39 protein-coding genes are annotated in these 42,684 nt (G+C 72.2%); 15 read left to right on the top strand and 24 right to left on the bottom strand.

Annotated features, from left to right (window positions below):
- Positions 1 to 667: 667 nt before the first annotated feature.
- Complete coding sequence (gene trpS / locus ABZ948_RS34090) at positions 668 to 1,702, top strand: tryptophan--tRNA ligase (RefSeq protein WP_359766186.1); 1,035 nt, start codon at positions 668 to 670, stop codon at positions 1,700 to 1,702.
- Positions 1,703 to 1,753: 51 nt separating this feature from the next.
- Here trpS and proC read toward each other — a convergent pair whose 3' ends face one another.
- The 6 genes from proC to ABZ948_RS34060 all read right to left on the bottom strand — a co-directional run bounded on the left by proC (position 1,754) and on the right by ABZ948_RS34060 (position 6,182).
- Complete coding sequence (gene proC / locus ABZ948_RS34085; RefSeq protein WP_359766184.1) at positions 1,754 to 2,566, bottom strand: pyrroline-5-carboxylate reductase; 813 nt, start codon at positions 2,564 to 2,566, stop codon at positions 1,754 to 1,756.
- A 107-nt stretch (positions 2,567 to 2,673) separates the two neighbouring features.
- On the bottom strand, positions 2,674 to 3,447 hold the full coding sequence (locus ABZ948_RS34080) for an ABC transporter permease (protein WP_359766182.1): 774 nt from the start codon (positions 3,445 to 3,447) through the stop codon (positions 2,674 to 2,676).
- The gene (locus ABZ948_RS34075) at positions 3,444 to 4,253 is read right to left on the bottom strand and encodes an ABC transporter ATP-binding protein (protein ID WP_359766180.1); all 810 of its coding nucleotides are present in this window, start codon (positions 4,251 to 4,253) and stop codon (positions 3,444 to 3,446) included. Before ABZ948_RS34075 ends, ABZ948_RS34080 begins: the two co-directional genes overlap by 4 nt.
- 32 nt (positions 4,254 to 4,285) lie before the next feature.
- Positions 4,286 to 5,143, bottom strand: a complete 858-nt coding sequence (locus ABZ948_RS34070) for a class I SAM-dependent methyltransferase (protein ID WP_359766178.1) — start codon at positions 5,141 to 5,143, stop codon at positions 4,286 to 4,288.
- Positions 5,144 to 5,220: 77 nt separating this feature from the next.
- The gene (locus ABZ948_RS34065; RefSeq protein WP_359766176.1) at positions 5,221 to 5,715 is read right to left on the bottom strand and encodes an EamA/RhaT family transporter; all 495 of its coding nucleotides are present in this window, start codon (positions 5,713 to 5,715) and stop codon (positions 5,221 to 5,223) included.
- Positions 5,716 to 5,852: 137 nt separating this feature from the next.
- Complete coding sequence (locus ABZ948_RS34060; RefSeq protein ID WP_359766174.1) at positions 5,853 to 6,182, bottom strand: SH3 domain-containing protein; 330 nt, start codon at positions 6,180 to 6,182, stop codon at positions 5,853 to 5,855.
- 182 nt (positions 6,183 to 6,364) lie between these two features.
- Here ABZ948_RS34060 and ABZ948_RS34055 point away from each other — a divergent pair, with 182 nt between their 5' ends.
- Positions 6,365 to 8,500 (top strand): serine/threonine-protein kinase, encoded by a 2,136-nt coding sequence (locus tag ABZ948_RS34055; RefSeq protein ID WP_359766172.1) that lies wholly within the window; start codon positions 6,365 to 6,367, stop codon positions 8,498 to 8,500.
- 108 nt (positions 8,501 to 8,608) lie between these two features.
- On the opposite strand, the gene ilvD is transcribed toward ABZ948_RS34055, so the two are convergent.
- The 4 genes from ilvD to ABZ948_RS34035 all read right to left on the bottom strand — a co-directional run bounded on the left by ilvD (position 8,609) and on the right by ABZ948_RS34035 (position 13,076).
- Complete coding sequence (gene ilvD, locus ABZ948_RS34050; RefSeq protein WP_359766170.1) at positions 8,609 to 10,462, bottom strand: dihydroxy-acid dehydratase; 1,854 nt, start codon at positions 10,460 to 10,462, stop codon at positions 8,609 to 8,611.
- A gap of 140 nt (positions 10,463 to 10,602) precedes the next feature.
- On the bottom strand, positions 10,603 to 11,229 hold the full coding sequence (locus ABZ948_RS34045; RefSeq protein ID WP_359766168.1) for a TetR/AcrR family transcriptional regulator: 627 nt from the start codon (positions 11,227 to 11,229) through the stop codon (positions 10,603 to 10,605).
- Positions 11,226 to 12,050 (bottom strand): sugar phosphate isomerase/epimerase family protein, encoded by an 825-nt coding sequence (locus ABZ948_RS34040; RefSeq protein ID WP_359766166.1) that lies wholly within the window; start codon positions 12,048 to 12,050, stop codon positions 11,226 to 11,228. Before ABZ948_RS34040 ends, ABZ948_RS34045 begins: the two co-directional genes overlap by 4 nt.
- Before the next feature lie 93 nt (positions 12,051 to 12,143).
- A complete protein-coding gene (locus ABZ948_RS34035) occupies positions 12,144 to 13,076 on the bottom strand; it encodes a Ppx/GppA family phosphatase (RefSeq protein ID WP_359766164.1) in 933 nt (310 codons plus the stop codon).
- 71 nt (positions 13,077 to 13,147) lie between these two features.
- Here ABZ948_RS34035 and ABZ948_RS34030 point away from each other — a divergent pair, with 71 nt between their 5' ends.
- Complete coding sequence (locus tag ABZ948_RS34030) at positions 13,148 to 13,948, top strand: DUF3109 family protein (protein WP_359766162.1); 801 nt, start codon at positions 13,148 to 13,150, stop codon at positions 13,946 to 13,948.
- Between the two features lie 23 nt (positions 13,949 to 13,971).
- Here the strand turns inward: ABZ948_RS34030 and ABZ948_RS34025 are convergent, their stop codons facing one another.
- On the bottom strand, positions 13,972 to 15,702 hold the full coding sequence (locus tag ABZ948_RS34025; RefSeq protein ID WP_359766160.1) for a BACON domain-containing protein: 1,731 nt from the start codon (positions 15,700 to 15,702) through the stop codon (positions 13,972 to 13,974).
- Between the two features lie 197 nt (positions 15,703 to 15,899).
- Here ABZ948_RS34025 and radA point away from each other — a divergent pair, with 197 nt between their 5' ends.
- Positions 15,900 to 17,309 carry a DNA repair protein RadA gene (gene radA / locus ABZ948_RS34020; RefSeq protein WP_359766158.1) on the top strand — a complete coding sequence of 470 codons (1,410 nt, stop codon included), beginning with the start codon at positions 15,900 to 15,902 and terminating at the stop codon, positions 17,307 to 17,309.
- 80 nt (positions 17,310 to 17,389) lie between these two features.
- A complete protein-coding gene (gene disA, locus ABZ948_RS34015; protein ID WP_114254596.1) occupies positions 17,390 to 18,514 on the top strand; it encodes a DNA integrity scanning diadenylate cyclase DisA in 1,125 nt (374 codons plus the stop codon).
- Positions 18,515 to 18,608: 94 nt separating this feature from the next.
- Here the strand turns inward: disA and ABZ948_RS34010 are convergent, their stop codons facing one another.
- A complete protein-coding gene (locus tag ABZ948_RS34010) occupies positions 18,609 to 19,472 on the bottom strand; it encodes a hypothetical protein (RefSeq protein ID WP_359766155.1) in 864 nt (287 codons plus the stop codon).
- Between the two features lie 175 nt (positions 19,473 to 19,647).
- Between ABZ948_RS34010 and ABZ948_RS34005 the strand changes: the two genes are divergently transcribed.
- On the top strand, positions 19,648 to 20,310 hold the full coding sequence (locus tag ABZ948_RS34005) for a phosphatase PAP2 family protein (RefSeq protein ID WP_359766153.1): 663 nt from the start codon (positions 19,648 to 19,650) through the stop codon (positions 20,308 to 20,310).
- Positions 20,311 to 20,320: 10 nt separating this feature from the next.
- Here ABZ948_RS34005 and ABZ948_RS34000 read toward each other — a convergent pair whose 3' ends face one another.
- Both ABZ948_RS34000 and ABZ948_RS33995 read right to left on the bottom strand, forming a co-directional pair.
- The gene (locus ABZ948_RS34000; RefSeq protein ID WP_359766152.1) at positions 20,321 to 20,977 is read right to left on the bottom strand and encodes a response regulator; all 657 of its coding nucleotides are present in this window, start codon (positions 20,975 to 20,977) and stop codon (positions 20,321 to 20,323) included.
- Complete coding sequence (locus ABZ948_RS33995) at positions 20,974 to 22,551, bottom strand: sensor histidine kinase (protein ID WP_359766150.1); 1,578 nt, start codon at positions 22,549 to 22,551, stop codon at positions 20,974 to 20,976. The genes ABZ948_RS34000 and ABZ948_RS33995 overlap by 4 nt, the downstream gene beginning before the upstream one ends.
- A gap of 119 nt (positions 22,552 to 22,670) precedes the next feature.
- Between ABZ948_RS33995 and ABZ948_RS33990 the strand changes: the two genes are divergently transcribed.
- The 5 genes from ABZ948_RS33990 (at position 22,671) to cseC (ending at position 27,268) form a co-directional block, all read left to right on the top strand.
- A complete protein-coding gene (locus ABZ948_RS33990; RefSeq protein WP_359766148.1) occupies positions 22,671 to 23,612 on the top strand; it encodes an HhH-GPD family protein in 942 nt (313 codons plus the stop codon).
- 289 nt (positions 23,613 to 23,901) lie between these two features.
- Positions 23,902 to 24,441 carry a SigE family RNA polymerase sigma factor gene (locus ABZ948_RS33985; RefSeq protein WP_010048809.1) on the top strand — a complete coding sequence of 180 codons (540 nt, stop codon included), beginning with the start codon at positions 23,902 to 23,904 and terminating at the stop codon, positions 24,439 to 24,441.
- Entirely contained in the window at positions 24,429 to 25,082 is a 654-nt protein-coding gene (locus tag ABZ948_RS33980; protein WP_359766146.1) for a hypothetical protein, read from the top strand. Before ABZ948_RS33985 ends, ABZ948_RS33980 begins: the two co-directional genes overlap by 13 nt.
- Positions 25,083 to 25,207: 125 nt before the next feature.
- Positions 25,208 to 25,909, top strand: coding sequence for a two-component system response regulator CseB (gene cseB, locus ABZ948_RS33975; RefSeq protein ID WP_359766144.1), 702 nt, complete (start codon positions 25,208 to 25,210; stop codon positions 25,907 to 25,909).
- Between the two features lie 9 nt (positions 25,910 to 25,918).
- The gene (gene cseC / locus ABZ948_RS33970) at positions 25,919 to 27,268 is read left to right on the top strand and encodes a two-component system sensor histidine kinase CseC (RefSeq protein ID WP_359766142.1); all 1,350 of its coding nucleotides are present in this window, start codon (positions 25,919 to 25,921) and stop codon (positions 27,266 to 27,268) included.
- Positions 27,269 to 27,356: 88 nt separating this feature from the next.
- Here cseC and ABZ948_RS33965 read toward each other — a convergent pair whose 3' ends face one another.
- The 3 genes from ABZ948_RS33965 to ABZ948_RS33955 form a co-directional block, all read right to left on the bottom strand.
- The gene (locus tag ABZ948_RS33965; protein WP_359766140.1) at positions 27,357 to 27,803 is read right to left on the bottom strand and encodes a VOC family protein; all 447 of its coding nucleotides are present in this window, start codon (positions 27,801 to 27,803) and stop codon (positions 27,357 to 27,359) included.
- Between the two features lie 62 nt (positions 27,804 to 27,865).
- Positions 27,866 to 28,309: a helix-turn-helix transcriptional regulator gene (locus ABZ948_RS33960; protein ID WP_435857713.1), complete on the bottom strand. Its 444-nt coding sequence runs from the start codon at positions 28,307 to 28,309 to the stop codon at positions 27,866 to 27,868.
- 161 nt (positions 28,310 to 28,470) lie between these two features.
- Positions 28,471 to 30,159 carry an MDR family MFS transporter gene (locus ABZ948_RS33955; protein WP_359766138.1) on the bottom strand — a complete coding sequence of 563 codons (1,689 nt, stop codon included), beginning with the start codon at positions 30,157 to 30,159 and terminating at the stop codon, positions 28,471 to 28,473.
- Positions 30,160 to 30,282: 123 nt separating this feature from the next.
- Between ABZ948_RS33955 and ABZ948_RS33950 the strand changes: the two genes are divergently transcribed.
- Positions 30,283 to 30,879: a TetR/AcrR family transcriptional regulator gene (locus ABZ948_RS33950; RefSeq protein WP_359766136.1), complete on the top strand. Its 597-nt coding sequence runs from the start codon at positions 30,283 to 30,285 to the stop codon at positions 30,877 to 30,879.
- Between the two features lie 43 nt (positions 30,880 to 30,922).
- Here ABZ948_RS33950 and ABZ948_RS33945 read toward each other — a convergent pair whose 3' ends face one another.
- Entirely contained in the window at positions 30,923 to 31,636 is a 714-nt protein-coding gene (locus ABZ948_RS33945) for a M23 family metallopeptidase (RefSeq protein ID WP_359766134.1), read from the bottom strand.
- A 440-nt stretch (positions 31,637 to 32,076) separates the two neighbouring features.
- Here ABZ948_RS33945 and ABZ948_RS33940 point away from each other — a divergent pair, with 440 nt between their 5' ends.
- A complete protein-coding gene (locus ABZ948_RS33940) occupies positions 32,077 to 32,715 on the top strand; it encodes an HAD family acid phosphatase (RefSeq protein ID WP_359766132.1) in 639 nt (212 codons plus the stop codon).
- A 58-nt stretch (positions 32,716 to 32,773) separates the two neighbouring features.
- A complete protein-coding gene (locus ABZ948_RS33935; RefSeq protein ID WP_359766130.1) occupies positions 32,774 to 35,824 on the top strand; it encodes an NACHT domain-containing protein in 3,051 nt (1,016 codons plus the stop codon).
- Positions 35,825 to 35,898: 74 nt separating this feature from the next.
- Here the strand turns inward: ABZ948_RS33935 and ABZ948_RS33930 are convergent, their stop codons facing one another.
- Positions 35,899 to 38,424: an ATP-dependent Clp protease ATP-binding subunit gene (locus tag ABZ948_RS33930; RefSeq protein WP_359766128.1), complete on the bottom strand. Its 2,526-nt coding sequence runs from the start codon at positions 38,422 to 38,424 to the stop codon at positions 35,899 to 35,901.
- A gap of 441 nt (positions 38,425 to 38,865) precedes the next feature.
- Here ABZ948_RS33930 and ABZ948_RS33925 point away from each other — a divergent pair, with 441 nt between their 5' ends.
- A complete protein-coding gene (locus ABZ948_RS33925) occupies positions 38,866 to 39,651 on the top strand; it encodes an SCO3374 family protein (protein WP_435857712.1) in 786 nt (261 codons plus the stop codon).
- 9 nt (positions 39,652 to 39,660) lie between these two features.
- Here ABZ948_RS33925 and ABZ948_RS33920 read toward each other — a convergent pair whose 3' ends face one another.
- The 5 genes from ABZ948_RS33920 to ABZ948_RS33900 form a co-directional block, all read right to left on the bottom strand.
- Positions 39,661 to 39,996 carry a histone-like nucleoid-structuring protein Lsr2 gene (locus ABZ948_RS33920; RefSeq protein WP_010048839.1) on the bottom strand — a complete coding sequence of 112 codons (336 nt, stop codon included), beginning with the start codon at positions 39,994 to 39,996 and terminating at the stop codon, positions 39,661 to 39,663.
- A gap of 304 nt (positions 39,997 to 40,300) precedes the next feature.
- Entirely contained in the window at positions 40,301 to 40,834 is a 534-nt protein-coding gene (locus ABZ948_RS33915) for an amino-acid N-acetyltransferase (RefSeq protein ID WP_359766125.1), read from the bottom strand.
- A gap of 9 nt (positions 40,835 to 40,843) precedes the next feature.
- Positions 40,844 to 41,371, bottom strand: coding sequence for a BlaI/MecI/CopY family transcriptional regulator (locus ABZ948_RS33910; RefSeq protein ID WP_435857711.1), 528 nt, complete (start codon positions 41,369 to 41,371; stop codon positions 40,844 to 40,846).
- Between the two features lie 182 nt (positions 41,372 to 41,553).
- On the bottom strand, positions 41,554 to 41,742 hold the full coding sequence (locus ABZ948_RS33905; protein ID WP_359766122.1) for a hypothetical protein: 189 nt from the start codon (positions 41,740 to 41,742) through the stop codon (positions 41,554 to 41,556).
- A gap of 18 nt (positions 41,743 to 41,760) precedes the next feature.
- Complete coding sequence (locus ABZ948_RS33900; RefSeq protein ID WP_435857715.1) at positions 41,761 to 42,405, bottom strand: hypothetical protein; 645 nt, start codon at positions 42,403 to 42,405, stop codon at positions 41,761 to 41,763.
- Positions 42,406 to 42,684 lie beyond the last annotated feature (279 nt).

Raw genomic sequence — 42,684 nt, 5'->3', positions numbered from 1 at the left:
CTCAAGGAACGGTCGCTTCCTTTGTACTCACCCTCTCGGGCTTTCCTCCGGGCGCTTCCCTTCGGTCTTGCGTTTCCGACTCTATCAGATCTTTTCTCGATCCGATTTCCTCGGTGCTTTCCAGGTTCCCGCTTCCGCGTTTCCCTTTCCGGCGGTTCCGACTCTATCAGATCCTTTCGGGCCTGATTCCCTGTCAGTTGGGGTTGTCTTCGCGGCTGTTGGGCCGTTCCGACGAGTGAGACTTTAGCGGATTCCCCGGCTCCCGAGCCAATCGGGGGCCGCGTCCTTTCGAACGGGGATTCCTCATTCCGTAAATACGCATGCCAATGAAACGACGACAGGGCTACTGCGCGTCGAGTAGTGGTTGGTACCTGCGGATTGGCTGCCCGGGGACCGACCGGGGTCGGCGCTCACGTCGGGCAACTCGGAGAACACTACGGATCGGGTCTGGGCGTGTCAACTCACGGGCGGACGGCACTCCCGGGGCGTAGTCTGGGGTGCATGACGACGCGTACGTGTAGCCAGTTCTGGTGGGCCGCCTGACGGCGGCCGTCCTCACGTATGCACTCAACGGCCGCCGCTTCGGCGGCCGTTCGCGTTTCTCCCTCCAGGATCTCCGAGGGACGGCCGCCCGGGGCGGTGGTCACGACCAGGAGGTGGAGGAGAGATGACACGGGTCTTCAGCGGGGTCAAGCCGACGGGACATCTGACGCTGGGGAACTATCTGGGGGCCATGCGGCGGTGGGCTGCCGTCGACCAGCACGAGGCCGACGCCCTGTTCTGTGTCGTGGACCTGCACGCGCTGACCGTGGAGCACGATCCCGCGCGGGTGCGCAGGCTGAGCCGGCAGGCGGCGACGCTGCTGCTGGCGTCGGGGCTGGATCCACAGCTGTGCACGGTGTTCGTGCAGAGCCATGTGGATGAGCACGCGCGGCTGTCGTACCTGCTGGAGTGCGTGGCCACCGACGGTGAGATGCGGCGGATGATCCAGTACAAGGAGAAGGCCGCGCGGGAGCAGCGGCGGGGTGGGAGTGTGCGGCTGTCGCTGCTGACGTATCCCGTGCTGATGGCGGCGGACATCCTGGCGTACCGGGCCGACGAGGTGCCGGTGGGGGACGACCAGCGGCAGCACGTGGAACTGGCGCGGGATCTGGCGGTGCGGTTCAACCAGCGGTACGGGCACACGTTCGTGGTGCCGCGCGCGACGAAGCCCGGGGTGGCGGCGCGGGTGATGAATCTGCAGGATCCGGCGTCGAAGATGGGCAAGAGCGATGACGTCGGGCCGGGGATCGTCTATCTGCTGGACGAGCCGGACGTGGTGCGGAAGAAGGTCATGCGGGCCGTGACCGACAGCGGGCGGGAGGTCGTGTACGACCGGGAGGCCCGGCCGGGGCTCGCCAATCTGCTGGAGATCCTCGCGGCCTGTACCGGTGGGGAGCCCGGGAAGCTGAGTGGTGCGTACACGTCGTACGGGGAGCTGAAGAAGGACACCGCCGAGGCTGTGGTCGAGGTGCTGCGGCCCGTGCAGGAGAGGCACAAGGAGTTGTGCGCGGACCCGGCGTATGTGGAGGGGGTGCTGCGGGACGGGGCGGAGCGGGCTCGGGGGATGGCCCGGCCGACGGTGGATGCCGCTTATCGGGCGATCGGGTTGCTGCCTGCTGTGGTGGAGGCGGCCGGGGTCCGGGCCGGGGTGACCGTGTGAGGTGAGCCGGTGGTGGGGGGGGCGGCCGGGCCGGCCGCCCCACTGCCGGGGTCAGCTGTTGTTGCCGGAGGCCAGGGCGCGGCTGCGGTCGCGGGCGGCTTCGAGGGCGGCGATGAGGGCGGCCCGTACGCCGTGGTTCTCCAGCTCGCGGATGGCGTTGATCGTCGTGCCGGCGGGGGACGTGACGTTCTCGCGGAGCTTGACCGGGTGCTCGCCGCTGTCGCGGAGCATCGTCGCGGCGCCGATGGCGGACTGGACGATGAGGTCGTGGGCCTTGTCGCGGGGCAGGCCGAGGAGGATGCCGGCGTCGGTCATGGCTTCGACCAGGTAGAAGAAGTAGGCCGGGCCGGAGCCGGAGAGGGCGGTGCAGGCGTCCTGCTGGGACTCGGGGACGCGGAGCGTCTTGCCTACGGCGCCGAAGATCTCCTCGGTGTGGGCGAGGTGGTCGGCGGTGGCGTGGGTGCCGGCGGAGATGACGGACATCGCCTCGTCGACCAGGGCGGGGGTGTTGGTCATGACGCGGACGACCGGGGTGTTCGGGGCGAGGCGTTCCTCGAAGTAGGCCGTGGGGATGCCGGCGGCGCCGCTGATGACCAGGCGGTCGGCGGGGACGTGGGGGGCGAGCTCGTCGAGGAGGGTGCCCATGTCCTGCGGTTTGACCGTGAGGATCAGGGTGTCGGCGGTCTTGGCGGCTTCGGGGTTGGTGACCGGGGTGACGCCGTAGCGGGTGCGGAGTTCTTCCGCCCGTTCCTGGCGGCGGGCGGTGACCAGGAGGTCGGCCGGGGTCCAGCCGGCGCGGATCATTCCGCTGAGCAGGGCTTCGCCGATCTTGCCGGTGCCGAGGACTGCGACTTTCTGGGTCATGGCTTTCGGTGCCCTCCGGGGGTTGCGCGTCGTCCGGGTTCATCCTCGCACCCGGGGGTGGTGGGGCGGGGCCGGTGTCCGGTGGGCGGGATGTCGCGGGGGGGTGTCTATGCCGTCCGGCGCCTCAGGGTCGCTGCTCCGAGGGTCAGGACCAGCAGGGCGCAGCCCGCCACGATCAGGACGTCGCGGACGAAGGTGGCCGTCATGTCCGTGTGGTGCAGGACCTCGTTCATGCCGTCGACCGCGTAGGACATGGGGAGGACGTCGGAGAGGGCCTCCAGGGCCGGGTGCATCTCGTCGCGCGGGGTGAACAGGCCGCAGAGGAGGAGCTGGGGGAAGATCACCGCCGGCATGAACTGGACCGCCTGGAATTCCGAGGCCGCGAAGGCCGAGACGAAGAGGCCGAGGGCCGTGCCGAGGAGGGCGTCGAGGAGGGCCACCAGGAGGAGGAGCCAGGGGCTGCCGGTGACGTCGAGGCCGAGGAGCCAGAGCGCCAGGCCGGTGGCCAGGGCGGACTGGATGATCGCGAGGGTGCCGAAGGCGAGGGCGTAGCCGGCGATGAGGTCGGCTTTGCCGAGGGGCATGGCGAGGAGGCGTTCGAGGGTGCCCGAGGTGCGTTCGCGCAGGGTGGCGATGGACGTCACCAGGAACATCGTGATCAGCGGGAAGATCCCGAGGAGGGACGCGCCGATGTTGTCGAAGGTGCGGGGGCTGCCGTCGAAGACGTAGCGCAGCAGGAGCAGCATCACGCAGGGGATGAGGATCAACAGCGCGATGGTGCGGGGGTCGTGGGTGAGCTGGCGGAGGACCCGGGTCGCGGTGGCGGTGGTGCGGGCGGGGTTCAGGGCGCGGGGCCGGGCGGGTTCGAGCGTGGTGGTCATCGGCTTGTCTCCTTGCTGCGGGCCTGTGCCTTCGCCTCGTCGACCAGGTGGAGGAAGGCCTCCTCGACCGTTTCCGCGCCGGTGCGGGCGCGGAGGGCGTCGGGGGTGTCCTCGGCGAGGAGTTCGCCCTCGCGCATGAGGAGGAGGCGGTGGCAGCGCTCGGCCTCGTCCATGACGTGGGAGGAGACCAGGAGGGTGGCGCCGCGGCTCGCCGCGATGTCGTGGAAGAGGGCCCAGAGGTCGCGGCGCAGGACCGGGTCGAGGCCGACGGTCGGTTCGTCGAGGACCAGGAGCTCGGGAGTGCCGAGGAGGGCGACGGCGAGGGAGACGCGGCTGCGCTGGCCGCCGGAGAGGTTGCCGGCCAGGGCGCCCGCGTGAGTGGTGAGGTCGACGTCGGCCATGGCCCGGGTGACCTGGTCGTGGCGGCGGTCCGCGGCGCTTCGGCCGGGGTCGAGTATCGCGGCGAAGTAGTCGAGGTTCTGCCGGACGGTCAGGTCGTCGTAGACGGACGGGGCCTGGGTGACGTAGCCGATGCGGGTGCGCAGGGCGGGGTGGCCGGCGGGGCGGCCGAGGACGTCGAGGGTGCCGGTGACCTTGGCCTGGGTGCCGGCGATGGCGCGCATGAGGGTGGACTTGCCGCAGCCGGAGGGGCCGAGGAGGCCGGTGATCCGGCCCCGGGGGACGGTGAAGCCGAGGTGGCGCAGGACGGTGCGGGGGCCGCGGACGACGGTGAGGTCCTGGGCGTGGACGGCGGCCGTGGGGGTCTCGGTGGCTGGGCGTGGCGGGTCGGGAGCATTATTCATCATGCGATGAATAATGCTCCCGTGGGTGGGACCCGTCAAGCGGGTGTGCGTCGGCCCGGGGCCCTGGCGACCAGCAGGATCACCTCGTAGACCTCCTCCACGCAGCCGTCCGGGAAGGTCCTGAGCAGGTGCTCGCGCTCCTCGGCGAGGAAGGCCGCGGTGTGCTCCTCGCCGTGCACCAGGAAGACCGAGTGGCTGCCGATGTTGGCGAGGTGGGTGTCGACGGGGACGCGGCGGCTCCAGCGGACCGTGCGGCGGGTGAAGTCGAGGCGGCCGGTCGGGTCGGCGGCGCGGGCGTTGACGTTCCGCTTCTCGGCGGAGACGTCGATGCCGAAGTGGCGTGCCGTGCGGGCGGCGGCCTCGGCGATCCACGGCACGTCGAGGGCGTCGGTGTTCCACCAGAGAGCCAGGGCGCCGCCGGGGCGCAGGACGCGCAGGGCCTCCGGGACGGAGCGGGCGGGGTCGGTCCAGTGCCAGGCCTGGGCATAGGTGACGAGGTCGACGGAGGCGTCGGCGAGGGGGAGGTCGTCGCCCGTGCCGCGGATGACGGGGAGGTCGGGGTGGGCGCTGCGGAACTGGGCCGCCATGCCGTCGCCGGGTTCCACGGCGACGACGTCCGCGCCCCGGGCGTGCAGGAGGGCGGTGGCTATGCCGGTGCCGGCACCGACGTCCGCGACGCGGGAGCCGGCGAGGGGGTGGCCGGCCAGGTCTTCCATCGCGTCGAAGAGGGCCGGCGGGTAGGAGGGACGGTTGGCCGCGTACTGGGCCGCTGCGGCGTTGAAGGAGTGGGCCCGGGCGGCGCGCGTGGGGCGGTGGTTCGTGGGGTGGGGGACGCGGGGTTCGGGGGTGGGGTCGGCTCCGGTGGGGTGGTCGGCGGTGGGTGGTGTGGTCATACGGCCATGGTGGCCGGGGGTGGGGTGGGGGGCGGTGAGATTTCGGTGAGAGGGCCGGGAGCCGAGGCCATGTCGGCCTATCCGCGGCGGCGCTTCTTCGACGGGTTGCCCGTGCGGCGGGTGGTGCGCTTCTCGTGTCGCCTGCGGGCCTCCTCGTACTCCTCGCGGTGGAGCTTCTCGCCGGGGGCCTCGGTGAGGGAGCGGAAGAAGTAGGCGAGGAGGGAGCCGACGAAACCGATGGTCAGCAGTCCGCGGAGGGACGCCTGGCGGTCCGGGTCGGGGCGGCGGGTGAAGCCGTCCCAGGTGTGGCGGAAGGCCATCGCGCTGCAGATCGCGAACATGGCGACCATGAGGAGCGTGACGAAGCCGCCGATCGCGGCGATCCGGAGGCCCTCGTAGGCGAGGCGCAGGACCAGGCAGGAGACGGCCGCGGCGGCCAGTGAGCCGACGGCCACGGCGATGCGGCGGGCGGTGTAGCCGTTGTCGTGGTCCACCCACGTCGTGCCGAAGAAACGGATCGGCTCGGGGAGCGGGGTGGTGGCCGGGGCCGGGGTGCCGTTGTCTGCGCTCACGGGTCGATTATGGCGCCGGCCCGGTGGCTCGGGCGGGGGCGGGTGGAAGGACACCCGTCACGCCTTCCCGGTCTGGGAGCGCGGCGGCGGATGGTGCGGCCCGCAGTGGGGGCGGGCCGCCTCATCCCCGGTGCGGGTCAGGAGCAGCGCGGGCGGATGTAGCCGTCGCTGCCGGTGTTCACATAGGAGTCCGACACGTACTGGCCGGTGGCGATGTTGTCCCAGATGTTCGTCGTGCCGTACGGGCCCGTGACCCAGGTGCCGGGTGTCTGGCAGTGGATCGCCACGCGTGAGCCCTCGGGCAGGACCTTGACGATCGGGTAGCCGGTGCCGGGACCGCTGCGGACGTTGAGCCGGACGCCCGGTGCGATCGAGTAGTAGGTGGCCGCCGCGGCCAGGGTGGTGACCAGCGGCATGCCGGCACCTTCCTTGTCGCGCTCGACCTCTTCGACAGGCTCGACTGACATGAAAAACCTCCCCCGTTGCACCCCATGGCTGCCATGGGGCCCCGTTGATTCCCCTGAATCACGCCATCAAACATCTGTGCGCGATTCGCTTGCGGAGGCTAGCAAGCCGCCTCTGTCTCGTACGAGTCATCGACTAGGCTCCGTGCGTCGCGCGCGCGGACGAACAGCACGGGGGTGGTCCCATGGCGCCACAGCGGAACGCCGGAGCGGGCCCGGAAGCGGAACTTCCCGAGTACGCCGGTCACTACCGGCTGGAGTCGTGCCTGGGCTCGGGCGGCATGGGCGTCGTCCATCTGGCCCGGAGCACCTCCGGGATGAAGCTCGCGGTGAAGGTCGTGCACGCGGAGTTCGCCAAGGACCCCGAGTTCAGGGGGCGTTTCCGGCAGGAGGTCGGGGCGGCCCGGCGGGTCAGCGGGGCGTTCACCGCACCTGTCGTGGATGCCGATCCCGAGGCCGGGCGGCCCTGGATGGCCACGCTGTTCATCCCGGGTCCGACGCTGGCCCAAGAGGTCAAGCGGAACGGGCCCTTGGCCCCCGCCCAACTGCGCCGGCTGATGGCGGGGCTCGCGGAGGCCCTGCGCGACATCCACCGGGTCGGGGTCGTGCACCGGGATCTGAAGCCGAGCAACGTGCTGCTCGCCGAGGACGGGCCGAAGGTCATCGACTTCGGCATCTCCCGGCCGACGGACAGCGAGTTGCGGACCGAGACCGGGAAACTGATCGGCACGCCGCCGTTCATGGCGCCCGAGCAGTTCCGGCGGCCGAGGGAGGTCGGACCCGCCGCGGACGTGTTCGCCCTCGGGTCCGTGATGGTCCATGCCGCCACCGGGCGGGGGCCGTTCGACTCCGACAGTCCCTACGTCGTCGCCTACCAGGTCGTGCACGACGAGCCCGACCTGACCGGCGTACCGGAAGCGCTGGTGCCGCTCGTGCTGCGGTGTCTCGCCAAGGAGCCCGAGGACCGGCCCTCCCCCGACGAGTTGATGCGCGAACTGCGGTCGGTGGCGGCCTCGTACGACACGCAGGCGTTCATACCGCAGCAGCGCGTCGAGGAGGCGCCGGAGCGGCCCGAGCCGGTGGTGCCCGCCGAGGAGTCCCGCCCCGCTCCCCCGGGGCCCGAGAAGAACCCGCGGCCGTCGAAGCGGCGGCTCGGCAGGCGGGCCGGTCTCGCCGCCGGCGCGCTCGGGCTGGTCGTCGTCGGGGCGCTGGCGGCGGTGCCCCTGCTCGGGAGCCCGGCGCCGGAGGTCCGCGCGCCACGGACCACCGCTGCCGCGTTCTCGGCGTGGGAGGCCCGGCCGCTGGACCGGGAGAGCACGCCGCGATGCTCCTACGCCGTGGGCCGGTTGCTGTGCGCGCAGAACGGGCTGGTGTTCGCCCTCGACCCCGTCGACGGGCGGCTGCTGTGGCGGCACCCGCTGGCGGGGGCCGCCGCGAGCGGGCCGCCGAGCGGGGCACCGGTCGTGTCGGGGGGCCTGGTGCTGGCCGGGCTCGGGCAGGAACGGCGGGTCGCCGCGCTCGATCCCGCGTCGGGCGAGGTGGTCCGGCGGGAGCAACTGCCCGCCTACGGAGGTCTGCGGGCCGTGGGCGGCGTGGTGCTGCTCACCGCTTCCGACGGCACGGTCAGCGGCGTGGAGAGTGCCTCGGGCGAGGTGAAGTGGAGTCACCGGATTCCGGGCCAGGACGTGCCGTACTTCGTCTCGTTCCCCGGTGATCCGCTGGCGTACGCGGCGACCGTGTCCGGCGACGGCTCCGCCACGCGGGTCACGGCGGTGGATCCGCGCACCGGAGACGTGCGGTGGGACGCGGAGCTGGAGGGGGCCCTGCAGCCGCTGGGTTCGGTGGACGGGTCGGTCGTCTTCGCCGCCGGCGACCCCGTGCGGCAGGACGCGCGGGCCCTGGTGCGCTACCGCCCCGACGACCGCACGACCCTGCGCGTGCCGCTGCGCATTCCCCTGCAGCAGGTCCAGGGCAGTGTGCACGGGGACGTCGTCCACCTCATGGCGGCGGGCGGGTCGCTGGTCGCCGTCGACCTGGCGGCGCGCAAGCAGCTCTGGAGCCTGGAGACGGGTCTGGCGCGGGGGTCCGCGCCGGTCGCCGGTGAGCGGTACGTGTACGTCACCGCTCCGGACGGCCGGCTGCTCGCCGTCGACGCCCGGCGCGGGAAGCTCGCCGGGCAGACGTCCCCCCGGCTGGGGGACCGGTCGGACCGCGTTCCGGCCGCGCTGCCCGAGCCGCTGCTCGTCGGTGACCGGGTCTACGCCGGTGCGCCGGACGGCACCGTCTTCGCCGTGCAGGGGCGCGATCCGGCGGACTGGTAGGTCGTCGACGCGCGGCGCGGGAAGCTCGCCGGGCAGACGTCCCCCGGCAGGCGGGCATGCGCGAGGGCCGCCCCCGGGTGGGGAGGCGGCCCTCGGGAGGGCGGGGGCTCAGCCCAGCTTCGTGACGTCCCGGACGGCGCCCTTGTCGGCGCTGGTCGCCATCGCCGCGTAGGCGCGCAGGGCGGCGGAGACCTTGCGGTCGCGGTTCTTCGGCGCGTACACGCCGTTCAGCGCCTGCTCGCGGCGGGCCAGCTCGGCGTCGTCGACCAGCAGCTCGATGGAGCGGTTCGGGATGTCGATGCGGATGCGGTCGCCGTCCTCGACCAGGGCGATCGTGCCGCCCGCGGCCGCCTCGGGCGAGGCGTGGCCGATGGACAGGCCGGACGTGCCGCCGGAGAAACGGCCGTCCGTGACCAGCGCGCAGGTCTTCCCCAGGCCGCGCCCCTTCAGGTACGAGGTCGGGTAGAGCATCTCCTGCATGCCGGGGCCGCCCTTGGGGCCCTCGTAGCGGATGACGACGACGTCGCCGTCCTTGACCTGCTGGGTGAGGATCTTCTGGACGGCCTCCTCCTGCGACTCGCAGACCACCGCCGGGCCCTCGAAGGTCCAGATGGACTCGTCGACGCCGGCCGTCTTCACGACACAGCCGTCCACGGCCAGGTTGCCCTTGAGGACCGCGAGGCCGCCGTCCTTGGAGTAGGCGTGCTCGACGGAGCGGATGCAGCCGCCCTCGGCGTCCTCGTCCAGGGCCTCCCAGCGCTCGGACTGGGAGAAGGCCTCGGCGGAGCGGACGCAGCCGGGGGCCGCGTGCCACAGCTCGACCGCCTCGGCGGACGGGGAACCGCCGCGCACGTCCCAGGTCTTCAGCCAGTCGGCGAGGGAGGGGCTGTGCACCGAGTGCACGTCCTCGTTGAGCAGGCCCGCGCGGTGCAGCTCGCCGAGCAGGGCGGGGATGCCGCCGGCGCGGTGCACGTCCTCCATGTAGTACGTGCGGTCCTTGGCGACGTTCGGAGCGACCTTGGCCAGGCACGGCACACGACGCGAGACCGCGTTGATCTCGTCGAGGCCGAAGGGGACGCCCGCCTCCTGGGCGGCGGCCAGCAGGTGCAGGATCGTGTTGGTGGAGCCGCCCATGGCGATGTCGAGCGCCATGGCGTTCTCGAAGGCGGCGAAGGAGGCCACGCTGCGCGGCAGGACCGTCTCGTCGTCCTGCTCGTAGTAGCGGCGGGTGATGTCCATGACCGTCTTGGCCGCGTTGACGTACAGCTGTTTGCGGGCCGTGTGCGTGGCCAGGACCGAGCCGTTGCCCGGCAGGGAGAGGCCGATCGCCTCGGTCAGGCAGTTCATCGAGTTGGCGGTGAACATGCCGGAACAGGAGCCGCAGGTCGGGCAGGCGTTCTCCTCGATGCGGAGGATGTCCTCGTCCGAGATCTTGTCGTTCACGGCGTCGGAGATCGCGTCGACCAGGTCGAGCGTGCGGACCGTACCGTCGACCAGCGTCGCGCGGCCCGACTCCATCGGACCGCCGGAGACGAACACCGTCGGGATGTTCAGCCGCAGGGCGGCGTTGAGCATGCCCGGGGTGATCTTGTCGCAGTTGGAGATGCAGATCAGGGCGTCGGCGCAGTGGGCCTCGACCATGTACTCCACGCTGTCCGCGATCAGGTCGCGGGAGGGCAGGGAGTAGAGCATGCCGCCGTGGCCCATGGCGATGCCGTCGTCCACGGCGATCGTGTTGAACTCACGCGGGATGCCGCCGGCCTCGACCACCGCCTCGCTGACGATCCGGCCGACCGGCGCCAGGTGCGTGTGCCCGGGGACGAACTCCGTGAAGCTGTTGGCGATCGCGATGATCGGCTTGCGGCCGATGTCCGCACCCGGTACACCGGAGGCGCGCATAAGGGCGCGGGCGCCCGCCATGTTGCGGCCGTGGGTGACTGTGCGGGACCTCAGCTCGGGCATCGTCGCTCGCTCCTTCTACAGGCGGCGTCAGAGGATTCGGACACTTCTGACTGCTACCGAGCGTACGCCGGTCATCCAGTGGGCGGGACGGTGCGTCCGGAATGCGGGACGGCCGTCTCGCCGGCGGCCCCCCGCGGGGCTCACGGACCGGTCAGGTGTTCCTGTACGACCGGTGCCAGCCGCGCGATGATCTGCTCCGGGTCCGCCGAGGCCAGCGGCTCGACCTTGATGACGTACCGCAGCATGGCCGTGCCGACGAGCTGGGCGGCGGCCAGCTCGGCCCGCAGTTCCGCGTCCGGCAGCTCCAGCCGTACGGCGATGCGGCGCAGCACCTGGGTGGCGACGATCCGGCGGAAGACGGCCGCTGCGGTCTCGTTGGTGACGGCGGAGCGGACGATGGCGAGCAGGGGCGCGCGGGTCGCCGGGTTCTCCCAGACGCCGAAGAAGAAGCGGGCCAGACGCTCCCCCACGCCGTCGAGCGGACCCTCCTCGATGGCCTTCGGCGCCTGCAGGGCGGGTCCGAAGGACTGGGTGATCGCCGCCTCGAAGACCTGCTCCTTCGTGCCGAAGTAGTGGTGCACGAGGGCGGAGTCGACGCCGGCGGTCTTGGCGATGCCGCGCACGGACGTCTTCTCGTAGCCGCGCTCGGAGAACTCGTCGCGGGCGGCGGTGAGGATGCGGTCGCGGGTGTCGGCCGACTCCGCGCGCGGGGGGCGGCCACGGCGGCGGGTGCCGGAGCCGGTGCCGGCCGGGGGCCGGTCGGTCATCGGCGCGGCACCTTCACCGCCGACGCCAGGTGGAGGCGGGTGAAGGCCAGGGCCTCCGCCAGGTCGGCCTCGCGCTCCGCGGTGGACATGGCGCGGCGGGTGTTGACCTCGATGACGACGTGGCCGTCGAAGCCGGTCAGGGCGAGCCGCTCCAGCACCTCGGCGCAGGGCTGGGTGCCGCGGCCGGGCACCAGGTGCTCGTCCTTGGCGGAGCCGCGGCCGTCGGCGAGGTGGACGTGGCCCAGGCGGTCGCCCATGCGGTCGACCATGTCGAGGGCGTCGGCGCGGGCCGTCGCCGTGTGGCTGAGGTCGATCGTGAAGTGGCGGTAGTCGTCCTTCGTGACGTCCCAGTCGGGGGCGTACGCGAGCATCTCGCGGTCGCGGTAGCGCCAGGGGTACATGTTCTCGACGGCGAACCGTACGTCCGTCTCGTTCGCCATGCGCCAGATGCCGGCGACGAAGTCCCGCGCGTACTGGCGCTGCCAGCGGAACGGGGGGTGGACGACGACCGTGCTCGCGTCGAGCTTCTCGGCCGCCGCGCGGGCCCGCTGGAGCTTGGTCCAGGGGTCGGTGGACCAGACGCGCTGCGTGATGAGCAGGCAGGGGGCGTGCACGGCCAGGATCGGGATCTGGTGGTAGTCGCTCAGTCTGCGCAGGGCCTCGATGTCCTGGCTGACGGGGTCGGTCCAGACCATGACCTCGACTCCGTCGTAGCCGAGGCGCGCGGCGATCTCGAAGGCCGTGGCCGTCGACTCCGGGTAGACCGAGGCCGTCGAGAGGGCGACCTTCGCGTCCGGGATCTTTACGGCTGGCTCTGCCATGGAGGACAGATTACGGGGTGTGGCGGGGAGGTCGTGGGGTGCCTGCTCGCCGTTGTGGTGATTGCCACGTGCTGAGCCTGAGCGCCGGGCTCCCTATACGGACTCCATGTGATCCAGCCGGCGCAGGATCACGCCCTCCCTGAGCGCCCACGGGCAGATCTCCAGCCGCTCCACCCGGAACAGGTCCATCGCCGCCTCGGCCACCAGGGCACCCGCCAGCAGCTGGCCCGCCCTGCCCTCCGAGACGCCCGGGAGCTCGGCGCGTTCCGCCTCCGTCATGCCGGACAGCCTCGGGACCCAGCCCTCCAGGGACTCCCGCTTGAGTTCCCGCTGGACGTAGAGGCCCTCGGCGGAGCGGGCCGCGCCGGCGATGCGGGCCAGCTGCTTGAAGGTCTTGGACGTGGCGACGACGTGGTCGGGGGCGCCGAAGCGGCTGAACTCGCCGACCGTGCGGGCGATCTCCGTGCGGACGTGGCGGCGCAGGGCCCGGACGTCGTCCGGGGCGGGCGGGTCGCCGGGCAGCCAGCCGGCGGTGAGACGGCCGGCGCCCAGCGGCAGCGAGGCGGCCGCGTCGGGCTCCTCGTCCATGCCGTAGGCGATCTCCAGGGAGCCCCCGCCGATGTCCAGGACCAGGAGCCGGCCGGCCGACCAGCCGAACCAGCGGCGGGCGGCGAGGAACGTGAGCCGGGCCTCCTCCGCGCCGGTGAGGACCTGGAGCTCGACGCCGGTCTCGGCGCGCACGCGGGCCAGGACGTCGTCGGCGTTGCGGGCGTCGCGGACCGCGGAGGTCGCGAACGGCAGCACCTCCTCCACGCCCTTGTCCTCGGCCGCCTGGAGGGACTCGTGGACGACCCCGATGAGCCGGTCGACGCCGTCGGGGCCGATCGCGCCGCTGTCGTCGAGGAGCTGGGCGAGGCGCAGTTCCGCCTTGTGCGAGTGCGCGGGCAGCGGGCGCGCGCCGGGGTGTGCGTCCACCACCAGCAGATGCACCGTGTTCGATCCCACGTCGAGGACACCGAGTCTCATGTACGGAACGCTACTGCCAGCGGTGCCGTCCGCCGTCCTCGGTGCGGGCAAGAGGCCCGTACCCTGGACTCGTGCCAAAGACGAAAAAGGCGAAGCGCGACAAATCACCGGGCGTCGTGGAACCCGACGAGAAGGGCCTCGACTTCGCTCGCGCGTGGGTGGAGTTTCCTGATCCGGCGGACGACGAGCAGGTCTTCCGTTGCGATCTGACATGGCTGACCTCTCGCTGGAACTGCATCTTCGGCAGCGGCTGCCAGGGCATCCAGGCCGGCCGCGCGGACGACGGGTGCTGCACGTTGGGTGCCCACTTCTCCGACGAGGACGACGAGAAGCGCGTCGCCGAACATGTGGCGAGGCTCACGCCGGACATCTGGCAGCACCACGCCGAGGGCACGAAGCACGGCTGGGTGTCCGAGGACGAGGACGGCGACCGCCAGACGCGCCCCTTCCAGGGGTCCTGCATCTTCCAGAACCGGCCCGGCTTCGCGGGCGGCGCGGGCTGCTCGCTGCACATCCTCGCCCTGAAGGAGGGCCGCGAGCCGCTGGAGACCAAGCCGGACGTGTGCTGGCAGCTGCCGGTGCGGCGGACGTACGAGTGGATCGACCGGCCCGACGACACACGCGTGCTGCAGGTGTCGATCGGTGAGTACGACCGCCGGGGCTGGGGCCCGGGCGGGCACGACCTGCACTGGTGGTGCACCTCGGCGACCTCGGCGCACGGCGCGGGCGAGCCGGTGTACGTCTCCTACCGGCCCGAGCTGATCGAGCTGATGGGCAAGGCCGGCTACGACCGGCTGGTCGAGCTGTGCGAGGAGCGGCTGGCCTCGCAGCTGCCGCTGCTCGCTCCGCATCCGGCGGATCCGGTGGCCTGATCCCCACGGCGTCCGCGGGGCCGCTACGACGTGGCCGGGCTGGGGTCGCCGCTGTCCGAGGGCGGGGGCGGCGAGTCGGCCGGCTCGGTCGGGCCCGGGTCCGTGGGGGTCGGGTCCGGGTCGGGTGACGGCGGCGGGGTGGTCGGTGTCGGCTCCGGGTCCGGGGCGGAGGTCGTGGGCGTCGGGTCGGGCCGGGTCGGGGGCGGGTCGCTCGGGTGGCTCGGGTCGCCGGGGTGGGGGTCCGGGCGGGTGCCGGGGCCGGAGGGGCTGGGCGCGGTGCCGAAGCCCTCGATGTGGACGACGGCGCCGGCGGGTGCCACCGCCACCTGGGCGCGCCAGGGGCCCGAGGGCTCCCGCAGGTGGTCGACGTACACCTTGATCGTCAACGTCTCGCCGGGCCGGAGCGTTCCCGACGACTGGCTGAGGTAGAGCCAGTCGGCTCCCGTGGAGGCGGACCAGCGGACCGGGGTCGGGCCCGTGGCGGTCAGGGTGATCAGGGTGGTGTCGCCGCTGTGGCCGGCCGTGACGTCCAGGGCGGCCTGGCGGCCGGCGCCGGCGACGCCGATGACCTCGACGGAGACGTCCGCCTTGCCGTCCTTGCCGAAGCGGGGGCCGGGGCGGGTGCTCGCGTTGCCCGTGTTCTCGTAGCCGCCGCCCGCCATCTCGCCGTCCAGGCCGAGCGTGTCGTCGGCCTCGCGCGCGGAGGCCGAGCGGCCGTCCTGGCCCTCGCCCACGGGGGTGCCCCGGTAGGCGGCCCACAGGGCGAGCACGGGGGCGGCCACCACGGTGGCGACGACGGTGGTGGTGACGGCACGCGCGCGGAGCCGGTCCCGGCGGGCGGCGTGGTCCTTGGGGTCCATCGGGAAGCCGCGCCGGTCGAAGCGCGGCGCTGCGCTCCGCGCGCGCGGGTGGTGGGCCATGGCGACGTGCAGGGCCGCGCGGGGCGCCGGCAGGACGGGCAGCTCGGCGGGGGTGACGCTGGTGCCGGGCCAGCGTCCGGGGATGGCGCGCTCGGCGGTGCGGCGGCATCGCGGACAGTCGTCGACGTGCCGGACGAGTTCACGGCGCAGGGCCGTGCCGAGCACCAGCCGGTCGTCGCCGGCGAGGTGCGCGACGCTCGGGCACGCCCCGGTCTCCACGACGGCGAGGGCGGCACGCGTGCGTTCCACCTCGCAGGCGGCGGAGGCGAGCAGGTCGCGGGCGGCGGCCACGTCCATGCCGAGGACGGCGGCGACCTCGTGGGCGGCGAGGTGGTGGCGCACGGCCAGTTCGAGCGCCTCCCGCTGCTCCGGGGTGGTGCCGGCGGCCTCCGGCCAGGCGAGCAGGGCCAGTTCGGCGCGCCGGCGTTCCAGGACCTCCTCGGAAGGGCCCGGGGCGGCCTGCCGGTCGGCGCGCTGCCGGTCGGAACGGCCCGCCGCGTGGCTGCTCTGACGTTTCTGCTTGGCCTCGGCCAGCTTGCGCAGACAGGCCCAGCGGGCCAGCGCGTACAGCCAGGCCCTGCGGTCCGCTGGCGCCTCGGGGACGTGCCGGCCGCGGCGTTCGGCGAGGGCGAGGACGTCGCCCAGGGCGGCGGTCGCGGCGTCGTGGTCGCACAGCACGGACAGGCAGTAGGTGAACAGGCCGTCCAGGTAGGGCTCGTAGCGCGCGGGCGGCCGCTGCGCCAGGGTGCGGGCGGCCCCGCGGTCACGCGCTTCCCGGTGCACCCGGTGTGCGCCGGCCGTGCGGGTCGAGATCTCCGGAGTACTGCTCATCATTCGGCGACCGTAGGGGGCCGGGAGTGGCACCTTCAGGCGGCTTGAGCGCATTTAATCCGTACGGGTGAAACGATCCCTCAATCGGGGACAGGAACCCCGCGTTCCGCCGCTGGCGCGGGGTGGCGGGCGCCTGGCGCGCAGGTGGCCGCGCCCGCCCGCTCCCCCTGTTGTCAGTGGCTGCGGCTACGGTTTCGTCCATGGCTGCCCGTACGAAGACCACCAAGGACCGCCCGTCCTACCGCTGCACGGAGTGCGGCTGGCAGACGGCGAAGTGGCTCGGCCGCTGCCCCGAGTGCCAGGCCTGGGGGACGGTCGAGGAGTACGGCGCGCCCGCGGTCCGTACGACGACGCCGGGGCGGGTCACCACCTCCGCCCTGCCCATCGGCCAGGTGGACGGCCGCCAGGCCACCGCCCGCACCACCGGCGTGCCGGAGCTGGACCGCGTGCTCGGCGGCGGGCTGGTCCCGGGCGCGGTGGTGCTGGTCGCGGGCGAGCCGGGCGTCGGCAAGTCGACGCTCCTGCTGGACGTGGCGGCCAAGTCGGCGAGCGACGAGCACCGCACCCTGTACGTCACGGGCGAGGAGTCGGCGAGCCAGGTCCGGCTGCGCGCCGACCGCATCGGCGCCATCGACGACCACCTGTACCTGGCGGCCGAGACGGATCTCGCGGCGGTCCTGGGCCACTTGGACGCGGTGAAGCCCTCGCTGCTGATCCTGGACTCGGTGCAGACGGTGGCCTCTCCCGAGATCGACGGCGCCCCCGGCGGCATGGCCCAGGTGCGCGAGGTCGCCGGGGCCCTCATCCGGGCGTCCAAGGATCGCGGCATGTCCACGCTTCTCGTGGGCCACGTCACGAAGGACGGCGCGATCGCGGGCCCCCGCCTGCTGGAGCACCTGGTGGACGTCGTCCTGCACTTCGAGGGCGACCGGCACGCGCGCCTGCGGCTCGTCCGGGGCGTCAAGAACCGCTACGGCACCACCGACGAGGTCGGCTGCTTCGAGCTGCACGACGAGGGCATCACGGGCCTCGCGGACCCGAGCGGACTTTTCCTGACACGCCGGGCGGAACCGGTCCCGGGCACCTGCCTGACCGTCACCCTGGAGGGCCGCCGCCCCCTGGTCGCCGAGGTCCAGGCCCTCACGGTGGACTCGCAGATCCCCTCCCCGCGCCGCACCACCTCCGGCCTGGAGACCTCCCGCGTCTCGATGATGCTGGCGGTGCTGGAACAGCGCGGGCGGATCAGCGCCTTGGGCAAGAGGGACATCTACTCCGCGACGGTCGGCGGGGTGAGGCTCTCCGAGCCCGCGGCGGACCTGGCCGTGGCCCTCGCCCTGGCGAGCGCGGCGAGTGACACACCTCTCCCCAAGAACCTCGTCGCGATCGGTGAAGTGGGCCTCGCGGGCGAGGTGAGACGGGTCACGGGCGTGCAGCGCAGGCTGGCCGAAGCCCACCGTCTGGGCTTCACGCATGCCCTGGTACCGGGCGACCCGGGCAAGATCCCCCCGGGTATGAAGGTCCTGGAAGTCGCGGACATAGGGGACGCCCTGCGGGTCCTTCCCCGGTCCCGTCGCAGAGAGGCCCCACGGGACGAGGAGGGTCGCCGGTAGACTTTGCCCTGGTCTCGCCCGTCCGTGCGAACCGAGCGCGCGACACGGGGGCGCCCAGAACCTGCGACCGGAGGAGTGCAGTGGCAGCCAACGACCGGGCATCAGCTCCCGGAAAGTCCGGCGGGAGTGCCGGCACCGATGGCCTGATGCGCGCCTCGCTGAGCGCCGTGGCACCCGGCACCGCCCTGCGTGACGGCCTGGAGCGCGTGCTCCGCGGCAACACCGGCGGGCTCATCGTGCTCGGCTCCGACAAGACGGTCGAGGCGCTGTGCACCGGCGGTTTCGTGCTGGACGTCGAGTTCACCGCGACCCGTCTGCGCGAGCTGTGCAAGCTGGACGGCGGCATCGTGCTGTCCTCGGACCTGTCGAAGATCCTGCGCGCGGGCGTGCAGCTGGTCCCGGACCCGACGATCCCCACGGAGGAGACGGGCACCCGGCACCGCACGGCGGACCGCGTCAGCAAGCAGGTCGGCTTCCCCGTCGTCTCGGTCTCCCAGTCGATGCGGCTGATCGCGCTGTACGTCGACGGCCAGCGCCGCGTGCTGGAGGACTCGGCGGCGATCCTGTCCCGCGCCAACCAGGCCCTGGCGACCCTGGAGCGCTACAAGCTCCGCCTCGACGAGGTCGCGGGCACGCTGTCGGCGCTGGAGATCGAGGACCTGGTGACCGTCCGGGACGTCTCGGCGGTCGCCCAGCGCCTGGAGATGGTGCGCCGCATCGCCACGGAGATCGCGGAGTACGTGGTCGAGCTCGGCACGGACGGCCGCCTGCTGGCCCTCCAGCTCGACGAGCTGATCGCCGGCGTGGAGCCCGAGCGCGAGCTGGTCGTCCGGGACTACGTCCCCGAGCCCACGGCCAAGCGCTCCCGCACGGTCGACGAGGCCCTGGCCGAGCTCGACGCCCTCAGCCACGCCGAGCTGCTCGAACTGCCCACGGTGGCCCGCGCCCTGGGCTACACGGGCTCGCCCGAGACGCTGGACTCGGCGGTGTCCCCGCGCGGTTTCCGCCTCCTGGCCAAGGTGCCCCGGCTGCCCGGCGCGATCATCGACCGCCTGGTGGAGCACTTCGGCGGCCTGCAGAAGCTGCTCGCGGCGAGCGTCGACGATCTCCAGACGGTGGACGGCGTGGGCGAGGCCCGCGCGCGCAGCGTCCGGGAGGGCCTGTCGCGGCTGGCGGAGTCGTCGATCCTGGAGCGGTACGTCTAGGGCGCGAGGCGCACACGACGGAACGGTTGAGGGCGGTACCCGGTGCGGGTACCGCCCTCAGCCGTTCGGGCCGCCGCTTCGGTCGGGGACCGCTTCAGTCGGCCGACAGCACGAACGACGTCTGCACCTTCGCAAAGCCCGGAGCCTTGGCTTCCACCAGGTACGTGCCGGCTCCGGCCGAGCCCGCGGGAGGCGTGGCGCACTCGGGGGCGCTGGGCTTGCGGTCCCACTTCACGGTGTAGGTGATGCCGCTGCCGGCGGGGACCCGGTAGAGCTGGTGGGCGGCGGACCTGGGGCAGTCCTCGGAGGACCAGTAGTCGTCGTCGCTGCTCGCCGGGGCGATGGTGAACACCGCGTTCTTCGGCCCGAGATCGATCTTGCAGTCGCTGCCGGAGATGTTCCGCGCGGTCAGCAGGAACGTGGGCGTCTGCTCGGGGTCGTAGGTGTTGTGCCGGCTGCGCAGGCTGAACTTGACCACGCTCGCGGTGCAGTTGGGCAGCGTGGAACCGGCCGGCAGGGTGTCGCCGGTGCCGACGCCGCCCGCCGTGTCGCCGCCCGCGGAGCCGCCGTTGCCGCCCGAGCCGCCGGAGCCGTCCGAGCCGGCGGAGCCGGAACCGCCGCCGGAGCCCGAGCCGTCCCCGGACCCGTCGCCCGAGCCGTCGCCGGAACCGTCCCCGGAGCCGGAGGACGAGCCGCCGGAGCCCGAGCCGCCCGACTCCTCGCGTCCGCCGGGCGCTTGACTGATGGCCGGGCCCGAACTCGACGGGCCGGGCGTGATGGAGGGCGCGGGATTCTTGCCGTTGGCGCCGTTGTCGCCGTCCTTGCCGCCCCCGCCGCCCATGGTCACGATCCAGGTGATCAGCAGCGCCAACAGGGCGACCACAGACACCAGTACGACCCTCCGACGCCAGTAGATGGAGGAGGGAAGCGGCCCGACCGGATTGCGCAGAGATCCCACGGCGCAAACCTTACGAGAGATCGGCGCGTTCGCCTGTCCCACCCGCCGCTCGGGGCTACAACTTTTCCGGATCATCATCCCGGAAACAACCGCCCCACCCCTGTCTTTCGTCAGGTTGGGAACGCGACGATCGCTGGGTGTGACGGGAAGCCGGTCCCGCCTACCGTCCGTGACCATGACCTTCGACGACACCGCGCTCTACCGCGACATCACCGACCTCGCCCACGACTCCCCGGTGTGGGTACGGCACGGGGCCGAGCTGTGGACGGAGGCCGGACTGCTGGTATTCGTCGGTCTGTTCGCCGTCGCCTGGTGGCGGGCCCGCCGTGACAGCGCCCACGCGTTCGCGATCGCGGCCCTTGCACCTCTGGCCACCGCTGTGGCGTACGTGTGCAGCGAGCTGCTCAAGTCCGTGGTCGCGGAGGAGCGTCCGTGCCGGGCGGTCGCCGGTGCGGCCGCGTCCCTGGCCGCGTGCCCGGCGCACGGCGACTGGTCGTTCCCGTCCAACCACGCCACGATCGCGGGCGCGGCGGCGGTCGCCCTGGCCCTGGTCCGGCGCGCGCTCCTGTGGCTGACGGCCCCGCTCGCCCTGCTCATGGCGTTCTCCCGGGTCTTCGTCGGCGTGCACTATCCGCACGACGTCGTCGCCGGGCTGGCGTTGGGGACGGTCGTCGCCCTCGTGGCCGTGCGGCTGGGCACGGGCCCGATGACCCGGCTGGCCGGGGCGATGCGCGGCTCACCGGCGCCGGTGGTGCGGTGGGTGACGGGGCCGGGCCGCCCGAACCCCGGGAGCCACCCGACGGCCATACCATCGTACGAAATGCCCGCGGACCGCTGAGGGGCGGCCGCTACGGCTCCACCAGACCGGCCTCGTACGCCACGATCGCCGCCTGCACCCGGTTGCGTACGTCCAGCCGGTCCAGGACCGCGCTCACGTACGCCTTCACCGTGCCCTCGACGAGATGCAGCCGGGCGGCGATCTCCGGGTTGGACAGGCCGGCACCGACCAGAGCGAGCACCTCGCGCTCGCGGGGGCTCAGGCCGGCCACGCGCGCGCGTGCCCGCGCCTCGCGGGTGAGCCGGCCGCCGCCGAGGCCCTCGTCGATGACGTACCGGGCCACCTTGGGCGAGAGGAACGCCGCCCCGGCCGCCACCGCCCGTACACCGGCGATCAGTTCGTAGGGATCCCCGGACTTCAGCAGGAAGCCGGTGGCGCCGCCGCCGAGGGCGCGGGTCACGTAGGCGCCCTCGGAGAACGTGGTGAGCATCGCGACGGCCGTGCCGGGCACGGTCTTCACGATCTCCTCCGCCGCCGCGAGGCCGTCCAGGCGCGGCATGCGGATGTCGAGCAGCGCCACGTCCGGGCGGTGGGCGCGGGCCAGCTCGACCGCCTCGCGCCCGTCGCCCGCCTCGGCGACGACCTCCGTCTCGCCGCCGCTGCCCAGGATGGCGCGCACCCCGGCGCGGACCATGGCCTCGTCGTCGGCCAGAAGCACACGGATCACCTGGAGAACTCCTCGTACTCTTCGCGGCCTTCGCCGGACAGGCCGACGCGGGGAACCACGTCCTTGGCGACCAGCCGCCCGGCCTCGAAGCACAGCCGGAAGTGGTCGACGGAGACGAAGAGTTCACCGCTCGCACGGTAGTAGCGGCAGTCGGCTCCCTCGGGCGGGGCGGGGGCCCGTTCCTCGGGCGGGTCGTTCACGTCGCGCTCCGGCAGCACGTGCGCGACCTCGGCCGCCGGGGCGCCCAGGCGCAGGTGCGCGTACGCGGCGGGTTCGAGGACCGAGTGCTTCTCCGCGTAGGCGTACCAGCCGAAAGCCACGCCGACCAGGACGGCGCCCGCGCCGGCCGCGGCACCGAGGCCGGCGGCGACGCGGCGGCGGGCGTGCCGGAAGGGGGCCGGGCCCGGGGGCCTCGCGGCGGGCTGCTGCTCGGGGACGGCGGGGACGTACGCCGCGACCCGGAACCCCTCCTCGTGCGGACCGGCCTCGAACGTGCCGCCGGCGGCGGTCACCGCGGCCCGCAGCCCGAGCAGGCCCGTACCGCCTCCGGAGGGCCGGGAACCCTCCTGCGCGGCCCGGCCGTTGGTGAGGGTGACGGCCGTCCCCGTGGGCCTCCCCTCCACCGACACCACCACGGGGGCGCCCGGTGCGTGCCGCGCCGCGTTGGTCAGTGCCTCCCGGACCACGCGGTGCAGCAGCCGCTCGGCGACCCCGCCCGGCTGCGCGGGCGGCAGCTGTCCGGCGGGCTCCCAGCGCACGGGGAGTCCCGACTCGGCGGCGCGGGCGACGAGTTGCTCCAGGGTCTCGCCGGCCGGGGCCAGCGGCGCGGGCTCGTCGTCGTCCTCGCGCAGGACGCCGATGATGCGGTGCAGCCGGTCCGTGGCGTCGGCGGCCGCCGCGCGCAGGTCGGCCGCCGCGCTCCGGTGCTCGTCGCCGAGCCCGGGTGCGACCTGGAGGGCGCCCGCGCGCAGGGCGATGAGGCTGAGCTCGTGGCCGAGGGAGTCGTGCATGTCCTGGGCGATCCTGGCCCGTTCGCGCAGCCGGGCGCGCTCCTCCGCGAGGCGCTGCTCGTCCTCCAGGCGGGCGGCGCGCAGCCAGCCCGCCTCGGCCAGCTCGCGGCTCTGCCGCCAGTAGCGCCCGCCGAGCCAGGGGAAGACGCAGCCGAACAGCAGCGTGCCCGTCATGACCAGCCACTCGGGGGCCGGATCGACCCCGGCGAGCGCGATGTGCGCGGTGCCGGCGCAGCCGACGGCCGCGAAACACAGCACCGCGGGGCGCGCCCGGCCCGCCCGCAGCCCGAGCAGCAGCGCGAACAGGCCGAGGGCGGGGCCGTAGGAGACGGTGAACAGGGCCGGGGCGGCGGTCAGGCTCAGGGCTGCCGCCAGCCCGAAGGCGGCGAGCGGCGACCGCCGGGACAGGGCGGCCGCCACCGCCAGCACCGCCACACCGGCCGCCTGCTGCCAGGCCGGTCGCGGTTCGTTCAGCCCGATCCGGTCGGCCGTGAGCGCCGGCAGCGCGAGGGCCGCCCAGAGGAGGGCGCCCCGGACGCAGGGGGCCGGGCGAGGACGTTCCATGCGCGTGACGCTACAAGCGCCGGGCGGGGCGGCACTGCTGCCGATCGTCAGGTACCCGCCTCCCTCAAGGGTGGCGGTGTGCCCGGAACGACGGTTCTGCGTGGCACCATCGAGAGGCCATGACTGCTCCCACGAAGCCCCCGCGCCCCACCGCCTCCCCCACCGACGCCCCTTCCGGCCCGCCCCTCGGGGAGAGCCTGCACTCCCCCGTCATCGACTGGTTCGACGAGAACGCCCGCGACCTGCCGTGGCGGCGTCCCGAGGCCGGGGCGTGGGGGGTGATGGTCAGTGAGTTCATGCTGCAGCAGACGCCGGTGAGTCGCGTGCTGCCCGTCTACGAGCAGTGGCTGGCCCGCTGGCCGCGCCCCGCCGACCTGGCCGCCGAGGCGCCCGGCGAGGCCGTCCGCGCCTGGGGCCGGCTCGGCTACCCGCGCCGCGCGCTGCGGCTGCACGGCGCCGCGGTCGCCATAACGGAACGGCACGGCGGTGACGTCCCGGCCGACCACGCCCAGCTGCTGGCCCTGCCCGGCATCGGCGAGTACACGGCCGCCGCCGTCGCCTCCTTCGCCTACGGGCAGCGGCATCCGGTCCTCGACACCAACGTGCGCCGGGTCTTCGCCCGCGCGGTCACCGGCGTGCAGTACCCGCCGAACGCCACCACCGCCGCCGAGCGCAGGCTGGCCCGCGCGCTGCTGCCCGAGGACGAGCCGACCGCGGCCCGCTGGGCCGCCGCCTCCATGGAGCTGGGCGCGCTGGTGTGCACGGCCAAGAGCGAGTCCTGCCACCGCTGCCCGATCGCCGCGCAGTGCGCGTGGCGGCTGGCGGGCAAGCCGGAGCACGACGGGCCGCCGCGCCGCGGCCAGACGTACGCGGGCACCGACCGACAGGTGCGCGGCCGGCTGCTCGCCGTGCTGCGGGAGGCCCACGGTGCGGTGCCGCAGGCGGCCCTGGACCGGGTGTGGCACGAGCCGGTGCAGCGCGCACGGGCCCTGGACGGCCTCGTCGCCGACGGTCTGGTGGAGCCGCTGGCGGGCGGGATGTACCGGCTGCCGTCGACGTGACACGGCCGCCTGGCGTGACACGGCTGCTCGGCGTGACACGGCTTTCGTCGCCGTGACACGGCTTCTGTTGCAGCGAGGCGGCGGTCAAATCATCCCGTAACCACACCAACCGGCACAGCCCTCTACCCGCGTCCGACAGCTGTTACACAACCGACGGACAGCCGAGCGCTGGCCGCAGGCTGCTTCGGACAGCGCCGTGACAACGCCTCCGTAACTTCATCTCCGTCATCACGGACAGCAGAGCCCGGCGGCAGGACGCGCCGGTACACGGGGATGGAGGCGGTTGCACATGGCGCAGGGCGAGGTGCTCGAGTTCGAGGAGTACGTGCGCACCCGGCAGGACGCGCTGCTGCGCAGTGCCCGCCGCCTGGTCCCGGACCCGACCGACGCGCAGGACCTGCTGCAGACGGCGCTGGTCCGCACCTACGGCCGCTGGGAGACCATCGAGGACAAGCGGCTGGCGGACGCCTACCTGCGCCGGGTGATGATCAACACCCGGACGGAGTGGTGGCGGGCCCGCAAGCTGGAGGAGGTCCCCACCGAGCAGCTCCCGGACGCCTCGGTCGACGACTCCACCGAGCAGCACGCGGACCGCGCCCTGCTGATGGACGTGCTGAAGGTGCTCGCCCCGAAGCAGCGCAGTGTCGTGGTGCTGCGACACTGGGAGCAGATGTCCACGGAGGAGACGGCCGCCGCCCTCGGCATGTCGGCCGGAACGGTCAAGAGCACGCTGCACCGGGCGCTCGCCCGGCTCCGCGAGGAGCTGGAGTCCCGCGACCTCGACGCACGCGCGCTGGAGCGTGAGGAGCGGGAGCGGTGCGCGGCCTGACCGGCGAGGGTTCCGCGGGGAACCGGGGCGGCATCCAGGCGGTGATCACGGCACTGGCCGGGTTCGCCGCCCTCGGCCTTTTCGCGTCCTCGTGCGCCGCCGGGGGCACCGGCGCCCGTGACGAGGGCCCCGCGCACACGGACTCGGTGGCGGGCGCCGCCGCCTCGCCGACCGCCGCGCCGTCGAAGACGCCCGACGCGGTGAACGCGGTCAGGCTCGTCAAGGACGACCCCGAGGTCGCGCCCGAGGTGAAACGCGACCTCAAGCCGTGTGTCGCCGACGAGTACCCGGTCGACGTCTCCTACGGCAACCTCACCGGCGGCTCGGCCGACGACGTCGTGGTCAACGTGCTGACCTGCGGTGACGCGGTGGGTGTGGGCAGTTACGTGTATCGCGAGCAGGACGGCTCGTACAAGAATGTGTTCAAGGCCGAGGAGCCTCCCGTCTACGCGGAGATCGACCGCGGCGACCTGGTGGTGACCAAGCAGGTGTACGAGAAGGGCGATCCCGTGTCGAGTCCCTCCGGGGAGAACGTGATCACCTACCGGTGGGCCTCCGGCCGGTTCGCCGAGGAGTACCGCACGCACAACGACTACGGCAAGGTCGTCGGCGACAGCGCGTCGCCGGTGCCCGCGAGCTGACGGGCCGGGCCACGTGAACCGGTCGGGCCGCTCGGAACGATCCCCCGGTGAACGCGTCGGACGGGCCGTGCGTCCCAGCAGAGAGAACGCACCCCACGGATCACACGAGGACTGAGAGCACCGGGATGGCAGACCAGACCCACGTCCTGTTCGTCGAGGACGACGACGTCATCCGCGAGGCCACGCAGCTCGCCCTGGAACGGGACGGCTTCGCGGTCACCGCCATGCCCGACGGCCTGTCGGGCCTGGAGGCGTTCCGCCGGGACCGCCCCGACATCGCGCTGCTGGACGTGATGGTCCCCGGCCTCGACGGGGTCAGTCTCTGCCGCCGGATCCGGGACGAGTCGACCGTGCCGGTGATCATGCTGTCGGCGCGGGCCGACTCCATCGACGTGGTGCTGGGCCTGGAGGCGGGCGCCGACGACTACGTGACCAAGCCGTTCGACGGTGCCGTGCTGGTCGCGCGGATCCGCGCGGTGCTGCGCCGGTTCGGGCACGCGGGCGGCGGCCGGGGCGAGGAGCAGGACGCCCCGGCGAGCGGCGGGGTGCTGACCTTCGGGGACCTGGAGGTCGACACCGAGGGCATGGAGGTCCGCCGGGCCGGGCAGCCGGTGGCGCTGACGCCGACCGAGATGCGGCTGCTGCTGGAGTTCTCCTCGGCGCCGGGCACGGTCCTGTCCCGGGACAAGCTGCTGGAACGGGTGTGGGACTACGGCTGGGGCGGGGACACCCGGGTCGTCGACGTGCACGTGCAGCGGCTGCGGCAGAAGATCGGCCAGGACCGTATCGAGACGGTCCGCGGCTTCGGCTACAAGTTGAAGGCCTGAGCAGGGGTTATGAGGGGGCACTTCCGGCGCCTGGTCGCCACGGGCTTGGAGCGCGCGGGCATCCGCACGGGCCTGAGATGGAAGCTGAGCGCGGCCATCGCGCTGGTCGGTGCGCTGGTGGCGGTCGCGCTGAGCCTGGTCGTGCACAACGCGGCGCGGGTGTCGATGCTGGACAACGCCCGGGACCTCGCCGACGAGCGCATCATCATCGCGCAGCGCAACTACGAGCTGTCCGGGCGGATCAACTTCCCCAACACCAAGATCGACGACCCGGACCTGCCGGCGGCGCTGCGGGACCGGGTCGAGGCGGGGCAGCGGGCGACGTACGTGGCCGACCGGCCGGGGGGCCCGCCCGACATATGGGCCGCCGTGCCGCTGAAGAACGGGCACGTGATGTCCCTGCACTCGGGCTTCACGGACCGCAGCTCGGACATCCTGAAGGATCTCGACCAGGCCCTGGTGATCGGCTCGATCGCCGTCGTCCTCGGCGGCAGCGCGCTCGGCGTGCTCATCGGCGGGCACCTCTCGCGGCGGCTGCGCAAGGCGGCCGTCGCGGCGAACCAGCTCGCGGGCGGTGAGACGGACGTCCGGGTGCGGGACGCCATGGGCGGGGTCGTCCGGGACGAGACCGACGACCTGGCGAGCGCCGTGGACGCCATGGCGGACGCGCTGCGGCAGCGCATCGAGGCCGAACGGCGGGTCACCGCCGACATCGCGCACGAGCTGCGCACCCCGGTGACGGGGCTGCTGACCGCCGCCGAGCTGCTGCCGCCGGGCCGCCCGACCGAGCTGGTGCTGGACCGCGCCAAGGCCATGCGCACGCTGGTGGAGGACGTGCTGGAGGTGGCCCGGCTGGACGGGGCCTCGGAGCGGGCGGAGCTGCAGGACATCATGCTGGGCGGGTTCGTCGCCCGGCGGGTGGCGGCCAAGGACCCGGACGTCGAGGTGCGGATCGTGCACGAGTCGGAGGTCACCACCGACCCCCGGCGTCTGGAGCGGGTGCTGTTCAACCTGCTCGCCAACGCGGCCCGGCACGGCAAGCCGCCCATCGAGGTCACCGTCGAGGGCCGGGTCATCCGCGTCCGCGACCACGGCCCCGGCTTCCCGGAGGACCTGCTCGCCGAGGGGCCGAGCCGCTTCCGCACCGGCAGCAAGGACCGCGCCGGCCACGGCCACGGCCTGGGCCTGACCATCGCGGCCGGTCAGGCCCGGGTGCTGGGCGCCCGGCTGACCTTCCGCAACGTCCGCACGCCGGGTGTGCCGGAGGACGTACCGGCCGAGGGCGCGGTGGCCGTGCTGTGGCTGCCGGAGCACGCGCCGACGAACACGGGGAGCTACCCGATGCTGCCGGGGTCCTGAGACCGCTGCCCGGATCAGCGGCCTGCCGGGGTCCTGACGCCGCCGCCCGGATCAGCGGCCTGCCGGGTCCTGAGAGCCGCCGCCCGGATCAGCAGGTCCAGTCCTGGTCCAGGTCGAGCCCGCCCTCGCGGGGCTGGGTGAACGAGAACCAGTTGCCGGAGTCGTCGCGGAACAGCGCCTCCGTGCCGTACGGGCGCTCCTGCGGCTCCTGGAGGAACTCCACGCCGCGGTCCTTGAGCTTCTTGTAGTCACCGTGGATGTCGTCGGTGGTGAGCACGCCCGCGCCGAGCACCCCCTTGGCCACCAGCTTGCGGACCATCTCGGCGGACTCGGGGTCCATCGCGGGGCCGCCGGGCACCATCAGCGTCAGCTCCACGTCGGGCTGCTCGGGCGAGCCGACCGTGAGCCAGCGCATGCCGCCCTCGCCCATGGTCATGTCCGTACGGACCTCCAGGCCCAGTTTCTCGGTGTAGAACTCCTTGGCGCGGTCCTGGTCGAGGACCCAGACGGTCGAGATGGCGAGACCCTTGATCATGGTGTGCTCCTGCTGATCGGCGGCGGGTTCTGCTTGCCCTGCAACCGTAGGCAGCGGGGGTGTCAGTCCGCTTCTCCGGAATTGCGCTGCTGACGCCGCTGTCCCGCGCCGGGCCCCGAGCGGAAGCCGCCGGCCCAGAGCATGGCGTAGCAGCCCGGTATCAGGGCGGCTCCGCGGCCCACGTGCTTGTGCCGGTACTCGCTCGGGGTGAGGCCGGTCCAGGCCTTGAAGCGCGCCGAGAACGTGCCCACGCTGCTGAAGCCGACCAGGTGGCAGATCTCCGTCACCGAGAGGTTCGCCGTGCGCAGCAGGTCCTCGGCGCGGTCTATGCGGCGGTGCGTGAGGTACTGGCCGGGGGTCTCGCCGTACGCCTCCTTGAAGGCGCGGATGAAGTGGTAGCGCGAGTACCCGGCGTGCGCGGCGAGGGTGTCCAGGTCCAGCTCGGGATCTGCCCAGTCCCGGTCCATGGCGTCCTTGGCGCGCCGCACCTGCCGCATCCTGTCCATGCGATCGATGGTGGCACGAGGGTCTGACAACGGGGCCGGTTCGGCCGGGGTCCGGCGGTGGGGCCGGTGCGGCCGGAGACCGACCGTGAGATGAGAACCGGTGCGGCCGCGGCAGGACGAAGCCCCCGGGGCGGACACCCCGGGGGCTTCTCACGAGCCGGTCAGACGGCCTCGGCCACCGGCGTCTGAGCCTTCCGGCCGTCGTCGCCGTCCGTGCGGCCGTCGTCGCCGTCCGTGCGGCCGTCGTCGCCGTCCGTGCGGCCGTCGTCGCCGTCCGCGCGGCCCTCGTCGTCGCCCGTGCGGCCCTCGTCCGCCGTCTTCGGTCCCGCTCCCCGCAGCGGCACCTCCTTCACGAACACGGCCGCCGCCAGCGACACCACCGCCACCACGGCCCCGAGCAGGAACGCCGAGTGCGTGCCGGCGGAGACGGCGTGCTGGTAGGCCTCGCGGGCCAGCGCCGGCAGCTTGGCGAGGCTCGCCGCGTCGAGCTGCGCCGACTGCTCGGTCACCTTGGAGCCCAGCGCCCCGGCCCGCTCGGACATGACGTCCTGGACGCGGCTGTTGAACAGCGCGCCCATGATCGCGACGCCGAAGGAGGAACCGAGGGTGCGGAAGAGCGTGGTGGACGAGGACGCCACGCCCATGTCCTTCATCTCCACGCTGTTCTGCGCGACCAGCATGGTGATCTGCATCAGGCAGCCCATGCCGAGCCCGACGACGGCCATGAAGACACCGGAGGTGAACCGCGAGGTGCCCGTGTCCATGGTGGACAGGAGGTACAGCCCGACGATCATCAGCGCGCTGCCGAGCACCGGGAAGACCTTGTACCGGCCGGTGTTCGTGGTGACCCGGCCGGCGACCATCGACGTGACGAGCATCGCGCCCAGCATCGGCAGGAGCAGCAGCCCCGAGTTCGTCGCGGAGGCGCCCTGCACGGACTGCTGGTACAGCGGCAGGAACAGCGTGGCGCCGAACATCACGAAGCCGGTGACGAAGCCGATGACCGACATCAGCGTGAAGTTCCGGCTGCGGAAGATGTGCAGCGGCAGCACCGGCTCGGCGGCCCTGGTCTGCCAGAACACGAACCCGACGAGCGCGGCGACGCCGATGCCGATCAGTTCCATGATCCGCGCGGAGGTCCAGGCGTACTCGGTGCCGCCCCAGGTGGTGACGAGAACGATCGCGGTGATGCCGACGGTCAGCAGCACGGCGCCCAGGTAGTCGATCCGCGCCTCCGCCCGCTTCTTCGGCAGGTGCAGCACCGCGCTGATCGCGACCAGGGCGACGGCGCCGAGGGGCAGGTTGATGTAGAACGCCCAGCGCCAGCCCCAGTTGTCGGTGATGGTGCCGCCGACCAGCGGGCCGCCGATCATCGCCAGCGCCATGACGCCGGCCATCATGCCCTGGTACTTGCCGCGTTCCCGGGGCGGTATCAGGTCGCCGATGATGGCCATGACGCCGACCATCAGACCGCCGGCGCCGAGGCCCTGCACGGCCCGGAAGCCGATCAGCTCGCCCATGTTCTGGGCCATGCCGCTGAGCGCCGAGCCGATCAGGAACAGGACGATGGACGACATGAACGTGCCCTTGCGGCCGTACATGTCGCCGAGCTTGCCCCACAGCGGGGTCGAGGCGGCGGTGGCGAGGGTGTAGGACGTGACCACCCACGAGAGGTGTTCGAGCCCGCCCAGCTCACCCACGATCGTCGGCATCGCCGTACCGATGATCATGTTGTCGAGCATCGCGAGCATCATCGCGATCATGAGCGCGAGCAGCACCACCCGCACGCTCTTCGGCTGTTTCCCCCCGGTGTCGGCGCCGACCGCCGGTGTCTCCGTCGTGTCCGCCATCGCTTCCCCACTCCCCAGCTACCGCTACTTACTTGCCGACCGGCTAGTGACTACACTCGGAAGCTAGCCGCGGAACTAGCCGGGCGTCAAGTAAGTTTTATGGAAAGCGGGCGGCGTAGGAGGATGGGCGGCACCATGGACGACACCAGGCAGCGGCGCCGCGGCGACACCCGCCGGCGCATCCAGGACGTGGCCCTCGAACTCTTCGCGGAGCAGGGCTACGAGAAGACGTCCCTGCGTGAGATCGCGGAGCGCCTGGAGGTCACCAAGGCGGCGCTCTACTACCACTTCAAGACCAAGGAAGAGATCCTCGTCAGCATCTTCGAGGACCTCACGCAGCCCATCCAGGACCTGGTCGAATGGGGCCGGCGGCAGCCGCACACCCTGGAGACCAAGCAGGAGATCGTCCGCCGGTACGCCGACACGCTCACCCAGGCGGCACCGCTGTTCCGCTTCATGCACGAGAACCAGGCGACCGTACGGGACCTGCGGATCGGCGAGTCCTTCAAGGCGCGCATCCACACCCTGCGCGACATCATCGTGGACCCGGACGCCGACCTGATCGACCAGGTCCGCTGCGCCAGCGCGATCTACACGCTGCACGCCGGCATGTTCCTGCTCCAGGACGTGGGAGACGACCCCGAGGAACGGAACAAGGCCGTCCTCGAGGTCGCCACGGATCTGGTCACCCAGGCCCACCGGGGAGCCGGGGGCTCCTAGGGAACCCAGAGGCTCCTGAGGGAGCCAGGAGAGTGGGCGCGGGTCAGACCTTCACGCCCTTGGCGCGCAGGAACTTCACCGGGTCGACCGCCGAGCCGTAGTTCGGGGTCGTACGGATCTCGAAGTGCAGGTGCGGGCCGCTGGAGTTGCCGGTGTTGCCGGACCGGGCGATCTCCTGGCCGGTCTTGACGATCTGGCCGATCTTCACCTTCACCTTCGACAGGTGGGCGTACTGCGAGTACGTGCCGTTGCCGTGCTTGATCACGACGGCGTTGCCGTACGCGGGGCCGTCACCGGCGCCGTTGCCGCCGGCCTTGACCACGGTGCCGCCGTGGGCGGCGACGACCTGGGTGCCGCTCGGGACGGCGTAGTCCTGGCCGCTGTGGGTGGACTGCCACATGCCGCCGTTCTGGGCGAAGCTCGCGGAGAGCTTGTACTTCTTCACCGGGTCGACCCAGGACGGCTTGGCCTTCTTGGCGGCGGCCTTCTTGGCGGCCGCCTTCTTCTCGGCGGCCTTCTTCGCGGCGGCGGCCTTGGCGGCCTTCTCAGCCTTCGCGGCCTCGGCCTTGGCGGCCTTGGCCTGGGCGGCGGCCTGTGCCTGGACGGCACTGGCGGCACCGGACGCGGCCGTGGTGTCGGCGGCGGACGCGACCCCGGCTCCCAGTGCGACCGAGACACCGAGGCCGGCGGCCAGCACGGTCGCACGGGTGCGGAGCTGGGACGTACGGGAGGAACGGGACGTGACGCGCTGGGACATCGAAACCTCGTGGGGAAGGGGACGGAGAAAACCACCCGGCGCACAGTCGCTCGCCGAATGGCCATCCCTTGGTAACCCGAAGTCCGACAAACTCCCAAAAGCGTGATCTACGACAGAAGTTAGTAATTTCGTTCAGTGTTCTATGTCTCTTGACACAGCACTCATTCAGGACGAATCAGCCCACTGCCCTGCACTTCACCCGGCACCGCGGGGCAAGAATCCCTTTCCTCCCGGCCCCTTCAGCACTATTCCGCCTAGTAACGGACATATCGCCTGTGCGCCATGTCACCGGAGGCCCTCTTCGGCCATTCCGGAAATGTGGCGCACGCCTCTAGGCGCCTACCGTCCGGTAACCCTACGGTTCCCCTCGCGCCACCCTCGCGCACGAACATGCACACGACATGTTGACAGCGTCACGGACGTGAGAGGACCCCCACGACATGCAGACCCGACGCCCCTGGTTGCGCCGCGCCTCGGTGACCGCCGTCTCGGCCGCGGCCCTCGTGGCGATGGCCGCACCGGCCGACGCCGCGACCACCGCCCAGGCCTCCACGGCGGCCACCGCCGCCGCCACCACGGCCGCCGCCGTCGACTACGCCACCTGGCAGAAGGACTGCCAGGCGGTGATGGACCAGGCGCTGCCGTACCTGAAGCAGCGCATAGCGGCCACGAAGCCCGGTGAGAAGCAGGCGATCGTCTTCGACATCGACAACACCACGCTGGAGACCGACTTCGGCTTCAGCTACCCGCAGCCGGCCAACAAGCCGGTCCTGGAGGTCGCCAGATACGCCCAGGAGCGGGGCGTCGCCCTGTTCTTCGTGACCGCCCGCCCGGACATCATCCACTCGTTCACCGAGTACAACCTGAAGCAGGCCGGCTACCAGGTCTCCGGCCTCTACGTCCGCAACTTCATCGACCTCTTCAAGAACGTCGCCGAGTACAAGACGGCCCAGCGCGTCGACGTCGAGAAGAAGGGCTACACGATCATCGCGAACATCGGCAACAGCGCCACCGACCTCTCGGGCGGCCACGCCGAGAAGACGTACAAGCTGCCGGACTACGACGGTCAGCTCTCCTGACCCGTCCGCAACTCCCTGTAGTCTCACCCCCGTTCGCGCGATCACGGGGGTGAGGCGGTTGGACCCGACGGTACTCGGCGGCAAACTGGCGTCCGCGCTGGTCGCCCCGCTGCTCAAGAAGCTCTTCCGTGCGGACGGGCCGGGAGCGGGCCTGGTCGACAAGCCCGTACGCCTGTCCGCTCTCGTGTCCTTCCGGGGCGAGAAGCGCACCCTGGACGAGCGGGACGTCCACAAGCTCGCCGAGCGGATCGTGGCACAGGCGGTGGACTCCCCCGGCGAGCCGCCCTTCCCGCAGGATGAGCGGATCGCCGTCACCGACACCCTGGCCCGCAGGCTGCTCTCCCTCGGCGACCTCGACATGGACGACGTCCAGGCGGTGCGCCTGGGCCACCGCGAGCTGGCCAGGGAACTGCACGGCGCGGGCCCCGCCCCCGACGGTCTGTCCGCGGACGCCTGCCACTTCCTGGACTACGCGACCGAGTGGGCGTGCCTGAACATCCTGGAGTTCTTCACCCGCCGCTCCACGTTCGTCGCCCGCACCCTCGTCGAACAGACCCGCGCCCAGACGGAACTGATCGCCAAGGTCGACGAGCTGATCACCCGCACGCCCCGCCCGGACGGCCGGGACGCCGCCTTCGAACGCCGCTACCTGCCCTACGTCGCCGACCGCCACAACCACATCACCATCTACGGCATCGACCTGCGCGACTCCCCCGACCGCTGGCCCCTGGAAGTCGCCTACCTCAGCCTGGAGGCCACGGGCGGAGAGCGGAGCGCCGTCCCCGAAGCGCCGTCGGCCGAGCACGCGGCCACCGCCGTCGCCGTCCGGCTGCCCGCGGAGGAGGCCCTCGGCAGCCACGACCGGGTCCTGCTGCGCGGCGACGCCGGCTCCGGCAAGACCACCCTGGTGCAGTGGCTGGCGGTGACCGCCGCCCGCGACGCGGCCCGCGTCCCGTTCGTCCTCCCCCTGCGCACCCTGGTCCGCGCGGGGGCGCTGCCCGCTCCCGGCGCCTTCCTCACGGCGGTGGGCTGCCCGCTCACCCCGCCCGAGGGCTGGGCCGAGCGGGTCCTGACCAGCCGCCGGGGCCTGGTCCTCGTCGACGGCCTGGACGAGATCCCCGCCGCCGACCGGCGCCACACCCGCGACTGGCTGCTCGCCCTCATCCACGCCTACCCCGGCAACCACTGGCTCCTGACCTCGCGCCCCACGGCCGTACGCCCCGACTGGCTGGCCGCCGAGGGCTTCCGGGAACTGACCCTCACCCCGATGCGCCGCGCCGACGTGACGACGTTCGTGCACCGCTGGCACGCGGCGGCACAGGCGCCCGAGTACGAGACGCAGCTCCTGGACGCCCTGCGCACCAAACGCGACCTGGCCCGCCTCGCCACCAACCCCCTGATGTGCGGGCTCATCTGCGCCCTGCACCGGGAGCGGCGGGGGTACCTCCCCACCGGCCGCAAGGAGCTGTACGACGCCGCCCTCGGCATGCTGCTCGCCCGCCGGGACCGGGAGCGCGGCATGGGCTCGGTGGACGGGGTCGAGCTGGGCGAGGAGGCCCAGCTGGAGCTGCTCCAGCGCCTCGCCTACGCGCTGGTGCTGAGCGGCCGGACCGAGATGGACCTGGAGACGGCCGAGGGCATCGTGGCCCGCTGTCTGCCGGCCATCGCGCCGGCCTCGGGCCAGGGTGACGCGGCGGCGGCCCTGCGGACGCTGCTGCTCCGCAGCGGCCTGCTCCGCCAGCCGGCCGAGGGCGTCGTCCACTTCGTCCACCGCACCTTCCAGGACTACCTGGGCGCCCGGTACGCCGTCGAGGAGGGCCACCTGGACGTCCTCGCGGGCCACGCGGGCGACAGCCTGTGGGAGGACGTGATCCGCATGGCGGTGGCCCACGCCCGCCCCGGGGAACGGGCGACCCTGCTCCGCCGCCTGCTGGCCGAGGACACCCCGCGGCTGACTCTCCTCGCCCTGGCCTCCCTGGAGCACGCCGTGGCCCTGGATCCCGCGGTCCGGGCGGAAGTGGAGGCACGGGCCGGGGCGCTCATCCCGCCGCGCACGACCGAGGAGGCGAAGGCCCTCGCCAAGGCGGGCCCCCTGGTCCTGGAGCTGCTGCCCGGACCGGAGGGGATCACCGCCGAGGAGGCCCACGGCGTGACCGTCACCGCCTCGCTCCTCGGAGCCGAGGAGGAGGAAGGCGCGCTCGCCGTGCTGCGCCGCTTCCGCGAGCACCCGGACCTCGACGTGCGACGCCAGCTGGTGGGCACCTGGAGCCGCTTCGACACCCGCGCGTACGCGGTCGAGGTGCTCGACCACCTGAAGCGGGACGGCCTCGCCCTGCTCTGCGAGTCGGCCGAGCAGCGGGCGGCGCTCCGGCTGATGCGCCCTTGGCGGAGGCTGAGGCTCGACGGCCCGCTGACCGCGGCGGAACTCCTCGACTGCGTCCCCGATCCCGCCGAGGTCCGCCATCTGGACCTGCGGAACAACCCGGCCCTCGGTCACCTGGGGGAGCTGCTGGCGTTCCCGTCCCTGGCCGGTCTGTGGCTCCAGCGCTGCCCTGACGCCGTGGGCCTCTCCAGGCTGGCGGAACTTCCGCTGACCGATCTCGTGGTCTTCGACCGCGGTGCGGATCTCACCGGGTTGGGCGCCCTGCGCCAGCTCACCCAGCTGTCGATCGACGGGGGTGTCCCGGGAGACTGCCTCGCCGACACCCTTCCCGCCGAGGCACCCCTGCGGAGCCTCTTCCTGGGCATGGACGCCACAGACTCCACCGGGCTGCGTGGCCTGTCCCGGTGGCCCACGCTGAAGTCCCTGGCGCTCGGCGTGTCCGACCGGCGGCCCCTGGGCGCCGAGGACTGGTCCGAGGTGGCCGCCCTCCCGGCGCTCACGGCGCTGTCCCTCTACGGGCGGCCGGAGGGCTTCGCCCACGAGACCGTGCCGGAACTGCCCGGCATCCAGGAGCTCCGGTTCCTCACGGACCCACCGCCCGCGGAGTCGCTGCGTTTCCTCGCCTCGCGCCTGCCGGGGCTGCGCACCCTGACCGTCACCAAGCCCGAGCAGTCCCTCGACTCCTACGCCGAGGTCTTCCCCACCGCCGAGATCATCGGCCTCTGACCCCGGGCACGGGAGAGGGGCCGGCGCCCCGGAAGGCACCGGCCCCTCTCACTCGGCTCGCTCGGCCGTGACGCTTACGCGTCCTTGCTCAGGTTCGGACCCGAGCCACCGGCCGCCTGCTCGATCGGCGGGACGTCCGGCAGGGCCGACTTCTCCTCGCCGCGGAAGGTGAAGGTCTTGGTCTCGCCCTCGCCCTCCGTGTCGACGACCACGATGTGACCGGGGCGCAGCTCGCCGAAGAGGATCTTCTCCGACAGCGAGTCCTCGATCTCGCGCTGGATGGTGCGACGCAGCGGACGCGCGCCCAGCACGGGGTCGTAGCCCTTCTTGGACAGCAGCTCCTTGGCGGACTGGGAGAGCTCGATGCCCATGTCCCGGTCCTTCAGGCGCTCGTCCACCTTGCCGATCATCAGGTCGACGATCTTGAGGATGTCGTCCTGGCTGAGCTGCGGGAAGACGACCACGTCGTCGACGCGGTTGAGGAACTCGGGCCGGAAGTGCTGCTTGAGCTCGTCCTGGACCTTGTTCTTCATGCGCTCGTAGTTGGTCTTCGTGTCACCCGAGGCCGCGAAGCCCAGGTTGAAGCCCTTGGAGATGTCCCGGGTGCCGAGGTTGGTCGTCATGATGATGACCGTGTTCTTGAAGTCCACGACCCGGCCCTGGGAGTCGGTCAGGCGACCGTCCTCCAGGATCTGCAGCAGCGAGTTGAAGATGTCCGGGTGGGCCTTCTCGACCTCGTCGAAGAGGACCACCGAGAACGGCTTGCGCCGCACCTTCTCGGTCAGCTGGCCGCCCTCTTCGTAGCCCACGTAGCCGGGGGGCGAACCGAAGAGACGCGAGACCGTGTGCTTCTCGCTGAACTCCGACATGTCGAGGGAGATCAGCGCGTCCTCGTCGCCGAAGAGGAACTCGGCGAGCGCCTTGGACAGCTCGGTCTTACCGACACCGGACGGACCGGCGAAGATGAACGAGCCACCGGGGCGCTTGGGGTCCTTCAGACCGGCACGCGTACGGCGGATCGCCTTCGACAGCGCCTTGACGGCGTCGTTCTGGCCGATGACCCGCTTGTGGAGCTCCTCCTCCATGCGCAGCAGGCGGGAGGACTCCTCCTCGGTGAGCTTGAAGACCGGGATGCCGGTGGCGGTCGCGAGGACCTCGGCGATCAGCTCGCCGTCGACCTCGGCGACGACGTCCATGTCGCCGGCCTTCCACTCCTTCTCCCGCTTGGCCTTGGCGGCGAGGAGCTGCTTCTCCTTGTCGCGCAGGGAGGCGGCCTTCTCGAAGTCCTGCGAGTCGATCGCGGACTCCTTGTCGCGGCGGACGCCGGCGATCTTCTCGTCGAACTCGCGCAGGTCCGGCGGCGCGGTCATCCGGCGGATGCGCATCCGGGAACCGGCCTCGTCGATCAGGTCGATCGCCTTGTCCGGCAGGAAGCGGTCCGAGATGTACCGGTCGGCCAGCGTGGCGGCCTGGACCAGCGCCTCGTCCGTGATGGAGACGCGGTGGTGGGCCTCGTAGCGGTCGCGCAGGCCCTTGAGGATCTCGATCGTGTGCGGCAGGGACGGCTCCGCGACCTGGATGGGCTGGAAGCGGCGCTCCAGGGCCGCGTCCTTCTCCAGGTGCTTGCGGTACTCGTCCAGCGTGGTCGCACCGATGGTCTGCAGCTCACCGCGGGCCAGCATCGGCTTGAGGATGCTCGCGGCGTCGATGGCGCCCTCGGCGGCGCCCGCACCGACCAGCGTGTGCAGCTCGTCGATGAACAGGATGATGTCGCCGCGGGTGCGGATCTCCTTGAGGACCTTCTTCAGGCGCTCCTCGAAGTCACCGCGGTAGCGGGAGCCGGCGACCAGGGCGCCGAGGTCCAGGGTGTAGAGGTGCTTGTCCTTGAGGGTCTCGGGCACCTCGCCCTTGACGATGGCCTGGGCGAGGCCCTCGACGACGGCGGTCTTGCCGACGCCGGGCTCACCGATCAGGACCGGGTTGTTCTTGGTACGGCGGGACAGCACCTGCATGACCCGCTCGATCTCCTTCTCGCGCCCGATGACCGGGTCGAGCTTGGACTCACGAGCGGCCTGGGTGAGGTTCCGGCCGAACTGGTCGAGGACCAGGGACGTGGAGGGCGTGCCCTCGGCAGGACCGCCGGCGGTGGCGGTCTCCTTGCCCTGGTAACCGGAGAGCAGCTGGATCACCTGCTGCCGCACGCGGTTCAGATCTGCGCCCAGCTTGACCAGGACCTGGGCGGCGACGCCCTCGCCCTCGCGGATCAGGCCGAGCAGGATGTGCTCCGTGCCGATGTAGTTGTGGCCCAGCTGAAGGGCCTCGCGGAGCGACAGCTCCAGGACCTTCTTGGCACGGGGGGTGAAGGGGATGTGGCCGGACGGGGCCTGCTGGCCCTGGCCGATGATCTCCTCCACCTGCTGGCGGACCGCCTCGAGCGAAATCCCGAGGCTCTCAAGGGCCTTGGCGGCGACACCTTCACCCTCGTGGATCAGGCCCAGGAGGATGTGTTCAGTGCCGATGTAGTTGTGGTTGAGCATCCGGGCTTCTTCCTGAGCCAGGACGACAACCCGCCGCGCGCGGTCGGTGAACCTCTCGAACATCGTTAATCGCTCCTCAGAGCGGTCAGGCAGTGGGGGGAACTTCCCCTCCCTGTCCTTCCGCAGCTTAGTCCCGCAAGCGGGGACCGCTCATTCCAACTGCCGACACCGTCCTTGGCCTCCTGACCCCGAACGCCGACATCTGCTCCAACCCGATGGTGCGAGACGATGTTCCCGCAGGCCAGGCAGATACCCCACTCGCCAGTACGCCGATGGCGAACGTGAGACGTCCTTTCCTGCGTGTCGCCCCCTCCCACTAGGGATGTCTTACCCGTACGGACCGACGGTCCATGCCGAGCGCCCCCGTTCCCTCCGCTACGGGCGAACAACCTTGCGCCTCCCCGCCCCCCTCTCACGCCCCCCTTTCACCACTCTGTGCACCCGACTCGCTACGCAGCGTTCAGTCAGCGTAACCCGCACGTCTTTCCGGCGGTTGCTCTTGGCATGTTCGGCGCCCCTCCTCCCGTGTTCCCGTCCGCGGCCCTCCGGCGGTGGTACGAGAACGAACTGGGCTGGCCCACGGTGCCCGGCGAACCTCTGCGGCTGGCGGTGGGGGTGCGCTTCGACGTCCTCGACGTGCCGGCCGAGGCGGGTCACGCCGCGCTGCGGCGCCTGGGGCGGGGCTCTCCGGTGGCCGTGCGGGGCGACCGGATGCTGCTGCTGGTGGCCGCGGGCAGCGCGGAGGAGCTGCCCGGGCTGCTGGAGTGGCTGGAGTGGGGAGACCTGGCGCTCGACCTGGCGGCGATCGGCCCGCACGGCTTCATGGACGCGCCACTGCCGACTACGGACGCGCCACTGGCGCCTATGGACACGCCGCTGCCGACCGGGAACACGCCGCTGCCGACTGCGGTGGGCGAGCGTCCTGGGAGGGGCCTGAGGGCCGAGAGGGGCGCTCGGCTGTCTGCCGGGGCGGAGGCGGGGCCGCACCCCGGGGTGGGAGCGCGCTCCGTGACCGGATCGGATCCGTCACCGTCCCCCGAGCCCGGCCCGGATGCCGGCCGGCCGCTTCCCCTGGGCCGACTCGGTTCCCAGGGGGCCGCCGTGTGGCTGCGGCCCCCCGAGCCGGGGTGCGAGGCCGAGGCCTCGCTGCCGACGCTGTCGGCCTTGGGGGGCGCTGGGCGCGCCCCGGATCTCGTACGGCTGGTGGACACGGTGGCCACGCAGTGCCACCGGATCCGGCTGCGGCGCGCGTGCGCCCAGCCACCGGCCTTGCGTGCGCAGGGTCGGTAGTGCCGCTGTTCAGCCGTTGGCCTTCTCGTAGGCCTCGCGGATGGTCGCGGGAACACGGCCTCGGTCGTTGACCTCGTAGCCGTTCTCCTTCGCCCAGGCGCGGATGGCCGCGGTGTCCTGGCTGCCGCTCGAAGCCGCGCGCGCCTTTCCGCGCCCGCCCGAAGCACGGCCTCCGGTACGACGACCGCCCTTCACGTAAGGCTCGAGAAGGCCGCGGAGCTTGTCCGCATTGGCGGTGGTGAGATCGATCTCGTACGTCTTGCCGTCCAGCGCGAACGTCACGGTCTCGTCCGCCTCGCCACCGTCGAGGTCGTCGACAAGAAGGACCTGAACCTTCTGTGCCACCGGATTTCCTTTCATCGATATCTTCAGGGCCGGGGTGTGCCGGCGTCCGCCGTATCGCCGTCCCCTGTTATATGCAGTACTGCAGTACCTCGGAAAGCAAACCGCTTTTGCCGGAAAAACACAAACCCTCGGCAGAGACCGGTAGCCCGCCCTCCGTCCGGAAACGTGCGCGTTTCGGACATAGGGCACCGGGGCAGGGGCGGCGCCGCGGAATATGTCTTGACGAACCGGACGGACCCTCTTGCGACTGACTTGCGACCGTCTTGAGGCGGGTCTTGTGGTCGTCTTGTGTCCGTCCTGGCGATCACAGATGCAGAAGCATCCGGCTGTTGCCCAAGGTGTTCGGTTTCACTCGTTCGAGACCGAGGAACTCCGCGACGCCCTCGTCATAGGAACGCAGCAGCTCCGCGTAGACATCCGTGTCGACGGGCGTCTCGCCGATCTCCACGAAGCCGTGCTTGCCGAAGAAGTCGACTTCGAAGGTCAGACAGAAAACGCGGCGAACGCCGAGCCAGCGGGCGGTGTGCAGCAACTTCTCCAGCAACTGGTGTCCGACGCCCGCGCCCTTCAGGCCCGGCTTCACCGCGAGAGTGCGCACTTCGGCGAGGTCTTCCCACATCACGTGCAGGGCGCCGCAGCCGACGACCTCGGCGTTGTCGTCGCGTTCCGCGACCCAGAACTCCTGGATGTCCTCGTAAAGCGTCACCGTCGCTTTGTCGAGCAGGATGCCGCCGCGGACGTAGGCGTCAAGGAGCCGGCGCACGGCCGGGACATCGCCGGTGCGGGCCCGTCGGACGGTGATGGCTTTTGCGGGGGCTTCGGGGCTCTTCGCGGGCATGAACGGACGCTATCGCCCGTCGCCGTCCTGTGCGGAGGCGGGGTTCTCCGGGGGGCCTTCGCGGGGTTCCGCGCCTTCCGGGCCTTCTGCGTGCTCCGCGGGTTCCGCGGGTTCCGCGCCTTCACCGGGTTCCGCGCCTTCACCGGGTTCCGTGCGTTCCGGTCGTTCCGTCGGCCGAGCGGATTCCGACGGTTCGGTCGGTTCCTGGGTTTCCGGGCCCTGGACGATGCGTACGGCATCGCGGAGAGCGTGGCGCTGTTCCTCGCTCATCATGCCGAAGAAGGCGACGAGAGCGGCGGCGGGGTTGTCGCTCTGCGACCAGGCGTCGTTCATCAGGGCGGCGGCGTAGGCGGCGCGTGTGGAGACCGCCTCATATCGATAGGCGCGGCCTTCCGCCTCGCGGCGCACCCAGCCCTTCTGATGGAGATTGTCCAAAACGGTCATCACCGTGGTGTAGGCGATGGACCGCTCCTTCTGAAGATCTTCCAGGACTTCTCGAACGGTCACGGGGCGGTTCCACTTCCAGACCCGCGACATGACCGCGTCTTCGAGTTCTCCCAATGGGCGAGGCACAGCTCAGAACAATAGTGGGAGATCTCGGTAATGGCGTGGCGGACGTGCGCTTCACCGACGAACGGGAACAAAAAGGGCGTACGACTCGAACGCGCGGGCTGCGTGGAGGCGGGCTCGCGGAGTCGTACGCCGTCGGCGGGGTGGGGTCAGGCGTCTGCCTTGGGGCCGGGCGCGGCGGACCGGGGGCCGCCCTCCGCCCGGGCGAGGGCGGCGTCGACGGCCGCGTCCTCCTTGGCCTTGTTGGCGCCGCCCTGTGTCTTCACGATCACCCGGATCACGCCGATGAAGAAGATGGCCATGACGACCGGGGGCAGGAGCGCGGAGACGTAGTCCATGGATCCAGGGTAGCCACGTCAGCCCGCGGCGAGCTGCTGGGGGTTCGCCGGGGGCGGCGGGGCGGGCTTGCGGCGCGGGAAGACCTCGCCCGGGGTGGGGATCGGGCGGGTGGGCTTCGGGGTGCCCGGGGCGGGGGCCGGGGTCGGTTTGGGGCTGGGCTTCGGGGCGGCCGGCTTGCGTTCGGGCTTCTTCTCCGGCTGCTTCTCGGGGGTGTCCATGGCGGGTCTCCGGCCTTCCGAGAGGCCTTCCGAGCGGCCTCCCGGGAGGGCGTGGAGGCGGGCGCGGGAGGCGGGGACGGTGGGGGTGGCCGTGGCGCCGGTGAGGGCGGTGACCGCGCAGCGGTCCAGGAGGGCCGCCGCGGTGGGGTTGCCGCGCAGGGCGCGGAGCGCGGCGAGGTCGTCGGGGCGGGGGCGGTACCCGGCGCCCAGGGCCTCGTCCAGGAGTGCGAGGTAGCCGGCGGCGGTGCCGGGGAGGGCGGCGCGGTACCGGCCGAGGTCGGCCACGAGGAAGGCGCGCAGCCTGACCCCCTCCCGCATCGCCTCGTCGAGCGACTCTGCGAGGCGGAGGCAGTCCTGGACGTCGTCGGACGAGGCGGAGGTGGGGTGGAGGGCGAGGGCGAGAGCGCGGCGGAGCACACGCAGCTCCTCCACGCCGAACGCCATGCCGCCGCGGGATCCGTATGGCGTGGGCATGCGGCGACGATACGCGCTAATCAGACAATTTCGACATAGGGGGCGGGTGTGGCGCGGGGGACCACTCGGGTGGGCGGGGTGCGGGTGCCCCGGCGGTTGGGCCGGGGTCACGCTTCGCGCCGGGGGTGGGTCGGGGCCGCGCCGGGGGGTGTCCGTCCTCGGAACGGCGCGATGGGGTCGGACGCCGACTGGCTGTCCGCGCCCTCCTCGGACCAGCCCCGAGCGGTGAGCAGCGTCGCGAGCAGGACG

The organism is Streptomyces olindensis (genome assembly GCF_040645895.1).
GTDB classification, from domain to species: Bacteria; Actinomycetota; Actinomycetes; order Streptomycetales; family Streptomycetaceae; genus Streptomyces; species Streptomyces olindensis.
The sequence above is the reverse complement of the archived record's forward strand: the minus strand, read 5'-3'. Positions and strand labels throughout refer to the sequence as shown.

What these genes read in the sequence shown, in the direction of transcription:
- proC (WP_359766184.1), bottom strand. Translation starts at nt 2,566, where the DNA reads ATGACCCAGAAAGTCGCAGTCCTCGGCACCGGCAAGATCGGCGAAGCC.
- ABZ948_RS33985 (WP_010048809.1), top strand. Translation starts at nt 23,902, where the DNA reads ATGGCGCAGGGCGAGGTGCTCGAGTTCGAGGAGTACGTGCGCACCCGG.
- ABZ948_RS34080 (WP_359766182.1), bottom strand. Translation starts at nt 3,447, where the DNA reads ATGACCACCACGCTCGAACCCGCCCGGCCCCGCGCCCTGAACCCCGCC.
- ABZ948_RS34075 (WP_359766180.1), bottom strand. Translation starts at nt 4,253, where the DNA reads ATGATGAATAATGCTCCCGACCCGCCACGCCCAGCCACCGAGACCCCC.
- ABZ948_RS33995 (WP_359766150.1), bottom strand. Translation starts at nt 22,551, where the DNA reads ATGGAACGTCCTCGCCCGGCCCCCTGCGTCCGGGGCGCCCTCCTCTGG.
- ABZ948_RS33955 (WP_359766138.1), bottom strand. Translation starts at nt 30,159, where the DNA reads ATGGCGGACACGACGGAGACACCGGCGGTCGGCGCCGACACCGGGGGG.
- ABZ948_RS34060 (WP_359766174.1), bottom strand. Translation starts at nt 6,182, where the DNA reads ATGTCAGTCGAGCCTGTCGAAGAGGTCGAGCGCGACAAGGAAGGTGCC.
- ilvD (WP_359766170.1), bottom strand. Translation starts at nt 10,462, where the DNA reads ATGCCCGAGCTGAGGTCCCGCACAGTCACCCACGGCCGCAACATGGCG.
- ABZ948_RS33930 (WP_359766128.1), bottom strand. Translation starts at nt 38,424, where the DNA reads ATGTTCGAGAGGTTCACCGACCGCGCGCGGCGGGTTGTCGTCCTGGCT.
- ABZ948_RS34040 (WP_359766166.1), bottom strand. Translation starts at nt 12,050, where the DNA reads ATGGCAGAGCCAGCCGTAAAGATCCCGGACGCGAAGGTCGCCCTCTCG.
- ABZ948_RS33905 (WP_359766122.1), bottom strand. Translation starts at nt 41,742, where the DNA reads ATGGACTACGTCTCCGCGCTCCTGCCCCCGGTCGTCATGGCCATCTTC.
- ABZ948_RS33965 (WP_359766140.1), bottom strand. Translation starts at nt 27,803, where the DNA reads ATGATCAAGGGTCTCGCCATCTCGACCGTCTGGGTCCTCGACCAGGAC.
- ABZ948_RS34055 (WP_359766172.1), top strand. Translation starts at nt 6,365, where the DNA reads ATGGCGCCACAGCGGAACGCCGGAGCGGGCCCGGAAGCGGAACTTCCC.
- trpS (WP_359766186.1), top strand. Translation starts at nt 668, where the DNA reads ATGACACGGGTCTTCAGCGGGGTCAAGCCGACGGGACATCTGACGCTG.
- ABZ948_RS34035 (WP_359766164.1), bottom strand. Translation starts at nt 13,076, where the DNA reads ATGAGACTCGGTGTCCTCGACGTGGGATCGAACACGGTGCATCTGCTG.
- ABZ948_RS33960 (WP_435857713.1), bottom strand. Translation starts at nt 28,309, where the DNA reads ATGGACAGGATGCGGCAGGTGCGGCGCGCCAAGGACGCCATGGACCGG.
- ABZ948_RS33990 (WP_359766148.1), top strand. Translation starts at nt 22,671, where the DNA reads ATGACTGCTCCCACGAAGCCCCCGCGCCCCACCGCCTCCCCCACCGAC.
- ABZ948_RS34005 (WP_359766153.1), top strand. Translation starts at nt 19,648, where the DNA reads ATGACCTTCGACGACACCGCGCTCTACCGCGACATCACCGACCTCGCC.
- ABZ948_RS34025 (WP_359766160.1), bottom strand. Translation starts at nt 15,702, where the DNA reads ATGATGAGCAGTACTCCGGAGATCTCGACCCGCACGGCCGGCGCACAC.
- ABZ948_RS33925 (WP_435857712.1), top strand. Translation starts at nt 38,866, where the DNA reads ATGTTCGGCGCCCCTCCTCCCGTGTTCCCGTCCGCGGCCCTCCGGCGG.
- ABZ948_RS34070 (WP_359766178.1), bottom strand. Translation starts at nt 5,143, where the DNA reads ATGACCACACCACCCACCGCCGACCACCCCACCGGAGCCGACCCCACC.
- cseC (WP_359766142.1), top strand. Translation starts at nt 25,919, where the DNA reads ATGAGGGGGCACTTCCGGCGCCTGGTCGCCACGGGCTTGGAGCGCGCG.
- cseB (WP_359766144.1), top strand. Translation starts at nt 25,208, where the DNA reads ATGGCAGACCAGACCCACGTCCTGTTCGTCGAGGACGACGACGTCATC.
- ABZ948_RS33915 (WP_359766125.1), bottom strand. Translation starts at nt 40,834, where the DNA reads ATGCCCGCGAAGAGCCCCGAAGCCCCCGCAAAAGCCATCACCGTCCGA.
- ABZ948_RS33950 (WP_359766136.1), top strand. Translation starts at nt 30,283, where the DNA reads ATGGGCGGCACCATGGACGACACCAGGCAGCGGCGCCGCGGCGACACC.
- ABZ948_RS33945 (WP_359766134.1), bottom strand. Translation starts at nt 31,636, where the DNA reads ATGTCCCAGCGCGTCACGTCCCGTTCCTCCCGTACGTCCCAGCTCCGC.
- ABZ948_RS34045 (WP_359766168.1), bottom strand. Translation starts at nt 11,229, where the DNA reads ATGACCGACCGGCCCCCGGCCGGCACCGGCTCCGGCACCCGCCGCCGT.
- ABZ948_RS33940 (WP_359766132.1), top strand. Translation starts at nt 32,077, where the DNA reads ATGCAGACCCGACGCCCCTGGTTGCGCCGCGCCTCGGTGACCGCCGTC.
- ABZ948_RS33900 (WP_435857715.1), bottom strand. Translation starts at nt 42,405, where the DNA reads ATGGCGTTCGGCGTGGAGGAGCTGCGTGTGCTCCGCCGCGCTCTCGCC.
- radA (WP_359766158.1), top strand. Translation starts at nt 15,900, where the DNA reads ATGGCTGCCCGTACGAAGACCACCAAGGACCGCCCGTCCTACCGCTGC.
- ABZ948_RS33910 (WP_435857711.1), bottom strand. Translation starts at nt 41,371, where the DNA reads ATGTCGCGGGTCTGGAAGTGGAACCGCCCCGTGACCGTTCGAGAAGTC.